Annotated in this window: 54 protein-coding genes, 1 tRNA gene, 1 other RNA gene and 1 pseudogene (2 of these 57 only partly in view); 28 read left to right on the forward strand and 29 right to left on the reverse strand. The window is 66.4% G+C overall.

The window, feature by feature from the left end; all coding sequences use genetic code 11:
* Positions 1 to 1542, reverse strand: the 5' portion of a protein-coding gene (locus tag XM50_RS07110) for a putative bifunctional diguanylate cyclase/phosphodiesterase (protein WP_046408667.1). The gene continues 999 nt to the left of window position 1, outside the view; 1542 of the gene's 2541 nt are visible here — the first part of the coding sequence; the start codon lies at positions 1540 to 1542; its stop codon lies off the left edge, out of view.
* Between the two features lie 618 nt (positions 1543 to 2160).
* Between XM50_RS07110 and XM50_RS07115 the strand changes: the two genes are divergently transcribed.
* The 8 genes from XM50_RS07115 (at position 2161) to XM50_RS07150 (ending at position 9964) form a co-directional block, all read left to right on the forward strand.
* Entirely contained in the window at positions 2161 to 3174 is a 1014-nt protein-coding gene (locus tag XM50_RS07115) for a GNAT family N-acetyltransferase (RefSeq protein WP_197075446.1), read from the forward strand.
* Positions 3175 to 3319: 145 nt separating this feature from the next.
* Positions 3320 to 4408: a phytanoyl-CoA dioxygenase family protein gene (locus tag XM50_RS07120; protein WP_197075448.1), complete on the forward strand. Its 1089-nt coding sequence runs from the start codon at positions 3320 to 3322 to the stop codon at positions 4406 to 4408.
* 213 nt (positions 4409 to 4621) lie between these two features.
* Entirely contained in the window at positions 4622 to 5014 is a 393-nt protein-coding gene (locus XM50_RS07125) for an ArsC family reductase (protein ID WP_046408670.1), read from the forward strand.
* A gap of 45 nt (positions 5015 to 5059) precedes the next feature.
* Positions 5060 to 5920, forward strand: a complete 861-nt coding sequence (gene panB, locus XM50_RS07130; protein WP_046408591.1) for a 3-methyl-2-oxobutanoate hydroxymethyltransferase — start codon at positions 5060 to 5062, stop codon at positions 5918 to 5920.
* 65 nt (positions 5921 to 5985) lie between these two features.
* Positions 5986 to 6699 (forward strand): tetratricopeptide repeat protein, encoded by a 714-nt coding sequence (locus tag XM50_RS07135; protein ID WP_046408593.1) that lies wholly within the window; start codon positions 5986 to 5988, stop codon positions 6697 to 6699.
* On the forward strand, positions 6696 to 8018 hold the full coding sequence (locus XM50_RS07140; RefSeq protein ID WP_046408595.1) for an outer membrane protein assembly factor BamB family protein: 1323 nt from the start codon (positions 6696 to 6698) through the stop codon (positions 8016 to 8018). Before XM50_RS07135 ends, XM50_RS07140 begins: the two co-directional genes overlap by 4 nt.
* Positions 8019 to 8100: 82 nt before the next feature.
* On the forward strand, positions 8101 to 9450 hold the full coding sequence (gene der, locus XM50_RS07145; RefSeq protein ID WP_046408597.1) for a ribosome biogenesis GTPase Der: 1350 nt from the start codon (positions 8101 to 8103) through the stop codon (positions 9448 to 9450).
* A gap of 67 nt (positions 9451 to 9517) precedes the next feature.
* Complete coding sequence (locus XM50_RS07150) at positions 9518 to 9964, forward strand: Hpt domain-containing protein (protein ID WP_156167198.1); 447 nt, start codon at positions 9518 to 9520, stop codon at positions 9962 to 9964.
* Between the two features lie 95 nt (positions 9965 to 10059).
* On the opposite strand, the gene bfr is transcribed toward XM50_RS07150, so the two are convergent.
* The 6 genes from bfr to XM50_RS07175 form a co-directional block, all read right to left on the reverse strand.
* Positions 10060 to 10545, reverse strand: coding sequence for a bacterioferritin (gene bfr / locus XM50_RS07155; RefSeq protein ID WP_046408598.1), 486 nt, complete (start codon positions 10543 to 10545; stop codon positions 10060 to 10062).
* 97 nt (positions 10546 to 10642) lie between these two features.
* Positions 10643 to 10813, reverse strand: a complete 171-nt coding sequence (locus XM50_RS19595; protein WP_082102837.1) for a (2Fe-2S)-binding protein — start codon at positions 10811 to 10813, stop codon at positions 10643 to 10645.
* 64 nt (positions 10814 to 10877) lie between these two features.
* Entirely contained in the window at positions 10878 to 12161 is a 1284-nt protein-coding gene (locus XM50_RS07160) for a DUF418 domain-containing protein (protein ID WP_046408600.1), read from the reverse strand.
* Between the two features lie 12 nt (positions 12162 to 12173).
* Positions 12174 to 12920: a hypothetical protein gene (locus XM50_RS07165; protein WP_046408602.1), complete on the reverse strand. Its 747-nt coding sequence runs from the start codon at positions 12918 to 12920 to the stop codon at positions 12174 to 12176.
* Positions 12921 to 13038: 118 nt separating this feature from the next.
* Positions 13039 to 13938 carry an RNA polymerase sigma factor RpoH gene (rpoH, locus tag XM50_RS07170; RefSeq protein ID WP_046408604.1) on the reverse strand — a complete coding sequence of 300 codons (900 nt, stop codon included), beginning with the start codon at positions 13936 to 13938 and terminating at the stop codon, positions 13039 to 13041.
* 60 nt (positions 13939 to 13998) lie between these two features.
* Entirely contained in the window at positions 13999 to 14946 is a 948-nt protein-coding gene (locus XM50_RS07175; RefSeq protein ID WP_046408605.1) for an RluA family pseudouridine synthase, read from the reverse strand.
* 12 nt (positions 14947 to 14958) lie between these two features.
* Between XM50_RS07175 and XM50_RS07180 the strand changes: the two genes are divergently transcribed.
* The 12 genes from XM50_RS07180 (at position 14959) to XM50_RS07230 (ending at position 24060) form a co-directional block, all read left to right on the forward strand.
* Positions 14959 to 15369 (forward strand): Mov34/MPN/PAD-1 family protein, encoded by a 411-nt coding sequence (locus XM50_RS07180; RefSeq protein ID WP_046408606.1) that lies wholly within the window; start codon positions 14959 to 14961, stop codon positions 15367 to 15369.
* A gap of 24 nt (positions 15370 to 15393) precedes the next feature.
* Positions 15394 to 16038: a histidine phosphotransferase family protein gene (locus tag XM50_RS07185; protein ID WP_046408607.1), complete on the forward strand. Its 645-nt coding sequence runs from the start codon at positions 15394 to 15396 to the stop codon at positions 16036 to 16038.
* Positions 16039 to 16085: 47 nt separating this feature from the next.
* On the forward strand, positions 16086 to 18398 hold the full coding sequence (locus XM50_RS07190) for a chemotaxis protein CheW (RefSeq protein ID WP_046408608.1): 2313 nt from the start codon (positions 16086 to 16088) through the stop codon (positions 18396 to 18398).
* Positions 18395 to 18832 carry a chemotaxis protein CheW gene (locus XM50_RS07195; RefSeq protein WP_046408609.1) on the forward strand — a complete coding sequence of 146 codons (438 nt, stop codon included), beginning with the start codon at positions 18395 to 18397 and terminating at the stop codon, positions 18830 to 18832. The genes XM50_RS07190 and XM50_RS07195 overlap by 4 nt, the downstream gene beginning before the upstream one ends.
* A gap of 58 nt (positions 18833 to 18890) precedes the next feature.
* The gene (locus XM50_RS07200; protein ID WP_046408610.1) at positions 18891 to 19256 is read left to right on the forward strand and encodes a response regulator; all 366 of its coding nucleotides are present in this window, start codon (positions 18891 to 18893) and stop codon (positions 19254 to 19256) included.
* A 54-nt stretch (positions 19257 to 19310) separates the two neighbouring features.
* Complete coding sequence (locus XM50_RS07205) at positions 19311 to 20324, forward strand: chemotaxis protein CheB (protein ID WP_331386561.1); 1014 nt, start codon at positions 19311 to 19313, stop codon at positions 20322 to 20324.
* An 8-nt stretch (positions 20325 to 20332) separates the two neighbouring features.
* Entirely contained in the window at positions 20333 to 21136 is an 804-nt protein-coding gene (locus XM50_RS07210) for a CheR family methyltransferase (protein ID WP_197075450.1), read from the forward strand.
* A 68-nt stretch (positions 21137 to 21204) separates the two neighbouring features.
* Entirely contained in the window at positions 21205 to 21894 is a 690-nt protein-coding gene (locus XM50_RS07215) for an N-acetylmuramoyl-L-alanine amidase (RefSeq protein WP_046408612.1), read from the forward strand.
* A 101-nt stretch (positions 21895 to 21995) separates the two neighbouring features.
* The gene (gene aqpZ, locus XM50_RS07220; RefSeq protein ID WP_046408613.1) at positions 21996 to 22736 is read left to right on the forward strand and encodes an aquaporin Z; all 741 of its coding nucleotides are present in this window, start codon (positions 21996 to 21998) and stop codon (positions 22734 to 22736) included.
* Positions 22737 to 22774: 38 nt separating this feature from the next.
* Positions 22775 to 23167: RNase P RNA component class A (rnpB, locus tag XM50_RS19175), an RNA gene on the forward strand.
* A 39-nt stretch (positions 23168 to 23206) separates the two neighbouring features.
* Entirely contained in the window at positions 23207 to 23743 is a 537-nt protein-coding gene (locus XM50_RS07225) for a J domain-containing protein (protein ID WP_046408614.1), read from the forward strand.
* A complete protein-coding gene (locus tag XM50_RS07230; protein ID WP_046408615.1) occupies positions 23740 to 24060 on the forward strand; it encodes a hypothetical protein in 321 nt (106 codons plus the stop codon). Before XM50_RS07225 ends, XM50_RS07230 begins: the two co-directional genes overlap by 4 nt.
* Before the next feature lie 47 nt (positions 24061 to 24107).
* Here XM50_RS07230 and XM50_RS07235 read toward each other — a convergent pair whose 3' ends face one another.
* Positions 24108 to 24500, reverse strand: a complete 393-nt coding sequence (locus tag XM50_RS07235; protein ID WP_046408675.1) for a hypothetical protein — start codon at positions 24498 to 24500, stop codon at positions 24108 to 24110.
* Positions 24501 to 24703: 203 nt separating this feature from the next.
* Here XM50_RS07235 and XM50_RS20800 point away from each other — a divergent pair.
* Positions 24704 to 24889, forward strand: a pseudogene (locus XM50_RS20800) (BrnA antitoxin family protein); the annotation flags it as partial.
* 480 nt (positions 24890 to 25369) lie between these two features.
* Here XM50_RS20800 and XM50_RS20055 read toward each other — a convergent pair.
* The 8 genes from XM50_RS20055 to XM50_RS07270 all read right to left on the reverse strand — a co-directional run bounded on the left by XM50_RS20055 (position 25370) and on the right by XM50_RS07270 (position 38248).
* A complete protein-coding gene (locus XM50_RS20055; RefSeq protein WP_156167200.1) occupies positions 25370 to 26278 on the reverse strand; it encodes a DUF6731 family protein in 909 nt (302 codons plus the stop codon).
* Positions 26279 to 26386: 108 nt separating this feature from the next.
* The gene (gene uvrA / locus XM50_RS07240; protein ID WP_046408616.1) at positions 26387 to 29302 is read right to left on the reverse strand and encodes an excinuclease ABC subunit UvrA; all 2916 of its coding nucleotides are present in this window, start codon (positions 29300 to 29302) and stop codon (positions 26387 to 26389) included.
* Between the two features lie 241 nt (positions 29303 to 29543).
* Complete coding sequence (locus XM50_RS07245) at positions 29544 to 32780, reverse strand: TonB-dependent receptor domain-containing protein (RefSeq protein WP_186313907.1); 3237 nt, start codon at positions 32778 to 32780, stop codon at positions 29544 to 29546.
* A 265-nt stretch (positions 32781 to 33045) separates the two neighbouring features.
* On the reverse strand, positions 33046 to 34419 hold the full coding sequence (locus tag XM50_RS07250) for a Coenzyme F420 hydrogenase/dehydrogenase, beta subunit C-terminal domain (RefSeq protein WP_046408618.1): 1374 nt from the start codon (positions 34417 to 34419) through the stop codon (positions 33046 to 33048).
* Positions 34406 to 35503, reverse strand: a complete 1098-nt coding sequence (locus XM50_RS07255; RefSeq protein WP_046408620.1) for a polysaccharide pyruvyl transferase family protein — start codon at positions 35501 to 35503, stop codon at positions 34406 to 34408. The genes XM50_RS07250 and XM50_RS07255 overlap by 14 nt, the downstream gene beginning before the upstream one ends.
* Before the next feature lie 5 nt (positions 35504 to 35508).
* A complete protein-coding gene (locus XM50_RS07260; protein WP_046408621.1) occupies positions 35509 to 36483 on the reverse strand; it encodes a Gfo/Idh/MocA family protein in 975 nt (324 codons plus the stop codon).
* 11 nt (positions 36484 to 36494) lie between these two features.
* Positions 36495 to 37436 (reverse strand): glycosyl hydrolase, encoded by a 942-nt coding sequence (locus tag XM50_RS07265; RefSeq protein ID WP_046408623.1) that lies wholly within the window; start codon positions 37434 to 37436, stop codon positions 36495 to 36497.
* Positions 37433 to 38248 (reverse strand): TIGR04290 family methyltransferase, encoded by an 816-nt coding sequence (locus XM50_RS07270; protein ID WP_046408624.1) that lies wholly within the window; start codon positions 38246 to 38248, stop codon positions 37433 to 37435. The genes XM50_RS07265 and XM50_RS07270 overlap by 4 nt, the downstream gene beginning before the upstream one ends.
* Positions 38249 to 38423: 175 nt before the next feature.
* Between XM50_RS07270 and XM50_RS07275 the strand changes: the two genes are divergently transcribed.
* Both XM50_RS07275 and XM50_RS07280 read left to right on the forward strand, forming a co-directional pair.
* Entirely contained in the window at positions 38424 to 39368 is a 945-nt protein-coding gene (locus tag XM50_RS07275; RefSeq protein ID WP_082102857.1) for a glycosyltransferase family 9 protein, read from the forward strand.
* Complete coding sequence (locus XM50_RS07280) at positions 39325 to 39729, forward strand: DUF6165 family protein (RefSeq protein ID WP_046408625.1); 405 nt, start codon at positions 39325 to 39327, stop codon at positions 39727 to 39729. Before XM50_RS07275 ends, XM50_RS07280 begins: the two co-directional genes overlap by 44 nt.
* A gap of 246 nt (positions 39730 to 39975) precedes the next feature.
* On the opposite strand, the gene XM50_RS07285 is transcribed toward XM50_RS07280, so the two are convergent.
* From XM50_RS07285 to cyoA, 8 genes are read right to left on the reverse strand one after another with little or no spacing between them, the layout of a single operon-like run.
* Positions 39976 to 41454: a sensor domain-containing diguanylate cyclase gene (locus tag XM50_RS07285; protein ID WP_046408626.1), complete on the reverse strand. Its 1479-nt coding sequence runs from the start codon at positions 41452 to 41454 to the stop codon at positions 39976 to 39978.
* A 49-nt stretch (positions 41455 to 41503) separates the two neighbouring features.
* A complete protein-coding gene (locus XM50_RS07290; RefSeq protein WP_046408628.1) occupies positions 41504 to 42040 on the reverse strand; it encodes a response regulator transcription factor in 537 nt (178 codons plus the stop codon).
* A 58-nt stretch (positions 42041 to 42098) separates the two neighbouring features.
* On the reverse strand, positions 42099 to 43403 hold the full coding sequence (locus XM50_RS07295; RefSeq protein WP_046408630.1) for an ATP-binding protein: 1305 nt from the start codon (positions 43401 to 43403) through the stop codon (positions 42099 to 42101).
* Positions 43403 to 44089, reverse strand: a complete 687-nt coding sequence (locus XM50_RS07300) for an SURF1 family protein (protein WP_046408631.1) — start codon at positions 44087 to 44089, stop codon at positions 43403 to 43405. Before XM50_RS07300 ends, XM50_RS07295 begins: the two co-directional genes overlap by 1 nt.
* A complete protein-coding gene (gene cyoD, locus XM50_RS07305; protein WP_046408632.1) occupies positions 44089 to 44487 on the reverse strand; it encodes a cytochrome o ubiquinol oxidase subunit IV in 399 nt (132 codons plus the stop codon). Before cyoD ends, XM50_RS07300 begins: the two co-directional genes overlap by 1 nt.
* Entirely contained in the window at positions 44484 to 45104 is a 621-nt protein-coding gene (gene cyoC, locus XM50_RS07310) for a cytochrome o ubiquinol oxidase subunit III (protein WP_197075459.1), read from the reverse strand. Before cyoC ends, cyoD begins: the two co-directional genes overlap by 4 nt.
* A 40-nt stretch (positions 45105 to 45144) precedes the next feature.
* A complete protein-coding gene (gene cyoB, locus XM50_RS07315; RefSeq protein WP_046408635.1) occupies positions 45145 to 47133 on the reverse strand; it encodes a cytochrome o ubiquinol oxidase subunit I in 1989 nt (662 codons plus the stop codon).
* 16 nt (positions 47134 to 47149) lie between these two features.
* Positions 47150 to 48316: a ubiquinol oxidase subunit II gene (gene cyoA, locus XM50_RS07320; protein ID WP_046408636.1), complete on the reverse strand. Its 1167-nt coding sequence runs from the start codon at positions 48314 to 48316 to the stop codon at positions 47150 to 47152.
* 156 nt (positions 48317 to 48472) lie between these two features.
* Here cyoA and XM50_RS07325 point away from each other — a divergent pair, with 156 nt between their 5' ends.
* Positions 48473 to 49804, forward strand: coding sequence for an MFS transporter (locus tag XM50_RS07325; RefSeq protein ID WP_046408637.1), 1332 nt, complete (start codon positions 48473 to 48475; stop codon positions 49802 to 49804).
* A gap of 112 nt (positions 49805 to 49916) precedes the next feature.
* Here the strand turns inward: XM50_RS07325 and trhO are convergent, their stop codons facing one another.
* The 3 genes from trhO to XM50_RS07340 all read right to left on the reverse strand — a co-directional run bounded on the left by trhO (position 49917) and on the right by XM50_RS07340 (position 51990).
* Positions 49917 to 50849 (reverse strand): oxygen-dependent tRNA uridine(34) hydroxylase TrhO, encoded by a 933-nt coding sequence (trhO, locus tag XM50_RS07330; RefSeq protein ID WP_046408638.1) that lies wholly within the window; start codon positions 50847 to 50849, stop codon positions 49917 to 49919.
* A gap of 65 nt (positions 50850 to 50914) precedes the next feature.
* Positions 50915 to 51001: transfer RNA gene (locus XM50_RS07335), tRNA-Leu, on the reverse strand.
* Positions 51002 to 51162: 161 nt separating this feature from the next.
* Complete coding sequence (locus tag XM50_RS07340) at positions 51163 to 51990, reverse strand: zinc-ribbon domain-containing protein (protein WP_046408639.1); 828 nt, start codon at positions 51988 to 51990, stop codon at positions 51163 to 51165.
* 155 nt (positions 51991 to 52145) lie between these two features.
* Between XM50_RS07340 and ftsE the strand changes: the two genes are divergently transcribed.
* The 4 genes from ftsE to XM50_RS07360 are packed head-to-tail and all read left to right on the forward strand — an operon-like array spanning position 52146 to position 54962.
* The gene (gene ftsE, locus XM50_RS07345; protein WP_046408640.1) at positions 52146 to 52853 is read left to right on the forward strand and encodes a cell division ATP-binding protein FtsE; all 708 of its coding nucleotides are present in this window, start codon (positions 52146 to 52148) and stop codon (positions 52851 to 52853) included.
* Complete coding sequence (locus XM50_RS07350) at positions 52850 to 53734, forward strand: cell division protein FtsX (protein WP_046408641.1); 885 nt, start codon at positions 52850 to 52852, stop codon at positions 53732 to 53734. The genes ftsE and XM50_RS07350 overlap by 4 nt, the downstream gene beginning before the upstream one ends.
* Positions 53731 to 54270 carry a YdcF family protein gene (locus XM50_RS07355; RefSeq protein ID WP_046408643.1) on the forward strand — a complete coding sequence of 180 codons (540 nt, stop codon included), beginning with the start codon at positions 53731 to 53733 and terminating at the stop codon, positions 54268 to 54270. The genes XM50_RS07350 and XM50_RS07355 overlap by 4 nt, the downstream gene beginning before the upstream one ends.
* Positions 54267 to 54962, forward strand: coding sequence for a lysophospholipid acyltransferase family protein (locus tag XM50_RS07360; protein WP_046408644.1), 696 nt, complete (start codon positions 54267 to 54269; stop codon positions 54960 to 54962). The genes XM50_RS07355 and XM50_RS07360 overlap by 4 nt, the downstream gene beginning before the upstream one ends.
* Positions 54963 to 55036: 74 nt before the next feature.
* Here the strand turns inward: XM50_RS07360 and XM50_RS07365 are convergent, their stop codons facing one another.
* Together XM50_RS07365 and hisC are read right to left on the reverse strand one after the other, a co-directional pair.
* Complete coding sequence (locus XM50_RS07365) at positions 55037 to 55945, reverse strand: prephenate/arogenate dehydrogenase family protein (protein WP_046408679.1); 909 nt, start codon at positions 55943 to 55945, stop codon at positions 55037 to 55039.
* Positions 55946 to 55994: 49 nt separating this feature from the next.
* Positions 55995 to 56146: the final stretch of a histidinol-phosphate transaminase gene (gene hisC, locus XM50_RS07370; RefSeq protein WP_046408680.1), read on the reverse strand. The gene runs 946 nt beyond the window's last position; 152 of the gene's 1098 nt are visible here — the last part of the coding sequence; its start codon lies off the right edge, out of view — the gene reads right to left on this strand; the stop codon is at positions 55995 to 55997.

Here is a 56146-nt window from a genome sequence, read left to right on the forward strand (position 1 = left end):
CGCGGCGATGGCGCGGGCGAGCACGGTTTCACATGCCTCGCCGCCCGGGCACAGGATGACGAATTCGTCGCCGCCGATGCGGGCGACCTGCGCGCCCGGGACCTGCGCGACACCGGTCGAGAGCAGGCGCGCGATCTCCCGCAGCAGGATGTCGCCGCCGGCGTGGCCGACGCGGTCGTTGGTATGCTTCAGGTAATCGACGTCGATCAGGAACAAGGTGAACGGCGTGCCGGCGAAGATCAGTTCCTCCGCCTCGTCCTTGAAGGCGGCGCGGTTGGCGAGGCCGGTGAGGAAGTCGGTGCGCGCCGCGGTGCGCAGCGCATTCGCCTCCGCCTGGACGATCTCTCGCCGTTGGCGGGACAGTTCGAGCTCCTGTCGAAGCATCCGGAAGCGGTCGGCGATCGCCAGCGAGAGGATCAGCCCCTCGAACGCCAGCGCGGCGAAGGTCGCCATATCGACGAAATCATTCTGCGGCGCGAAGCCCAGGTTGCGGGCGAGCCGCGCCAGGAAGACGCAGATCACCGGGCCCCAGCCGACCATGTAGAACCACACGACGCGGCTGCCGCGGCGGACCGCGATCCAGCACGACAGCGCGACGGTCACGCCGGTCGCTGCAATGGCATAGTTCAAGAGGCGATCGGTGATGATGGGCGGCAGCAACATATCGGCCGCGGCGAGCGGGCCGAGCACCGCGCCGGCGAGCGCCAGCGACCGGCCGGCGACCACCAGCGGCCGCGGCAGCATGCCGCGTTCGATCACCGCAAAGAAGAACATGTTGCCCGCCGCGACCATCAGGCCGACGAGGGTGAAATCGAGCCGTACTCCCGTCGGGCCGACCAGCCACGGGAAGACGAAGGCGGCCATGTTGGTCCATGTCAGACCATAAGCGAGCGCCGCAGTGAGCCAGAGCAGGTACCAGCGCTGAAAGGCATAGCGTTGCCCGGCATGGATCACGGCATTGTAGAGCAGCGCCGACAGCAGGGCGCCGGTGAACAGCCCCATCAGGATCAGCCAGCGCGCATCGTCGCGAAACGCAGTGTCGGGCGAGACGGCCACGACCTTGCGCATCAAGGACAGCGTGTCGAGCTTGCGAAAGCCGAGATACAGCGCGCGGGTGTCCGACCCGGCGCTTGCCACGGGGAAGCTGAGCAAGCCGCCCGCCGCCCAATTTTCCCCCAGTTCGCCGGCCGACCAGGTGGATCGCCGCGTGCTGTGGCGGTCGACCACCAGCACCGAAATCTTGTCGAAGCGGGTCTGATCGACCAGCAAGTGCCAGCCGGGGGCGAGCCCGTTCAGCAGCTTGTGATCGAGGCGCAGCCATATCCATTCGTGCTGGCGCGTGTCCGCCCGGTCGCCACAGGCATAGGGCGCAGCGGCGATGTCCTGCGGCGTGGTGCCGTCGGGCAGGCTGGTGACGCAGGCGGTGCGCAACAGGCCGATCTTTGTCGCTGCGGCACCCTGCGGAAGGAGGCTGGCGACCAACAGCAGCAACGCGCACAGAAATGCCCTCACGTTCGCCACCTGCCCCAACTTCCCCCTCATCACCTTCGCCCCGAACACGTCCTACCGACAAGTTCCTAACAGAAGGCAACTGTGCGGGGCGCCGGCCGCATTCCCGTCCTGCGACGGGCAGCATTTCGACACCCCGGGACCTTAGCGGATATTTGCCGTGGAAACCATGTTGTCGCGCTGGCTGGGCAGGTGAAGCGCGAGGCATGATCCCGGATGCGGCTGATACGACGCTGACGTAAGTACCGGCGCATCACCGCCCGAATAGCGCTCGCTCCGGCTGACGATTGTCTTGCTACGTCCGTCATTTGATCTGATGACAGCTATGACCGGACGTAGCCCTTAGCTTTTTTTGCTTGCGGAATTGCGCTTGGGACAGCTGCGGCGGCGGAGAGTAGGGATGCGCGCGACCAAAGATGCGATGACATCCTTAGCGCAATCTTATTGATTCTCATTCTATTCGGCGATGTTAGGGAGCATCACGTGGTAGAACGCCGCATCGTACCGGAAGCCGACATTCGGGTCGAAGTCGCCCACGGAATTTCGCCGAAGCTGGACGCACCGGCGTCGCGACTCTGGTCCGGGGCCTGCTTCATGGGCGCGGCTTGGTTCAAGGCGGCCAATGCGACTGATGCCCGGACGGTGCTGGCGATGCGGCCGGACGGCAGCACGGTCGCTGCCATACCCTTTGCCGGCCTTGGGCCTTCTTTGATGGGCATCCGCGCCGTCCCGGGCAGTTACTGGCCGTTCCGCTCCATCGCTGTGGCCGCGGATGCTCAGCCGGCCGAGCTACAGGCGTTGCTGTCAGCGCCGCGAGCGCGCCGGGCACTCTCGCCGGTGTGGCGGGTGGGTCCGGTGCTAAGAGAAGATCTGGCGGTCGCGATGCTGGAACAGGCCGCGGTCCGCTCGGGCTGGACGGTTCTGGTTCGGACGCTCGGGAAGACCTTCGTACTTAGCCTGCGCGATCAGATCGATAGCGGCGGCTGGCCGAGAAAATCGACACGCCGGCGCCTGGAAAACTACGAGCGGCAACTGGCGAAAAAGGGAGAGCTTCACGTTCGCTTCGTCACCGGGTCCGCCTGGAACGAAGGCGTCTTTGAGGCGCTGGCTGCGATTGAGGCGAATAGCTGGGTCGGCCGAAGAAGCGATGGCAGGGGCGCTCAGTTTCTCGCGGCTGGTCAATGCGCGCTGTGGCGCCGTGCAGTCGGCGATCCCCAAATTGCGGAGGCTCTCTCCGCGACCATCCTGACCGTCGGCGGGGAGCCGGCAGCCTTTTCCTTCGATCTTCGGGCAGGCGAGCGTCAGTACAGCATCGCCAGCAGCTATGACGAGCGCTTCGCAGCGGCCCGGCCGGGCAAGATCGTCACATATCGCCAGCTTCAGTGGGCTGCCGGTCAGGGTGTCCAGACGGTAGACCTGGGCGTTGGCGATAGCGGCTACAAGCAGGAGATGGGCGCGCGGCCGGGTTCGCAGATGATCGACCTGTTGATCGTGCGAAGCTCACCCCTCGGCTGGCTCCTCAGCTTCAAATGGGGACCGAAGTCGGAGCTTGCGCGTACCGACTTGCCCACGAGCATGGATGCGCGCCGGCACCGCAATCGGATCGTCGCGCAGGTCGCCACCGCAGCCGCCGTCGCGGCGGCAGCATTCGCCGTCGGCCGGTGACGCACCCCCATGGCGCCGCGCCGTCCCCGATAACGTGATTTAGCGCGTCGCCATGAGTTGGCCCACAGTCTTCGACACATCAGGCATGAGTGTACCGAAAAGGTGGGTCGTAAGGCGAATGCCGGATCAAAATGAGGCAGCGGACATGAAGTTAGAGACCCGCAATGAAATGTCCTTGTTTGAAGTGCCCGCTACCTTGAACGCGGACGGCAAGCTGACGGACGCCTGCGTTCAACAAGCCCTGACGGTGATGAACCGGGAGGGCTTCGTCATCTTCACGGACCTGATGTCGGACGAGGAATCAGATGTTGGCCTAGAACTGATTCGTCAAACAATCGAGGATCCTGATCGCGTCCGGGGCTCATTCGCCAGCGAGACTGACAATCGTTACGTGCGTCGCGACTTTTGCTCTCTGCCTTCGACGATGCCGGTATTGAGCTTTGCTGCCATGTTGGCGCAGCGCATTGAACCCGTCATCTCAACCTATTGTGCCCGAACGCATCCGCTGCTGGAGGTCACCACATTGACCAGCTATATTGGCTCGTCGCATCAATATGTTCACCGTGATCCAGCCGGTGTAATCAGTCTCTTTGCCGCCGTGGCAGATGTATCAGAGGCTCAAGGCGGGACGGTGTTCATTCCGGGGACGCACTTGGACGGCCGCGCCGAAGAGCGGCGTGGCGCCACGGCTCATGAGCTAATGGAGCTGTTTCGGGTAAAAAGTAATGCCTCCATCCTTTGCTACAACCTGGCGAAGCTGTGGAGAATGCTCAAACAAGGAAAGACATCCTTGGCGTGGGGCGAATTCCGTGATCGCGTATTTTCCAGCGCGTGGGATGAGCATCAGCCGAATTTGATGCGCTTCATCTTGGGGAAGAACTCGCAATTCAGTATTCGGAACCTGGGCCCAAGGACATTATGGAGGCTTTATAAGCATCGCGATGTGCTCAGTGAAATGTTCCATTTGGTGCAGACGGCGCCCCGTAAGGGTACGGTCATCTTATATCAAAGTGACCTGCTCCATGCCGGACCCGACAACCGATCGCCGCATCCTCGGCGCCTCTTCAGCATGAGTATCGCGCGGAACCCGGTTGAGCCCAAAGCCTGGCATGCCGGGTATTCGCCACACCCCACGCTCATCGCCAATTCCATAAGCCTTGGTGATCTTCTGGATCTTCCTGCCTTCCTTGCCGCCCCGGTTGCTGGGTCGCGAGATGAGATGGCTAGCGGATAAGTCCCGCAGTACCGAATCCGCGTTGAAGCCCCCGAGGAGGCGAAGCTGGTCTGGTGTGACCGTCATGACAGTCGCAAGCTGACGGTGCGTTTCCGGCCGACTCAGAGCCATGCCTCGCCGAACCTGCCGCGCCTGCACCTGGCGCGCGAGAACGCCGACTGCTTTTGCGGTCACAAACCGCTATCAGCGCTGCTGAAGGTGACGAGGGTGATGATGGCGACGACGGTTTACGGGATTCCGAATTGCGACACGGTGAAGAAGGCGCGGGTGTGGCTGGACGGCCAGGCGGTCGGCTATCGCTTTCACAATTGGAAGACCGATGGCGTCGACGGTGACGTGCTGAACCGCGCGATTGCGCAGCATGGATGGGAGCGGGTGCTCAATCGGCAGGGCACGACGTTTCGCAAATTGCCCGAGGAGGAGCGCGCGTCGCTGGACGCGGCAACGGCGCTGCGGATCATGCAGGAGCACCCATCGACCATCAAGCGCCCGATCCTCGTCGTCGATGACGTGATCGCGGTGGGTTTTTCGCCGGATGGTTTCCAGCAGGCGCTGGAAGCCGCGGGCCGACAGGAGGCGGCGCAGGAGGGAGCGCAGGGGAACTGAGGTCTGCCGCTGGATTGCCCGGCACGAACCCGCTAAGCGCCCATCATGTCCACGACCTTCACGATCGACAGCTCGACCAGCCGGGCAACGCCGGTGGCGACACCGATGAAGCGGGTGACGGTTCCCGCCGTGCGCCAGCGCAAGGGCAAGGAGCCGCTGGTGATGCTGACCGCGTACACCGTGCGCATGGCGCAGATCCTGGATCCGCATTGCGACATGCTGCTGGTCGGCGACAGCCTGGGTCAGGTGATCTACGGCCTTCCTTCGACCGTGCCCGTCACGCTGGACATGATGGCGGCGCACGGGGCCGCGGTGGTGCGCGGCAGCTATCATGCGATGGTCATCGTCGACATGCCGTTCGGCAGCTATGAGGCGAGCCCGGAAAAGGCGTTCGAAAGCGCGGCCTGGCTGCTGAAGCAGACCGGCGCGGCGGCGGTGAAGCTGGAGGGTGGGGCGGCGATGGCCCCCACCGTGGCATTTCTGTCGGAGCGCGGCATTCCGGTGATGGCGCATGTCGGGCTGACGCCGCAGGCGGTGAACGCGCTGGGCGGTTATGGCGCGCGCGGCCGGTCCGAGGCCGAGGCGAAGAAGATCGTCGGCGATGCGCAGGCCGTCGCGGCGGCGGGCGCCTTCTCGATCGTCATCGAGGGCGTGATGGAGCCGATCGCGGTGGAGATCACCCGCTCGGTCGCGATTCCCACCATCGGCATCGGCGCCTCTGCGGAGTGCGACGGCCAGGTATTGGTGACCGAGGACATGCTGGGCATGTTCGAGCGCGTGCCCAAGTTCGTGAAGCGTTATGGCGACATGGCAGGCTATATCGGCGAACGCGCCGCAAGCTATGCCGATGAGGTGCGGCAACGGGCATTTCCGGGCGCCGACCAGATCTACGTTCCGAAATCCTGAGCCGCTTTTGTTTTTCCAGCGGTGAGCGTATCGTCCGCCGCCTTTCCGACAAGTTGGAGTAAGCCGTGGCGCTGACGCCGCAAAACAACGAAGCCTTCCTGCGTGAAGTCGACGAGGAACTCCGCAAGGAGCAGGCGGCCGCTTTGGCGAAACGCTGGGGGTTGGCGATTGCCATTCTTCTGGTGGTGGGCCTGGCGATCTTTGCCGGCTACCTGTTCTGGCGCCACCAGCAGAATGAAGCCGCCGGCCGCGAGGGCGAGCAGCTTCAGCTGGTCTGGGACGAACTGGCGGCCAACAATGCCGCCAAGGCGTCGCCGGAGCTCGCCAAGCTCGCCGATTCCAGCGCGCCCGGCTATCGCGCGGTGGCGCTGTTCACCGAGGCCGACCTGCTGCTGCAGAAGGACGACCTGAAAGGTGCGGCTGCCAAGTTCGGCGCGATCGCATCCGACACGTCGCTGGCAGAACCGTTCCGCGACCTGGCGCTGATCCGACAGACGAGCGCGGAATATGATTCGCTGAAGCCCGAGCAGGTGGTCGAGCGGCTGCGCGCGATCGCGGTGCCGGAGAACCCGTATTTCGGCAGCGCCGGCGAACTGGTGGCAATGGCCTATCTGAAGCAGAACAAGCGCGACCTGGCGGGTCGGCTGTTCGGGCAGATCGCCCAGGCGGAGCAGGTGCCGCCGTCGATCCGTCAACGCGCAGTTCAGATGGCGGGCCTATTGGGCGTCGATGCCGTGCCGGCCGAGGCAGGCACGAAAGAGGACGTGACGAAGCAATGAAGAGATCGATTGCCGCGCCCATCGCCCTCGCGGCGCTGATGGGGCTGAGCGCCTGCGGCGTGTTCAAGGGTTCGCCCAAGAAGACGCCGACGGTCGGTAACCGCGTTCCGATCCTGGTGGCCGAAAGCGCGGCGGAGGTCGATCCGTCGCTGGCCGGCGTCCAGGTGCTGTTGCCGCCCGCAGTGGTGAACACCGAATGGGCCCAGCCGGGCGGCAATGCCGCCAAGTCGATGGGCCAGCTGGCGCTGGGCGCATCGCCCGCGCGCGTGTGGACGGCATCGATCAACGGCGGCTCCAACCGGCAGCGGCTGGGCGCGGCGCCGGTCATCGCCGAAGGGCGTGTGTTCGTCGTCGACGTGGAAGCGAACGTCCATGCCTTTTCCGCCGAGACGGGCGCAAGCCAGTGGACCACCGCGCTGTCCGATGGCGACGCCAACAAGGCGGCGCTGTTCGGCGGCGGGGCAAGCTTTGACGGCGGGCGCGTCTATGCGACCGACGGGCTGGGCGATGTCGTCGCGCTGAACGCGACCGATGGCGCCGTCGTATGGCGGTCGAAGCCGGGCGGTCCGCTGCGCGGCGCGCCGACCGTCGCCAACGGCCAGGTCTATGTGCTGAGCCAGGACAATCAGTTGTTCGCGCTCGACCAGAATGACGGCAAGGTCGTGTGGACGGCCACCGCCAGCGTCGAGACGCAGGGCGTGTTCGGCGTCGCGGCGCCCGCGGCCGCATCGGGCACGATCGTTGCGGGCTTCTCCTCGGGCGAGCTCAACGCCTATCGCTACGAGAACGGCCGCACCCTGTGGCAGGACGCACTGTCGCGCACCAGTTCGTCGACGTCGGTGTCGAGCCTTGCCGATATCGATGCCGAGCCGGTGATCGCCGACGGCCGCGTCTACGCCGTCGGGCAGGGCGGGCGCATGGTGGCGGTGGAGATCGCGACCGGCCAGCGGCTGTGGGAGCAGAATTTCGCCAGCATCACGACGCCGTGGCTGGCCGGCGAATGGCTGTTCATCGTCACCGATGATGCGCGGCTGGTCTGCCTGTCGCGGGCCAACGGCAAGGTGCGCTGGATCAACCAGTTGCAGGCCTATCGCAATGTCGAGAAGCGCAAGGGCCCTTATACCTGGTTCGGCCCGGTGCTGGCCGGTGACCGGCTGTGGCTGACCAATTCGCGCGGACAGCTGGTCGGCACGTCGCCGGCCGACGGCAGCGTTCAGGTGACGATCGACAACGGCGCGCCGTTCACGCTGTCGCCCGTCGTCGCCAACCAGACGATGTACGTCCTTGACCAGAAGGGGCGGCTGTCGGCCTATCGCTGATCGGGGACCGGCAGTGATGCCGGCTCCTGCGAGCAGCACGCTGCGGCTTCCGCTGTCGGGCGGGGCGCTGTAGGGGCACGTGATGGCACGTCTTCCCACTGTTGCGATTGTTGGCCGACCCAATGTCGGCAAATCGACCCTGTTCAACCGCCTGGTCGGCAAGAAGCTGGCGCTGGTCGACGACCGGCCCGGCGTGACGCGCGACCGGCGCGAGGGCGAGGCGCACCTGCTGGGGCTCGATTTCCGCGTGGTCGATACCGCGGGCTATGAGGATCACGACCCGCAGTCGCTGCCCGGGCGGATGCGGATGCAGACCGAGGCCGCCGTGGCGCAGGCCGATGTCGCGCTGTTCATGATCGATTCGCGCGCCGGCATCGTACCGCTGGACGAGGAGATCGGCCGTTGGCTGCGCGGATCGACCACGCCGATCGTGCTGGTCGCCAACAAGGCCGAGGGCCGGTCGGGCGAGCAGGGCGTGCTGGAAGCGCTGGCGCTTGGCTTTGGCGATCCGGTGCAATTGTCCGCCGAGCATGGCGAGGGCGTCGCGGACCTGTTCGAGGCGCTGCTGCCGTACCTGGAGCGCGACGAGGAGGACGTTCCCGACGAGGACGAGGAAGATCCCGCCGCGCCGCTGAAGCTGGCGATCGTCGGGCGGCCGAACGCCGGCAAGTCGACGCTGGTCAACCGGATGCTGGGCGAGGACCGCATGATCACCGGTCCCGAGGCCGGGATCACGCGCGATTCGATCGCCATCGACTGGGAGTGGCAGGGCCGCCCGGTGCGGCTGATCGACACGGCCGGGATGCGCAAGCGCGCCAAGGTCCAGGACAAGCTGGAGAAATTGTCGGTCGCCGATGCGCTGCATGCGGTGGATTTTGCCGAGGTCGTGGTGCTGCTGCTCGATGCGACGCTGGGGCTGGAGTCGCAGGACCTGCGCATCGCCGACCGCGTGCTGGAGGAAGGCCGCGCGCTGATCATCGCGCTGAACAAATGGGACGTCGCGGACAACCCCTCGTCGTTGTTCAACGGCGTCAAGGCGGCGCTGGGCGATGGCCTGAGCCAGGTGAAGGGCGTGCCGCTGATCACCGTGTCGGCGATGACGGGACGCGGCATCGACCAGTTGCTGGCCGCCGCGTTCGAGACGCGCGAGGCATGGTCGCGGCGCGTGCCGACGGGCGAACTCAACCGCTGGTTCGAGCGTGCGATCGAGGCGAACCCGCCACCCGCGCCGGGCGGCAAGCGGATCAAGATGCGCTACGTCACGCAGGTGAAGACGCGCCCGCCCAGCTTCGTCATCTTCGGCACGCGCGTGGACCAGCTGCCGGCCAGCTACGAGCGGTATCTGGTCAATTCGCTGCGGCGCGACCTGGGCTTTGGCGCGGTGCCGATCCGGTTGACGCTGCGCGCGCCCAAAAATCCGTTCGGTAGCTGACGCTTACCTGCTGTTTACCGTGATGGCCTAGGCCGGGCGGCGAACAACGATCGCACGAGATGCGACAATGGGGGAAGCAAGCGTGTCACTCGAGCCGGGAATCCTGGTGGACCGGGAAGCCTTTGCCAAGGCCAGGGCGGAGCTTGGGGCGGGATTCCAGCGCATCCTGGGCTATTTCCGCGAGGACGGGATCAAGTCGGTTTCAGCGATCGAGGCGGCAATGCGCGCCAAGAATGCGGCCGGCCTGATAATCCCGGCGCACACGCTGAAGGGCGAGGCGCGGCAGTTCGGCGCGGCGCCGCTGGCCGAACTGGCGGAGCGGATCGAGACGATGGGGCGCGACTGCGTCGAAACGCGCGATACGCCGGAGGACGTGCTGGAGGATGTGGTCGCGCTGCGCCCGCTGTTCACCCAGACGCTGGCGCTGCTGGAGCGCGAGGCGGGGCCGGCGCCGGTGCGGCGGTCGGCGGCCGGGTTCGGGCGGCGGACGTCACCGGCGAATATCATCGGATAGCAGGACGCCGCGGCGCGGCATTTGGCTAGAGCGAGCGCCGGCGTGGCGCGCCGGGACAGGGCAGGCGCCACCCGCGGGATGGCGCCTGTACCGTATCAGCCGTGCGGCTTGTCAGCCTCTGCATTGAGCTGGATGTAGTTCTGCAGCCCCATGCGCTCGATCATCTCGAACTGGCGTTCGAGCGTGTCGACATGCTCTTCCTCACTGATGAGGATACGGGTGAACAGGTCGCGGCTGCCGAAGTCCTTGACCTCTTCACAATAAGTGATCGCGGCCTTCAGCTGGGCGACGGCCTCGATCTCCATCGCGAGATCGGCCTTCAGCACCTCCTCGACGGTCTCACCAATGCGCAGGCGGCCGAGCAGCTGGAAATTGGGCAGGCCATCGAGGAAGAGGATTCGCTCGGCGAGCCAATCCGCATGCTTCATCTCGTCGATGGATTCGTGCCGCTCATATTCGGCGAGCTTCTTGACGCCCCAATGTTCGAGCAGGCGATAGTGCAACCAATATTGATTGATTGCCGTCAGCTCGTTCTTCAGCGTCTCGTTAAGAAACTCGATGACGCGCGGGTCGCCCTTCATTGAAATACCTCCATGTCGTTCCCGTTCTTACCTTGGGACGTGGAGGGTCAGCAATCAAAAATTGGCGGATTTCCGCGGTTTTTAGAATGTGCGAATGTTATGCAGCAGCACGCTCTTCATCGATAATGGCTCGCGCGAAGGGCGTGCATTGACCGCATTTCGGCTGGCGGCCGAGCGAACGATAGGCCTGGCATGCCGTCGTCGAGCCGGCGCGCGCCGCCTCGCGGACCTGGGTTTCACGAATAGCATTGCAAACGCAAACGACCATGAAGAGCACCTTTCGTTGATAGGTGCATATCGCTCATGAGAACAGGTCGCAACTATAATTGCGTCTAATTCGCAAAAGAGCGCTGGTCGGAGGGTGACCGGCGACGAAATGGTTGGCGCTTCCCGAACGTCAGCGAGCGCCACGCCCATTCGAGCGGGCCGGCGGCGAATCGATCGAGCCAGGGTTTCGACCAGAGGAGCATCAGCGCCCAAATCGCGGCGACCACAGGATAAAGCTGCCAACGCTGGAGATAGCCGAACCACCCGAGGCCGTAGCCGTAGAAGAGGAGGGTGCAGATGATGCTGGTCGCGAGATAATTGGTGAAGGCCATCCGCCCGGCCGCCGTCAGCCGGATTGGTAACCAGGCGGTCGGAATGCGGGTGATCAGCGCCATGATGAGGATGGCATGGGCGAGCGCCATGGCGGGGCGGAGGAGCACGAGGTGCAACGGCTCCGCCAGCATCAGCACGATCGGATCGAAGTTCGAGGCGCTGATCCAGAGCGCCAGCGCGACATAGGCGGGGAGGCACAGGCCGTAGCCGATCAGGAGCACCGCGCGCGTCCACCGGGCGGGCCAGTCGCCGGTGAAGAAGCCGCTGCGGAACAGCGCCATGCCGAGCAGCATCAGCCCGGTTGTCTCGGCGGCGAGATCGGGGAAGATCTGCCGCTGGGCCTGCCACGCCAGCGTTGCGCGCATCGCGGTGACTTGCTGCCAGTCCCCGCGGAAGGCGGCCAACTCCGCCGGGACGGTCGCGCGCAGGCTGTCCATCTCCGCTTGATAGTGGGCCCATTCGGCGAGGATTGCGGGGGACGCGCGGGGCGACAGGGCAAGCGCGCGGAAATGCTCGGCCGCCGCATGATCGATGATGCCGCTGACGAGCGGGGCGGCGATCAGCAGGGTAGCGATCGCGAACATGCGGGGGAGGGGCCAGTCGCGCGCGACGAACACCAGCGCGCCGCACAGGGCGTAGAGCACCAGAATGTCGCCGGGCCAGATCAGATAGGCGTGGACCATCCCGATCGCGAACAGCGTCGCCATGCGCGCATAATGGATGCGGGCCGGAGACCTGCCGCTGCGCAGCGACCGATCGGCGATCAACAGGGTCGAGGCGCCGAACAGCATCGTGAACAGGCCGCGCATCTTGCCGTCGGCGAGGATGAAGGCGAGCGCCCAGGCCCACCAATTGGCGCCGGTGCTGCCGCCGTAGACGGTGGGATCGACATAGGCATAGCTCGGCATCGCGAAGGCGACGATGTTGAGCAGGAGGATGCCGAGAACGGCGAAGCCGCGCACGCTGTCGATCGCGGTGATCCGGCCGGGCGCGCGGACAGGGGCGGCGATGCTCATGCGCGGCAGCGATCAGCGCGGAATGAGGGCAAGGTTCCGCCGTTCGGCCGCGTGGCGCGCGGCGAGGAAGATCGCGCCGGTTGAGGCGAGCGCGAGGAAGCCGACCACCAATGAGTCAAGGACCATCGCCAGCCACACGACCCAGGGCGGCGCGCCGACCGGGAGGATGTTCAGCGCCTGATGCAGCGCGGCGAGCGGCAGGAAGCCGGCGATCATGTAGACCACGGCGCGCCAGAAACTGCCGGCCATGATCGCGATCGAGCGCAGCGGACCGATCGCCGTGTTACCCAGCGGCCAGGCCACGCGCCATGCGGAAAGATAGATGCCGAGTACGGCGGCGAGCACGCCCAGCGCTAGCGAGGCATATTCCCACCAGGCGAAGGGAAGGTCGAGAACGAGGCCCGGCGGCGGCCCGAACAGCGAGAGCCACTGGACCATGGCAAGGATCGCGAACTGGATGCCGAACAGGGTCACGGCCGGCCGCTCGACCTTCTTGGCCCAGGCGGCGTCGCGCCCGGAGGCCATGAAGCGGATGAACCAATAGGAGGGCAGCAGCATCGCCAGGATCTTGGCGAAGCCCAGCGACAGGCGGCGTTGATCGAGCGCGGCGGTGGCGCGGAAGCCCTGCGAGAAGAGGCCAAGGTCGATCTCCACCACGTGCTGACCGAATTCGAGCACCGCGGGGATCGAGAACAGGATCGGGAGTGCCAGCGCGAAGGCGAGGCAGTCGGCGTATAATTGCTTGATGTCGCGCCACATCGTTTCGTCGTCACCTGTCCTTGGCGGCGGGGGTGGGCGACGGCGCGCGGGGTTTCAAGCGGTAATTGGCAGGCGGTCCTGCCGGGGCACCGATCGACGCCCCGGCAGGCCGTGTCCGTCAGGCCGGCAGAAGCCGCTTTTCGCCGGCGACCTTCATCATCGCCTTCTGCAGCTTTTCAAAGGCGCGCACCTCGATCTGGCGGACGCGTTCGCGGCTGACGCCATAGACCTGGCTCAGTTCCTCGAGCGTCTTGGGATCGTCGGTCAGGCGACGCTCGGTCAGAATGTGCTTTTCACGATCGTTCAGGCTGTCCATCGCGCTGACGAGCATGTCGTGGCGGACTTCAGCTTCCTGCGCATCGGCAACGATCTGATCCTGCAGGGGCGAATCGTCCTGCAGCCAATCCTGCCACTGGCCCTCGCCATCCTCGCGCATCGAGACGTTGAGCGACGTGTCGCCGCCCATCGCCATGCGGCGGTTCATGCTGACCACGTCGGCCTCGCTGACGCCCAGATCGGTTGCGATCTTGGTCAGATCCTCCGGCTTCAGATCGCCGTCCTCGAACGCATCGAGACGAGCCTTCATCCGGCGCAGGTTGAAGAACAGCTTCTTCTGCGCGGCGGTGGTGCCCATCTTCACCAGGCTCCACGAGCGCAGGATGAATTCCTGGATCGAGGCGCGGATCCACCACATCGCATACGTGGCGAGGCGGAAGCCGCGATCGGGCTCGAACTTCTTCACGCCCTGCATCAGGCCGATATTGCCCTCGCTGATCAGCTCGGACACGGGCAGGCCATAGCCGCGATAGCCCATCGCGATCTTCGCGACGAGACGCAGGTGGCTGGTGACGAGCTGAGCTGCCGCCTCAGGATCGCCATGTTCCTGGAAACGCTTGGCGAGCATATATTCCTGCTCGGGCGCCAGGATCGGAAACTTCTTGATCTCGGCGAGATAGCGGTTGAGGCTCTGCTCGCCGCCGAGAGCGGGGATCGTCGCTGGGACGTTGCCGCTAGCCATGAGTACCTAATCTCCCTTTCCGGGGAACGCCACGCGCAGATCAGCGCAGGCGGTTACACCCTATACGTCGAGTTGACTGAACAGTTCCTGCATGTCTGCAGGCATCGCGCTTTCGAACGACAAAGCGGTGCTTGTGATCGGATGAACGAACCCCAGCCGGGCTGCGTGCAGCGCCTGTCGCCGGAACGAAAGTTCATCAAGTTGACGCTTATGAACTGGTTTTGTTCTACCATAGACCGGGTCGCCCAGCAAGGCGTGGCCGATCGAGGCCATGTGGACGCGGACCTGGTGGGTGCGGCCGGTTTCGAGCCGGCATTCGACCAGCGCCGCGTCGCGCAGCAGATGTTCGGTGCGGTAATGCGTCACCGCACGCTTGCCGCCGGCGACGATCGCCACCTTCTTGCGGTTGTGCGGCGAGCGGGCGAGCGGCGCATCGACGGTTCCCGCGGGCGGCATCGGGCGGCCGCCGACGATCGCCTTGTAGCGCCGGTCGATGGTGTGCGCGGCGAATTGCTTCGCCAGCCCCTCATGCGTGCGATCGGTCTTCGCCGCCACCATCAGCCCCGAGGTATCCTTGTCGATGCGGTGGACGATGCCGGGCCGCGCCACGCCGCCGATGCCCGAGAGCGAGCCGCCGCAATGATGCAGCAGCGCGTTCACCAGCGTCCCGTCGAGGTTGCCCGCGGCGGGATGAACCACCAGCCCGGCAGGCTTGTCGATCACGATGAGATGTTCGTCTTCATAGGCGACCACCAAGGGGATGTCCTGCGGCTCGTTATGCGCCGGCGTGGGGGCCGGCACCGCCACATTATAGACCTCGCCAGCGGCGGCGCGACGCGCAGGATCACGTACTGCCAGACCGTCACGCGTGACCTGGCCGGCGTTGATCAATACCTTCAGCCGTTCGCGCGACAGCGTCGGCACGACATCGGCAAGCGCACGGTCGAGCCGCCATGTATCGGCAGCCGGTGCGATCGTCGCTTGAATGATGGAAACCCCCCGGTCCATTAGGTGTCCTAGATGGGTGAGACGGTGCATCTTTCAAGGTCGCTGGCCGGCGAAATCATTTCGCGGGCGGCACAAAGTGACCAAGAGGTCTGCGGGTTGTTGCTGGGTTGCGCGGGCCATGTGACTCAGCTTGTCGCGTGCCGCAATGTCCATCCGACGCCCGCGACGCATTTCGAGCTGGACCCGGCGGCGCTGTTCGCCGCGTTGCGCGCGGCGCGCGCGGGCGGGCCGGCGGTGATCGGCCATTATCATTCGCACCCGTCAGGCCAGGCGACGCCATCGGCCACCGATGCCGACGCCGCGGCCGCCGACGGGAGCATCTGGATCATCGTCGCAGGCACCGACATCACCGCGTGGAAGGCGGTGCGCGACGGAGCGGTGCACGGCCGCTTCGATCCGCTTGCCCTTGCCATTGCGCGGTAAAGTCCGCTGCGTCATTGAAAGCGCATGACCATCGATCCCGTCGACTTCGCCAGCCTGCTCTGCTCCCGCCTGTGCCATGATCTGCTGTCGCCGATCGGCGCGCTGAACAACGGGCTGGAGCTGCTGGCCGACGAGACCGATCCCAAGATGCGCGAGCGGTGCATGGAGCTGATGGCGGAAAGCGCGCGGACGTCCGCCGCGAAGCTGAAATTCTTCCGCCTGGCGTTCGGCGCGGCAGGCGGGTTCGGCGAGGCCGTCGACACGCGCGAGGCACAGCAGGCGATCGAGGGGCTGTTCGGCGAGACCAAGCGGCTGAAGGTCAACTGGCTGGTCGAGGAGCCGATGCTGCCCAAGGCGGCAATCAAGGTGCTGCTGAACATGGCGATGATCGCCGGCGACACACTGGTGCGCGGCGGATCGCTGGATATCGGCAGCGAGAGCGGCGACACGGCGATCGAGATCGTGATGAAGGCCGAGGGGCCGCGCATCACGCTGGACGACGAATTGCGCTCCACGCTGGTCGATGGCCGCGCGTCCGAAGCCGTGACGCCGCGCGTGGCGGCTGCGTTCCTGGTGCATGAGATGGTCAAATCGGCCAATGGCCGCGTGCTGGTGAGCGCGCCGGCCGAGGACGTGATGCTGTTCGGCGCGACGATGCGGCCCCATTGAGGCAATAAACGCGGAATTTACCGCCGCTGCCCCATGGCGGGCGGGCAATGGACGATCTGCTGCAGGAATTCATCGCGGAAACCCGCGAAACGCTCGACGCGCTGGCGGGCGAAATAGTCGCGTGGGAAGCGGATCCCGCCGACCGGGCGCGGCTCGATTCGATCTTCCGCTTCGTCCACACGGTGAAGGGAAGCTGCGGCTTCCTTGACCTGCCGCGGCTCGCCCGGCTGAGCCATGCGGCCGAGGACGTGCTGCAGAGCGTGCGGTCGGGCGAACGCGCCGCCGATCCGGCGCTGGTCAATGCCGTGCTGGCGATCGTCGACCGCATTGGCGAGATCGTCGAGGCGATCGACGCTGGCGCGGCGCTGGACGATTCGGCCGAGGACCTGCTGCTCGCCGCGCTGGAGGGGAAGGCGCAGACCGCGCCGGCATCCGAGCCCGCGCCAGTGGTCGTGCCGATCACCAGTGCGCCGCGTGCGCCCGCGCGCAGCATCCGGCTGTCGATCGACCTGCTCGACCGGATGATGAACGGCGTGTCGGAGATGGTGCTGGCGCGAAATGAGCTGGCCAGGCGGCTGCGCGACAGTGGCGATACGACGCTGGAAACCGCGGTCGATCGCCTGTCGATGACCGTCGCCGAATTGCGCGACACGGTCACGCGGACGCGGATGCAGACGATCGATTCGCTGTTTTCCGCGCTGCCCCGGCTGGTGCGCGATACGGCGGCGGCGCTGGGCAAGAAGGTGTCGCTGTCGATCGACGGCGCCGACGTCGAGCTGGACCGCGAGATGATCGAGCTGTTGCGCGATCCGCTGGTCCATATCGTGCGCAATGCGATCGACCATGGCATCGAGGCGCCCGAGGCGCGACGGGGAGCGGGCAAGCCCGAGGCCGGGCGGCTGGCGATCGTGGCGCGCCAATCGGGCAATCGCATCATCGTCGAGGTGGCCGACGACGGGCAGGGGATCGACACCGCCAAGCTGCTGGCGAAGCGCATCGCGCAGGAGCCGGCGCGGGCGGCGGAGCTCGGCGCGCTCGACCAGCGGGCGCGGCTCAACCTGATCTTCGAGCCGGGGCTGTCGACCCGCGACGAGGCGACCACCACGTCAGGCCGCGGCGTCGGCATGGACGTGGTGCGCACCAACGTCGAGCAGATCGGCGGCAGCATCCGGCTGGACAATGTCGCCGGGCGCGGCCTGACCACGACGATCGAGGTGCCGCTGACGCTGGCGATCCTGTCGGCGATCATCATCGAGGCGGGCGATCAGCATTATGCCGTACCGCGCCAAGCGATCGAGGAGATCGTGGCGGTCGGATCGGACGCGGTGCGGATCGATGCCGTCGGCGACACGCTGCTGGCGAGCGTGCGCGGGCGGCGGTTGCCGGTGATCCGGTTGAACGCCGTGCTTGGGGGCGAGGGGCCGGAGGCGGCGGTTGGCGTCGGCACGATGCTGATGATCGTCAACCTGGCGCATGGCAGCTACGCGCTGGGGGTCGATGGCGTCGACGATACGCAGGAATTGGTGGTGAAGCCGGTCGCGCCGGCCGTGATGATGGCGGGCATCTATGCCGGGCAGATGCTGCTCGATACCGGGCGGCCGCTGCTGCTGCTCGATTGCGCGGGGATTGCCGAGCAGGCGGGGCTGCGGTTCGAGCGGGTGATCGCGGTCGAGGAGCCGGCCGAGGAGGCCGCGCCGCCGGGCATCGCCGCGCTGATGATCGAGGCGCTCGACGGGCGGCGGCGCGTGGTGGCGCTCGATGCGGTCGAGCGGATCGAGGCGGTCGAGCCGGGATCCTTGTGCCAGGCCGGCGGCCGTTGGTGGGCGCGCGGGCGGCAGGGGATGGTCGCGGTGCATGTCGATCCGGCGATCGGTGAGCAGGCGGGGGTACCGGCGGGGGCGGAGCTTACGATGCTGATGCTGCCGGGGGCGGGCCAGGCGACCGGCTATCTGGTACGGCGCGCGCTCGACATCGTCACGGTGCCCGACGAGTTGCTTCCCGCCGCCGATCCGCGCGTGCGCGGGGTGGCGATGATCGATGGTGCGCCGGTCGAGTTCATCGACGCCGCGTGGTGGAGCCCGCCGACCGACGGCGGCGGCGGCGGGCGGCCGATCTGCCTCGTCCAGGGTGTCGACAGCCATTGGACCGACACGATGCTGCGGCCGATGATCGAGGCGGCGGGCTATCGCGTGGCGCGCGATCTGGCGCCGGGCGAGACGGCGGTCGTGACGCTGGCGGCCGATGACGAGCCGGCGGCGGCGGGCCGGGTGGTGCGGCTGAGCCGTGACGCGGCCACGGGGCAGCCGACGCTTGATACAATAACGCTGGCGCAGGCGCTGTCGGCGGGAGCGGCGCGATGAGCGGCACCCTGCACCTGCTGGCGCGACTGGGCGGGCAGGCGATCGCCGTGCCGGCCGAGATGGTCGAATCGGTCGTCGATATCGATGCCGTGGTGCCGGCGCCGCGCAGCCATCCGGCGGTGCGCGGCCTCGCCGCGCTGCGCAGCCGCGTGGTCACGGTGGTCGACACCTGGCAGCTGCTGGACCTGCCCGCGGGTGGTGAGGGGACGCAGCGCGCGATCATCACCGTGGTCGACGGCCATCACCACGCGATGCTGGTCGAGGCGCTGGAGGATGTCGCACCGATTGACGTGCTGCCGATCCCGACCGGGCTTGCGCTGGGCGCGCGATGGGCGCGGGTCGCGACCGGATCGGCGGAGCGCGACGGCGAGCCGCTGCTGGTGATCAACCTTGCCGCGCTGGTCGGCGCGATGGCCGAGGACGCGCGCGATTAACGCGGTCCTTACGCTTCGCGCGGCATGACGGCGATCAACAGGTTGTAGGGGTATCGTGATGAAATCGTGTCTGGTGGTCGACGATTCGAAAGTGATCCGAAAGGTCGCCCGCCACATCCTGGAGGGGCTCGATTTCTCGGTCAGCGAGGCAGCGGACGGGCGCGAGGCGCTGGACGCGTGCAACGCCAGCATCCCCGACGTGATCCTGCTCGACTGGAACATGCCGGTGATGAGCGGGATGGAATTCCTGCGCGCGCTGCGCGAGACCGACGTGTCGCCGCGGCCCAAGGTCGTGTTCTGCACCACCGAGAATGGCGTGGCGCATATCCGCGCCGCGATCGAGGCGGGGGCGGACGAATATGTGATGAAGCCGTTCGATCGCGAGACGCTGCAAAGCAAGCTGCAGATCGTCGGTCTCGCCTGAACCGTGGCGAGCCGAGCGGTTCTCCATCCGGTGCGTGCCGGCGGGTGCCGGATATTGATCGTCGACGATTCGGTGGTCGCGCGCACGGTGCTGGCACGGATCGCCAGCGACGATGGCGCGTGCGAGGTGGCGGGTGCGGTGGCCGATGTGCCGGCGGCGCTTGAGTTTCTTGCCACCGAGACGGTCGACGTGATTCTGCTCGACCTCGAGATGCCGGGGATCGACGGGCTGAGCGGACTGCCGGACCTGCTGGCGGCGGGGCGCGGCGCTCGCGTGTTGGTCGTCTCCTCGGCGGCGGACGCCGGGGCGGCGGCGACCGTTCAGGCGCTGGCGCTCGGGGCGGCGGATACGCTGGTGAAGCCCGGGCGCAGCATTTCCGCCGGCAGTTTCGCCAAGGCACTGGCCGAGAAGATCGCGCGGCTGACCGATCCTGGCGAGCCGATGGGCGGCGGCGCCCCCATCGCGCGGCTCGCGGCGCGACCGTTTGACGCGGTGGCGATCGGTGCCTCAACCGGCGGCATCCATGCGCTGAACAACGTGCTGCGTGACCTGCCGGCGACGTTCCGCGCGCCGGTGATGGTGACGCAGCATCTGCCGCAGGCGTTCGTGCCGCATTTCGCACGGCAGCTGGAAAGCGCGGTCGGGCGGCGGTGTGTCGTGGCGACCGAGCGGATGACGCTGGAGCCGGACATGATCGTGCTGGCACCGGGCGACGCGCATCTGACCGTTGCGCCGCTGCGCAGCGGGCGGACCAATGTGCGGCTGTCGCAGGTGCCGGTGGCGAACGGCAACCTGCCGTCGGTCGACCCGATGTTCGAAAGCGCCGCTGCCCGCTACGGCGCGCGGCTGCTGGCGATCGTGCTGAGCGGCATGGGACGCGATGGACTGGACGGGGCGCGCGCGGTGCGCGAGGCGGGCGGCACGGTGGTGGTGCAGGATCGCGCCAGTAGCGTCGTATGGGGGATGCCGGGTGCGGTCGCCGCCGCGGGCCTGGCGGACGCGGTGCTGACGCCCGAGGCGATCGGCGGCGTGGTGGCCGGGCAGATGGTGGCCGTACCATGCCGTTGAGCCAAGTGATGATCGCACCGCAGGCGAGCCCCGCGACGGTGGCTGCGCTGGCGACCCTGCTCGAAAACCGGACTGGGCAGCAGATCGCCGCCAATCGCGCGTGGCGGATCGATACCGCGCTGCGCCCGCTGGCCACCGCCAATGGTGCCGCCTCCGTCGACGAGCTGGTCGGGCAGGTGAGCGACGGGCGCAACCCCGCGCTGGCGGACCGCATCGTCGACGCGCTGCTGAACCAGGAGACGTCCTTCTTTCGCGACGGCGACGTCATCGTCGCGGCGGCCGCGGCGATTGCTGCCAGCACTGAAGCCACGCCGCGGATCTGGTGCGCGGGATGCGCGACGGGGCAGGAGCCGCTGTCGCTGGCGATCGCCTTTGCCGAGCGTGGCGGCCCGGCCCCCGAGATCATCGCCAGCGATGTATCGGCAACCGCCATCGCACGGGCCCGCACGGGGCGCTTTTCGCATTTCGAAATCCAGCGCGGGTTGCCGATCGGCCGCATGGTGCGCTGGTTCGACCAGGAGGGCGATGATTGGGTCGCGCAGCCCGCCCTGGTGCGCGGTATATCGTGGCGGCGCAGCAACCTGGTGCTCGATCCCGCGCCGGCGGGGCGGCTGGATGCGGTATTCTGCCGCAACGTGCTGTTCTACCTGGCGCCCGAGCTGCGGCCGCGCGTGCTGGAGACGATTGCGCGCAGCCTGAAGCCGGGCGGGCTGTTGATGCTGGGGGCAGGCGAGACCGTGATCGGCCAGTCCGACCGCTTCGCGCCGAGCAAGCAGTTCCGCGGCCTCTACGAGCTGTTGCCGCCGCGCTGAACGGCATGGCGGGCGGCGGGCGCGCGTTGTAAGGCGGGGTTCGTGACGAGCGGCCCGCAGGAGTATCCATGACGCCAATCGAGGCGCCATCGCCCAATTTCGACGAGCGCACGCTGCCGATCACGATGATCGTGCTCCATTATACCGGCATGGTGGACGGCCCGTCCGCCATCGCCCGGCTGCGCGATCCCGAGGCCAAGGTCTCCGCCCATTATGTGGTGGAGGAGGACGGCACGATCCTGCGGCTGGTGCCGGAGGAAAAGCGTGCGTGGCATGCCGGCAAGTCGCACTGGCGCGGGATCACCGACATCAATTCCGCCTCCATCGGGATCGAGATCGTCAACCCGGGGCATGAATTCGGCTATCGCCCGTTCCCGGACGCGCAGGTCGATGCGGTGATCCGGCTGGTCCATGCGATCAAGGACCGGTACGAGATCACCCGCGGCAACATCGTCGCGCATTCCGACATTGCACCGGCGCGCAAGCGTGATCCGGGCGAGCTGTTCCCCTGGGGCAAGCTGGCGCGGCTTCGGCTGGCGTTGCCGCGGCCGACCCGGAACCTGATGGACCCGATGTGGGGCGAGGCGGCGTTCCTGCTGGCGCTGGAGCGGTTCGGCTATGACGTGAGCGACAAGATGGCGGCCATCGTCGCGTTCCAGCGGCGGTTCCGGCCCGAACTGATCGACGGCGAGATCGACGCGGAATGCCGCATGATCCTGCTCGCGTTGCTGCTGCCCAAGCCGCAGGGGGACGATTAGGCGCGGTTCACCCGGCCGCGGCGGCTGGGGCAATCCCCCAATTTCACTGCGCAGACTTTCCCTGTTTCCTTCGGCCCAGCGGCGCTGGTCGGAGAGAAAGCGTGGAGAATTTTCGCAAGTATGCAGCCGAACTGATCGGCACGTTCTGGTTGACGTTCGGGGGGTGCGGATCGGCGGTGCTGGCGGCCGCCTTTCCCGAACTGGGGATCGGCTTTGCCGGCGTGTCGCTGGCGTTCGGGCTGACCGTGCTGACCATGGCCTATGCCATCGGCCATGTTTCGGGATGCCACCTGAACCCGGCGGTCACCGTGGGGCTGGCGGTCGGCGGGCGGTTCCCGGTGATCGACATCCTGCCCTATATCGTCGCGCAGGTGATCGGCGGGATCCTGGGCGCGTTTGTGCTGTACCTGATCGCGATCGGGGCGCCGGGGTTCGACGCGGCGACGTCGGGCTTTGCCGCCAATGGCTATGGCGCACATTCGCCCGGCGGCTATTCGCTGACCGCGGCGTGGATCAGCGAGCTGGTGCTGACGGCGGGGTTCCTGTTCGTCATCATGGGCGCAACGCATGGCCGGGCGCCGGTGCAGTTCGCGCCGATCGCGATCGGCCTGGCGCTGACGCTGATCCACCTCATCAGCATCCCGGTGACCAATACCTCCGTCAATCCGGCGCGCAGCACCGGGCCGGCGTTGATCGTCGGGGGATGGGCGATGGCGCAGCTATGGCTGTTCTGGGTCGCGCCGCTGATCGGCGGGGCGATCGGCGGCATGATGTACCGCTGGATCAGCCCGATGCCGCAGGAGAATGTGGTGGGCGATCCGAAGTGGCGCACACGGGCATGATTGCATTCCCGCGCCGCCACGCTACAGCCGCGCGCACACCAGAGGGCCGGGCGGCCGCGTCGTGGGCTGGTCCCGCGCCGAGGAAAGTCCGGGCTCCATGGAACAACGGTGGCGGGTAACGCCCGCCGGGGGTGACCCCAGGGAAAGTGCCACAGAGAGCAGACCGCCCAATCTTTCAGATGAAGGCTTCGGCCGGGCAAGGGTGAAAGGGTGCGGTAAAAGCGCACCGCGCGGCCGGTAACGGCGGCGGCATGGCAAACCCCACCGGGAGCAAGACCGAATAGGGGCGGCATGGGGACTTGATCCCCGGGGTGTGTTCCCACCTGCTGCCCGGGTTGGTTGCTGGAGCGCGTCGGCAACGGCGCGCCGAGAGGAATGGTCGCCTATCCCGCAAGGGGGGACAGAACCCGGCTTACAGGCCCTCTGGTGTCACCTTTAACCTTTCGCCTTCAATCGCTAGATCGGGGGCAATGGCGCGTTCCTCCCGATCCAACGACTGGGGCTTTCCCCGCTGGCGCAGTTATGGCGCATCCCGTGAAGCGACTGCCGTGCGGCTGTGCGACCGGCATGGCTGTGACGAGCCGGGCAATTGCCCCGCCCCCAAATCCCCCAACAGCCCCGAACGCTGGTATTTCTGCCAGACGCATGCGGCGGAATATAACCGCGGCTGGAATTACTTCGAAGGGCTGGACGCCGAGGAAGCGGCGGCGCGCGAACAGGCCGAGCGGCGCGATGCGTCGGGCTATGAGCAATCGCGCTACCAGAGCTGGGCGGGATCGGGCGACGGCAGCCGATCGCGCGACGAGATGCGCGCGCTGGAGGTGCTGGAGCTGGAGACGGACGCGACGTTCGACGACGTGCGGCTGGCGTGGCGTCGGCTGGCCAAGACCAACCATCCCGATGTGCGCCCGGGCGACGCGGAGGCGGCCAAGCGCTTTCAGGCGATCCAGGCGGCCTATGAGGTGCTGCGCACCGCCGAGGAACGGCGGACCTGGAAGCCGGCGTGAAACGCGCAAAGTCCAACTGGACCGATGCGGTGCTGGTGTGCGCCAAATGCTCCCGCAAGGTCGACGGCGGCTTTGGCGAGAAGGGGCGCGACGGGCTGGCCAAGGCGCTGCGGCGCGAGCCGGGGTTCGGCAAGAAGCGCAAGGCGCGGGTCGGCGTGGTCGAGGTGAAATGCCTTGGCCTGTGCCCGAAGAATGCGGTGACGGTGGTGGATACGCGCCGGCCGGGCGAGTGGCTGGTGGTGGCGCCGGGCGAGGATGTCGCGGCGCTGGCCGGACGGTTCGCGGCGCCGGACGGGCCGGATCAGGCGGAGCGCTGACGCCCCGTCGAGGGCGCCGCGCCGCCTGATCCTGCCGCGGGGAGTGCCTAGGCGGCGAGGGGGCCGGCGTCGACGGGGAAGGTCTTGCCCGTCTGCTTGTCCAGCCCGCGCGCGACCCAGGTATCGAGCACCAGCGCGCCGACGACAAAGGCCAGCGTGCCCCAGGCGGCGCGGTTCTTCGGGCTGTTGCGGACGGCGGCGCCGGCGGCGGCGATATCCATGACGTCCCCGGCGGCGCGGTTCCAGACATTGGTGGCGACGGCGGGGGCGGCGAGCAGGTTGGCGCCGGCGAGCAATTCGCGTGCGCCGAATGCCTTGACCAATGTCTCATGCCCCTCGGCATCGAGCGAGCGCGTGATCCGCCGCGCCGCGACCAGCTCCGCCACGCCGAGCGCGATTGAGAACAGGCCGAGGCCGAAGCCTAACTTCTTGTAATCCATGTTAATCTCCGAAGGCTGGGGCGTGGGACAGGGCCAACGGAGGGCGATCGCGGTGGTTCCGCTGACGATGGCGTTCGGGTGATTTCGACGCGGCGCATGGATCAGTGGGAGGTTGAACATGTCGGAGGGGATTGATCCGGATGACGCGCCGGAACTGACGGGGGAACTGGCCGAGGTGGTGGAAACGCGCGCCGGCGGAGAGGTCGTGGGGTCGGCGGCGGCTATCTCAGCCCGAAAGGCGTCGTACGCGGCGCCCGCCGCTGCGTGGCGCGAACAAGCGTCAGGTAATGCTACAGTTCGACCCCGACGTGATCACGGCGCTTCGCGAGGGTGGGCGGGGGTGTCAGGCGCGGACGATCGGGACTCCGCGCATGGAAGTGGCATTGTGATGCGGAGCAAATGTCGCACACTGGGCGGCTAGTCTCCCAGCGGTATGGCATAAATCCTAACTATGACCCAAAGCAAGGCGGCTAAAGCAACACACGACAAGGTTGCACAAAGAGCCAGCGCTGTGAGTGCCTCTGTCGAAAACGAGTCTTTTACTAATAGAGTTAACGCCGATACGACGCTAAGCGAGAACAAGCGCCAAATGTTTGACGAAACCAGATCCGGCAGCTGATAAAAAGACCTAGAGCGACGAAGTACAAGGAACGCTTCAGACTGCAAGTGAGACATGAGGAATGTGCTTCCGGCAAGCACGAATCCGAGCAATGAAGTCGCGGCGCCCAATATGGCCATACCAAGCTGCTGCCTCATCATTTCGGTGGGCATCGCAAAGGGGGAATCTATCCAGCTGACAGAATAGACACACAGTGCAGCTGAAATCGCAAAAAGCCAATCGAGGGCTGCTCGAAATTTGAAGTAGAAGTTCATAAATCTCCCGATGTGGCGGCGCTTTCTAGCTTGGGCCGCATCTGGAGATAGCTGCGATGAATCAAGCGGTAGGCTTCGTCGCTATCTAGGGCGCGCGAACGCGCGTCCCGCTTTGGAAACATCTCGCCAACCACTAGCTTGTCTTCGAGTATGTCTACGTAACGTGTAAGGCTCGATGCGCTGTCAGTTCCGGTTGCTTTTATAACACTAAACCTTCGCCTCTCGTGCGGAGAACCTTGGATGATTTCGGCTAGCTTTAGGGCTATTGAGGACAGCTTAGCGCTGCCTGATTCAGCTGTAAGTGTCAGTCCAATTTTCTTTGTGGCGCCCATCTTTTCGGCTGAACGAATGGCTGTCGCTAGGCTTTCATGCGCCTGACGTGCAAGCTCAACTGCGTCTGGGGGAAGGTCTATATCAAGGACGCGCACGGCTCCTAGATTTCTAACAACATCTACAATGTCACGTTCAAAAAGGTTCCGGAACTTTATCGAGCCTTTTATATCGCCCTTTGCAGTCAAGTATTGCGCTAGTCGCTGAAGTTTGGGGCCTTCCGGGTTCCACTCTGCCGCGACGTGTCCATCATCGAATATGATTAGGTGGCCTAGGTCGATAAGGCCCGCCTCCTCATCAAGGTTAAGGGCTTCCAGCTTGCCGCTCTTCTCAATTTCAGGAAGGTGGTTTCTTCGTGTCCTTCCGAATCTAAGGCGAATTGGGTAGTCGAGAGAATCCGGGAACACGCATAGCCGAGCCCCGGATCTGGCATCGATAACCATGTAACGACCCTGATCGTTAAACGGTAAGTTTTCAATCTTCTCAAAGGCGCCGGGAAGAAGGTAGCCATACTCGGCAAAGTGCTCAATCCGAAAGAAGTAGATTTTACGTGCCGCGGTAGGATCGACCGACATCTACTTCCCCTCGTAGCGTATATGTATATATTGCTACTTGAGCATCGTTAGCCGAAAACGCAACTCTGGAAGCAACTTGCAAGCATATGGAGCGGAAAAGAGGGCGTCCTACTCCGCTGCCTCGGCCTCACGCTTCCCCAGCAACGGCGCCAGATACTTGCCCGTGAAGCTCCGCGGTTCCGCCGCCACCACTTCCGGCGGGCCTTCGGCGACGATCTCGCCGCCTTTGACGCCGCCTTCGGGCCCCAGGTCTAGCACCCAGTCGGCGGTCTTGATGACGTCCAGATTGTGCTCGATCACCACCACGGTGTTGCCCTGTTCGACGAGGGCGTGGAGCACTTCGAGGAGCTTGCGCACGTCCTCGAAATGGAGGCCCGTGGTCGGCTCATCGAGGATGTAGAGCGTGTTGCCGGTGGCGCGGCGGGAGAGTTCCTTGGCGAGCTTCACGCGCTGCGCCTCGCCGCCGGACAGCGTCGTCGCCTGCTGGCCAACCTTGATGTAGCCGAGGCCCACCTCGACCAGCATCGCCATCTTGTCCCGGATCGGGGGCACGGCCTTGAAGAACTCCGCCGCGTCCTCGACCGTCATGTCGAGCACGTCGGCGATCGAATGGCCCTTGAACTTCACCTCCAGCGTCTCGCGATTGTAGCGCGCGCCGTGGCACACGTCGCAGGTGACGTAGACGTCGGGGAGGAAGTGCATCTCGATCTTGAGCACGCCATCGCCTTGGCACGCCTCGCACCGGCCGCCCTTGACGTTGAACGAGAAGCGGCCGGGCTTGTAGCCGCGCGCCTGCGCCTCCGGCAGGCCGGCGAACCAGTCACGGATCTGGGTGAAGGCGCCGGTATAGGTGGCCGGGTTCGAGCGCGGGGTGCGGCCGATCGGCGACTGATCGATGTCGATCACCTTGTCGAGATGCTGCAGCCCGGTGACCTTGTCGTGCTTGCCGGCGAGGATGCGCGCGCCGTTCAGCTGGCGCGCGGCGGCGGCGTAGAGCGTGTCGATGGTGAAGCTGGACTTGCCCGAGCCGGAGACGCCGGTGATGCAGGTGAAGGTGCCGAGCGGGATCGAGGCGGTGACGCCGGTGAGGTTGTTGGCGGTGGCGTTGTGCACCGTCAGCTTCTTGCCCGAGCCCTTGCGGCGCTTGGCCGGCAGGGGGACCTCGCGGGTGCCGTTGAGGTAATCGGCGGTGACGCTGCCCTTGGACTTGAGGAGCTGCTTGAGCGTGCCCTGGGCGACGATCTGGCCGCCGTGGACGCCGGCGCCGGGGCCCATGTCGATCACGTAATCGGCGGTGCGGATCGCATCCTCGTCATGCTCGACGACGAGCACGGTGTTGCCGAGATCGCGCAGGCGGCGGAGCGTGGCGAGCAGCATGTCGTTGTCGCGCTGATGCAGGCCGATCGAGGGCTCGTCGAGGACGTAGAGGACGCCGGAGAGGCCGCTGCCGATCTGGCTGGCGAGGCGGATGCGCTGGCTCTCGCCGCCCGACAGGGTGCCGGAGGTGCGATCGAGGTTGAGATAGTCGAGGCCGACGTTGTTGAGGAAGCCCAGCCGCTCGACGATCTCCTTCAGGATGCGCTCCGAGATGGCGCGCTGCTGGTCGTTCAGGTGATTGGGCAGGTCGGTGAAGAAGGCGAGCGCGTCGACCACCGAGAGGTGGGTGGCGTGGCTGATGTCCTGCATCGCGACCTTCACCGCCAGCGCCTCGGGCTTCAGGCGGGCGCCGTGGCAGACCTCGCACGGCTGGGACGACTGGTACTTGCCCAGTTCCTCCTTCATCCACGCGCTCTCGGTCTGGAGCATGCGGCGGTTAAGGTTGCCGATGACCCCCTCGAACGGCTTGCTGACGTCGTAGCTCTTCTTGCCGTCGATGAAGGTGAGGGTGACCGCCTTGCCCTTGGTGCCGTGGAGGATGATGTTCCGCACCTCCTCCGGAAGGTCAGCCCAGGGGGTGTCGAGGCTGAAATCATAGGCGCGGGCGAGGGAGCCGAGCACTTGCATGTAATAGGGTGAGGGCGGGTTGGACTTCGCCCAGGGGACGACGGCGCCCTTCTTGATGGTGAGCGCGTGGTTGGGGACGACGAGATCCTCGTCGAAGATCAGCTTTTCGCCGAGGCCGTCACAGGCCGGGCAGGCGCCTTGGGGGGCGTTGAAGGAGAAGAGGCGCGGCTCGATCTCGGCGATGGTGAAGCCGCTGACCGGGCAAGCGAACTTCTCGGAGAAGACGATGCGGTTGGCGGGGATGCCGGCGTTCTTCATCGCGCCGCCGGACGCGGCCTCATCCTCGCGCCCCGGCACGACGCCGTCGGCGAGATCGACATAGGCAAGGCCGTCGGCGAGCTTCAGCGCGGTCTCGAAACTGTCGGCGAGGCGGGTGGCGATGTCCGCGTTCACCGCGAGGCGATCGACCACGACCTCGATGTCATGCTTGTACTTCTTGTCGAGCGCAGGCGCGTCCTCGATCTCGTGAATCTCGCCGTCGATCCGCACGCGGGTGAAGCCGGCCTTCTGCCACTCGGCCATTTCCTTGCGATACTCACCCTTGCGGCCGCGCACGACCGGCGCGAGGAGGTAGAGCCGCGTGCCTTCGGGCAGCGCGATGACGCGGTCGACCATCTGGCTGACCGTCTGCGCCGCGATCGGCTCCCCGGTGACGGGCGAATAGGGGATGCCGACACGCGCCCAGAGGAGGCGCATGTAATCGTAGATCTCCGTCACCGTCGCGACGGTGGAGCGCGGGTTGCGGCTGGTGGTCTTCTGCTCGATCGAGATCGCAGGCGAGAGCCCCTCGATATGATCGACGTCCGGCTTCTGCATCAGTTCGAGGAACTGGCGGGCGTAGGCGGACAGGGACTCGACGTAGCGGCGCTGACCCTCGGCATAGATGGTGTCGAACGCGAGGCTCGACTTGCCCGAGCCGGAGAGGCCAGTGATCACCGTCAGCGTATCCCGGGGGATATCGACGCTTACGTCCTTCAGATTGTGCTCGCGCGCGCCGCGGACGGAGATGTGAGTCAGCATGCGTTTAGTTCTACTTCCGTTCCGGTCGGGAGGATAGACCGGAGATGTAGGAAGCGGGGGCGGGGGATGCCAGCGGGTGACTGGAAGGTATCTTTGGCGTCCCTCCCGGCAGGGTCCTGTCAGTCGTCAGCCGCTGTGGGGCGCCTCAACACCTCCAAGGCGGAACGACGAACCGGCTCGTGGCACAAAAAAAGGGGGCCGGCATGGCCGACCCCCCAGATAGTCCGATCCTGTAAAGGGATCAGAAGCGGGCGCGGAAGCCCGCGTAGAAGAAGCGGCCGCGGTTGTCGTAGATACCCGAGCCGGTGGTGATGCCGGTCAGACCGTACGGCGGCTTGACGTCGCCAACGTTGTTGACGCCGAAGTCGAGCGTGAAATTGTCTTCCACGTCGACGCCGAAGCGGATGTCGTTGTACACAACCGACGGATACTTGCGGATCGTCGCATAGTCCGGGTTCTGCGGCGGCTGACCGTTCACGCTGTTATAGTCTTCGAAGGTGTTCAGATACATGCCGTCGATCCAGCGGATCGTGTGGCCGAGCGTGAACTTGCCGAAGCGCAGGTCGGTGAACGCGATCACCTGATCCTTCGGATAGCTGAGCTCGCTCGTCAGGACGTTCTTGAATTCCGGACGCGACGGATCGGTGAACTGGTCGAGCTGGATCAGGTGAGTCCAGACCGCCTTGAAGTTCGCCCGCATGAAGCCGAAGTCGCGGTTATACGCGAGCTGCGTGTCGATGCCGCGCGTCTTGAAGCGGGCATAGTTCTGCGGAAGATCCTGGAACGATCCCTCGATGACCCGGAACGCTTCTTCGCCGTTCGGACCACCATTGGCGCCAGCGCGGGTGAACAGATCACAGAACTGGTTGTTCAGGTTCGGTGCGTCGTAGCACGCGTTCAAGGCCTGCTGGACCGTCGGCGACGTGATCACGTTGTTGACCGTGATGTCGTAGTAATCGACCGACAGCGACAGACCCGGCACGAAGCGCGGCGAGAAGACACCGCCCAGCGTCAGCGAGTTGGACGTTTCCGCCTCAAGCTGACGGTTGCCACCGCTCTGGATTTCCAGCGACGAAGTGTAGACGAAGTCATAACCTGCCGGACGACCGGCCGCCTCGCAGTTCGCGGGGCGCGTTGCGGAACCAGTGTTGATGTTGCGCGCCGAGCACGGATCGTTCGGAGCAGCGGTGTAGTTCTGGCCGAGCGGCGAATACTGCTCACCCAGATACGGCGAACGCACCGAGCGCGAGTAACCACCACGCAGCAGCAGGTCGTCGACCGGGCGCCAGGTGGCATTGCCGTTCCACGCCACGACCGTGCCGACCGAACCGGTGTAGTCCGCGACGCGGGCCGCACCCGAGATGGTCAGTTCCTTGAACAGGAACACGTCCTTCAGAAGCGGGATCGACAATTCGCCGAACGCTTCCTTCACTTCGAACGCAGGCGAGCGGAAGCTCGGGATTGCGTTGTAGAAGTTGTAGCCCGCCTGAGTCAGCGGATCGAGGTCATAGGTCAGCGTTTCGCGACGATATTCGCCACCAACCGAGAAGCCGACCGGGCCACCGGGCAGTTCGAACAGCTGGCTGGAATCACCCGCGACGAAGCCGTTGACGACCAGCTGCGTTGCCTTGCCCGATGCTTCGGTCGGCGACAGGATGTAGTTGCGCGCGGCCTGGCTGACCGAGCCCTCGCCAAACGGGTTGAGCGGGACGCAGGCGGCGATATCGGCCGCGAGCTGTGCCGGATTGCCACCCAGGTCGCTGCCGGCATAGGCGCCGTCGACCTGCGCACGGCAGACGATCTGACCAGCGGCGTTGCGCGTCGTGTCCAGCGCCAGCAGGTAGCGCTGGGTGTTCACGTTGCCGACGATCAGATTGTTCTCGCGGTGCTCACCGTAGTTCACCGAAACTTCGTAGGTCCAGTCGTCGTTGAAATCGCCGCGGACACCACCGACGATGCGGAAGGTATCACGCTCGATCTGCTCGTCGCGGATGCCGAGGTCGAGCCAGTTGCGACGCAGGCTGAAACGATAGGTGCCGGCATCGACCTGGGCCAGCGCTGCTGCCTGGTTGGCGGCGGCGGACGCACCGCTGAATGCGGCGCCCGTGTTCGGGTTCACACCCGAAACGATCGAGTTGCGAAGCTGACCAGCGATCGTCGCGCGGGCAGCCGCGTTCAGATACGGGTTGTCGAGGCGGATGCCTTCACGGTTGACGGAGCCGGATCCCGCGTTCGAGTAGGACCGGTCGGTGAACCCTGCGATCGCCACGCCGTCGGAGAGCGTCTGGCCCTGCGAGAAGAACGGTCCGCTCTGCGAGCCGCGTGCTTCGGTGCGGACGTACTTGGCTTCGAAGAAGGGGACGAAGCCCTCAGACACTTCGAAATGGCCGAGCGCGTTGAAGACGTAACGCTTCACGTCGGGGGAAAGCGCGGTCAGGCGGCCTTCGCGGCTCGTCGTGCCATTGCCACCGATGTAGTTGCCGTTCGGGCCCAGGCCGACCCGCTCGCCGGTCTGCGGCGTCAGGTTGCCATTGCGGTCGAACAGGTAGCCGCAGGTGAAGGCCGAGCCGACGGCGTCGACGCCGCAACCCGGGTTGGCGCCCTGACGGAAGCCGAGCTGACCACCCAGCGAAATCGTCGCGCCGCGCAGGTCACGGTAGAAAACGCGATCCGGACGATCGTCGAACGCAGCGCCGGTGTCAGTGTCGACAACGATGAAGGCGTCGTTCTGACGCAGGTTCGGACGGCCCGATGCGTAATAGTCGCTCTGATGGGCGAATTCGGCGTTGAACGCGATGTTGCCGCGGCCGTCGGCGAAGTTCTTGCCGGCGACGAGCGAGAGATACTGGTTGCCCGCATCGCCATAGTCGCTGATGCCGGTCTGACCGCGAAGCGCGATACCGTCATAGTCACGCTTCAGCTTGAAGTTGACCACACCCGCGATCGCGTCCGAACCGTAGACGGCCGACGACGCACCGCCGGTGACGACTTCGATGTTCTCGATCAGGTCGGTCGGCATCGCGTTGATGTCGACGGCGTTGCCGTTGTTGATGATGTCGGCCGACACATGGCGGCGGCCATTGACGAGCACCAGCGTACGAGCGCGACCCAGCGAGCGCAGGTCGAGGAAGTTCACACCGCGAACGCCGAGGCCCGAGGTGGAGTTCTGCGAGCCGAGCGACGAACGGAACTGCGGAAGCTGGTTCAACGCGTCGCCAACCGCGACGCGACCGGTCGAGAAAATCTGCTGCGAATCAAACGTCGTGATCGGCGTCGGCGAATCGTCGTTGGGACGACGGATACGCGAACCGGTAACGACAATCGCTTCGCCGGACTGATCAGCTTCCTGCTCACCGGTAGCGGCACCAACAGTCGACGCATCGCCGGACTGGGGCTCGCTCTGCGCCAGCGCAACGCCCGGCAACATGACGGCGGCGGTCGCCAGCGCAGTCGCTGACAACCAGTGGAAAGTACGCATCGACTAAAAACCCTCTTTTTTTCAATTCCCTGAATGCGGGAGAGCCCGAGAAGCCGTTTTGGCGGCTGATCGCAATAGACTGTTGTCCAAAAACGGGACTTTAAGATTTTTTGTGATAAAACTGCCACATGGCGTGCAAGCGGGTGATGGCGGCACGTTCCACGGCTGACCGCGGCTGCATGAGGGTGCGGACCCCGCCGGTGTCTTTGCCGCGGCGCGGCCCAGCGTTTGATGCGAAAAGGGCTCGCCTTGGCGGCGGCTGGGCTCAGCCCTCTGCGCCGTCTAGGCGGGCGAGAAGGCGCCCGAGGCGGCCGCGTTTGTAGGCGAGTGCCTGGTAGACGTAGAGGCTGGCGGCGGCCCAGCGGGTGTAGATCCACGGCTGGTTCAGGCGCCTGGCGAGCCATGCCATGCGGTGGCTCCAGCGCGCGATCGCGGCGCGGGTGCGGTAGATGGCGCGGCGGCGGGGCGGGTGGTCCGTAGCGCGGGGCGCGACGCGCTTTACCGGCGTGACGCGGCGTTTCTGCCAGGTGAGGCGATACGCCAGCCCCTCACGACGCTGGCGAAAGCCGGCGGCCTGCGTGCCGGCAATGAAATCCGCATCAACGTCCGTCAGCGCGAGACGGCCGTCGGTGATGGCGGCGGCGATGCGCGCCGCAATCTCAGGCGAACGGACGATCACCACATTGGTACCGCGGCCGTCGGAGGAATAGGGCTCCACCCAGGCGTCCCCGAAGGAGACATCGGCACATTCGGCCACGACGTCATCGCACGCATCGCAGGCGCTGTTCTGAAAGAAGCCGGCGCCCCAATCGCCATCGGCGAGGTGGAACCAGTCCTGCCAGCGGGCCGTGCCATCATCGAGCGTCAGGTGCGCGGTGTACCAATTGGCGGGGCGATCGGGATCCTTGCGGCGATACTCGACCGCGCGCACGGTGTCGCGCTCAACCCCCAGCTGCCAGGCGAAACTGTCGACAAAGGCGGCGCTTTTCATATGACCACAGAACAGGCCGAGAAGATGGGTGATGCGGTCGTTCAGGACGGGATCCTGCTCCCGCAGCAGGCTGACCGCCTTGATGAAGCAAGGCACGCCGACGATTGCGTAGCGGCCGGGGGTAACGCGGATCTCGGCCAGAACCTCCGCCAGATCGACGGGATAGTAGCGCGAGCGCGCCCCCTCCAGGATCTGATCGGCGGTGCGCGATATGCGGTAATGGAACAGGCGATCGCCCGTTGACGGGATGACGTGCGCGACGCCGTCGATTGCCCCGGAAGCAAGCAGGTCGGCGGCGACCCAGCTGACCATGCCGCCGGAGCTGCCGCGCTCCCGAAAAGGCGGCTGATCGGCGTGGCCCACATAATTGGCCTCGTAGCGGCCGAGGCGGGGATCGTGATGCGCGGCGGGGAAGCGGGCGAGGGCGAGTTGATCCTCGTCGCGGGCGGCGGGCGAGAAGGGGCAGGTGGCCGCAAAGGCGGCGGGCGGCGGGGCGTGGCCGGCTTCGTGATCCGTCAGCGTGGCGGTGCTTGGCTTGCGCTGGCCGTAGCGGTCCCATGTCATGCCGCGGGTCGCGCAGCCACCGCAGCCGATGCACAGGCCGGATTCGACCATGTCGGCGGGGGTGAGCGCCTCAGGCGAGGGCATGATCAAGGAAGCGCGCCGAGCTGGCCCGCTCCGTCGCGAGGCGATCGGGCAGGCCGGCGGGGAGGGCGCCGAGGCGGTCGGCGAAATCATCGTTGCTCACCGCCGCCGTGACGAGGTGCCGTTCGAGGCCAAGCATGTTGGTGAGATCCTGCACCTTGTTGCGGCGATAGGGTGAGGCGGCGCAGACGAACGGGCGGTGGTGTCGGATCGCAAAGACGCAGCCGTGGAAGAAATTGGTCGCGACTGCGGCGGCACCGGCGAACAGAGCGGAAAATTCGGCCGGGCCGGCATCGATCCTGCCCTCGTCCGCGATCGGGCTGGGGTAGCCTACCGCGACCAGGCGGGTGTCGCTGCGATCGGCCCAGCGCCGCAGCTGCGCGGTGTACCAGTCGGGGAAGCTGTGGCCGTAGATGAGGGCGTAGCGGCCCGGACCTGAGGCTGCAGCGTCGGGAATGACGCCGGGAAACTGGAGGCAGGGATCGAGCACGAGGGGCGGGCCGGCCGCAGCCTTCCCCCGGTCCGCGGCAAGCGGGGCGAGCAGGGCGCGGCTGTTCTCGTCGCGCACCGACAGCGCATCGAAACGGCGAAGTCGATCGAGCCACGGGCCGTCGATGCCGTCGGCCACGTCGTGGTTGCCGACGCTGGCGGCGTAGGAGACGAGCCGATCGGTGGGGAGGCGATCACCGAAGAAGATCGGCTCGCCCGAATACCAGGGGTGGCGGAAGTTCCAGACTTCATCGCTGCCGACCACCACGGCGTCATAATGCGGGGCCTGCGCCGGGTTTCGCAGCGGGAAGGGCGGCGACAGGGGCAAGGCGTCTACCGCGGCGATCAAGGCGCGGGTCTTGCGGCCAAGCGCCGCGAAATGTCGCGGATCGGTGCGCGTCGGCAGGGTCGGCTGAAAGGCGTTGCGCGCCTCGCGCCATTCCACGCAGCGCGAGCGGTGATCCAGCAGTTCGGCATCCAGCCCGCGCGCGCGCAGCCCCTCCACCAGGCAGCGCGCCTGCCAGTAGGAGCCGTAGTTGATCGAGCGGTGGAAGGTCAGGACACCGACCTTGCGTGGACCTCCCGGGCGCGCCGCCATGCCGTCTAGCGCCCGTAGATGAGGTCGAGCACCTCCGCGGAGCGGGCGAAATGATCCGCGGCGGGATCGTAACGGTGGCTGTGCGCAAGCTGCTGCGCCCAGGCGGCGGCGGCACGGCCGCCCCAATCATCCGGCCCGTCGGTCAGGCGGTGAGTGGCGGTTCCGGTGAAATGATCGGCGGTAAAATCATAGAAGCTGCCGCCGACATTGCGGAAGCCAGCCCCACCCTGCGTGCCGTAGAAATCGGCGGCGATCACCGCATCCTGCCCCGCGTGGAGGCGCCAGGAACAGGTGAGGCGGACGGTGGCGCCGCCCGCGGTGAAGCTGGCGCTGGCATAATCCTCCACCGAGCCGGGGTGGAGCGGCTGTCCCCCGGCATAAAGCGCGGCATGGGCGTCGCTCGCCTTGGGGAAGCCGAGCGTCCAGAGCGCGAGATCGACGAGGTGGACGCCGAGGTCGACCACACAGCCGCCGCCCGACTGGACCGGATCGTAGAACCACGGCTTGTCCGGGCCGTAGGCATTGTGGAACGTGAGATCGACCGCGAAGATATCGCCCAGCGTGCCCTCCCGGATCAGGCCGGCGATCGCCTCCATCCCCGCGGTGTGGCGATACGACAGGTCGACGCCGAGCAGCCGGTCGGCGGCGCGGGCGGCGGCGATCACTGCATCCACCTCCGCTGCGGTTCGGCCGAGCGGTTTCTGGCAGAAGACGGCCTTCCCCGCCCGAAGCGCCTGGATCGACTGATCGGCATGAAGCGCGCTTGGAGTCGCGATGACCACGCCGTCGATGTCGAGCGCGAGCATGTCGTCGAGCGTGTCGACGATGCGGATCGTGGGGGCGATGGTGGCCGCCTCCGCGATACATTCGGGCGAGGGGTCGCAGACCGCAACGGCATCGACCGCCCCCGTCGCCACCATGGCAGCCATGCGGTGCCGGCCGATCCAGCCGGTGCCGAGGAACCCGATACGGGGCTTCATATGCGCGCCCCTCAGGCCGAGGCGACGAGCTTGAGCGGCGAGGCCTGACCGGCGCCGGACTGCGCGGGCGCGTAGCGATCGATCATCTCGGCACAGAAATCAGCGAACATCTGCGGATCGCGCGCCGGGCTGGTGTGATGCGGCTGGACGCCGAGATGCTCGGGCGTGAAGCAGAAGGTGACGGTTACCTCGAACTCGGCCAGCGCCTCCATCTGGCGGTCGAACCAGTCGAGCGCATTGGGGCGGAAGCGATCGGCCCAGCTGAGCCCGGTACGCAACTTGCGCGTGCCCAGCCGCTTCAGCCAGTCGACGGCCTCGTCTAACCGCGGATCCTCGAAGTGGAACCATTGCATCAGGCCCATGTCGGCCGCGTGCCGGGCATAGACGTCGAGCGCCGGCTTTGGCGTCCCGTCCTCGCGGATCAGGCCCATGTAGAAATGGCGGTAATAGCTGGAGCCTTCCGCCTCGCGGTGGCGGGTGGTCGCGCCCCATGCCTGGGGCAGATCGAACAGCGAATACCAATAGACGTTGGGCACGCGGCCGATCAGCAACTCGGCGGTCTTTTCGACGCCAAAGACCTGCACTTCCTCTGCCCCGAACGAGCCCACGCCGACCTCGGTCACCCAGATCGGCTTGTCGGTCACGACCTCCTCGATCTCGGCGATCTTCTTGGGCCAGTCGTGGATCGACCACAGGTTCCAGTCGAGCGGGAAGCCGTGCACGGCGATGACGTCCACCGCATCAAGCGCGCCATGCGCCCGCATCCGGTTCACCCATTGCGGGTCGATCGGCGACATGCCGCCCAGCACGCGGGTGACCGCCGGATTGATCGCGGCGATAGCATTGCCGGCGCGGATCACGTGATCGGCATAGGACGACCAGTCGGGATCGATCTCCGGATCCCAGTGCGATTTGTTGTTCGGCTCATTCCAGATCATCGCCGCTTCGATCACGAACCTGTACCCCCCTTGGCTGGATAGACCGCCGCCGGGCCATGCTGGCCGAACGGCACCGGTGCGACCCGGCAGAAATAAACGTCACCATCGGCCTGCGCCTCGACGGAGAAGCCGGCTGCGCGCAGCATCGCCTGGCTGCCGGCAGCGTTGGGCGCCCACCAGTTCGTCCAGTCGCCGGCGAACTGCCGTTCGATGAAATGCATCTTGGGATAGCCGGGCGCGTCGAAGTAGGCGGGCTGGCGATAGGTGCCCGGTTCGAAGAAGGGGTGATCCTCCGGCACATCGGCGATCTCCGGCGAGCCCTGCTGCAGCGTCTGGAACAGCATGGCGTCGCGCGCGACATGCTCGCGGATGAGGTCCAGCGCCAGCAGCGGATGGCGCAGATGGTAGAGGACGCCCATGAAGATCACGAGGTCGAACGTCTCGCCCAGCGCGGCCACGTCATAGACCGACAGGTTGCGGAACTCGACGCCGGTGAAGCCGAGCGCATCGGTCGCGAGACGCGCCTGCGCGAGGTAGCGATCGTCGCTGTCGATGCCGACTACCCGCTCCGCGCCGCGGCGTTTCATCTCCACCGAGTAGAAGCCGGCGTTGCAGCCGATGTCGAGCACGCTCTTGCCGGTGAGATCGGCCGGAACGATCGAGGCGAACCGCGCGAATTTGTCCGCCGGGTAATTGCCGAGAAAATGATCGGGCGCGGTTGCGACGCCGTTCAGATCGATATTGTGGAACCACGGCGCGAGCGCAGCGATGCTGCTCCTGAGGGTGTCATACGGTCTTTGATCGTCCGAACGATTGGCTACCGGCATCGCGCCCCCTGGATGTCGGCCCGCGACATGCGGCGCCATGACGAGTGACGGGCATCTGCACCTGTGCGCAGGCCCCTCGTTTCGCTTAACGAACGGAGTTTGAAGGTGTTCCCGCTGGCCGGCGCGTTGACGCGCGATGGAACCGGTGGGCGGTCCGCGACATTCGGCTTTGTTGATGGACAACGGCGCCCAGCAATGGATTTCGGCGATGCGCGAGGGCGACTATGCGCGCGCCTGGGCGCTGTCCGCGCGGGATCTTGCCGCGCGTGATCCGGCAACCCGCGATGACCCGCGGCTGCCCTATCATCAACGTTGGGTGTGGGACGGGCGACCCTTTGACGGGCGTCATGTGCTGGTGCGATGCTATCACGGGCTGGGAGACACGCTGCAATTTGCCCGCTTCCTGCCGGCGCTCACGTCGCGAGCACGGCGCGTGACGGTGGAGGCGCCCGAGCGGCTCCATTCGCTGCTGGCCAGTGCCGATCCCGCGGTGACGCTGGCGCCGTTCGACCATGCCGATCCGCTTCCTCCGGCGGAGTGCGATATCGAGATTACCGAGCTTCCCTTCGCCCTGCTATGCCGGCCCGACGTGGTCGCCACCCCCTACCTCAGCGTGATGCCCGATGTCTTGCCGACCGGCGTGATCGGGCTGTGCCACCAGGGTGGGGATTGGGATCCGGGACGCTCGTTCGATCCGCTGCTGCTGCGCGGCATCGCGGAGGCGAACCGGTGCGTAACGCTGGTGCCCGAGGCATCGCCGCTGCCGGTGCTCAATCCCGAGGGCTGCGCCTTCACCATGGAGGAGACCGCCGCACTGGTGGCGGCGTGCGACCTCGTCATCACGGTGGACACGATGATCGCGCATCTTGCCGGTGCGCTGGGGCGGCCGACCTGGCTGTTGCTGAAGGCGGAGCCGGACTGGCGCTGGAACCCGGCGGCGACCGTCACCCCCTGGTATCCCAGCATGCGCCTGTTCGTGCAGCAATCGCCCGGCGATTGGGCGGGGGTGATCGCCCGCGTCCACGCCGCGCTGGTGGCGCGCAACGCCCCCCTCATCAACAACGAAAGGTCGGACCATGGCAACGATTGCGGCACCGTCGGTTCCCGTCTCCTGGGGTGAATTGCTCGACAAGATCACGATCCTGGAGATCAAGCGCGACCGGATCGCCCGTGCCGAGGCGCGGGAGAATGTGCTGCGTGAATATCGCCTGCTGCGGGCGATCGGCGCCCAGGTGCTGAACCGCAGCGGAGTCGCCGCGCTGGTCGAGGCGCTGAAGCGGGTCAACGAGACGCTTTGGGAAATCGAAGACGCGATCCGCGAACAGGAGGCGGCGCGCGATTTTGGCGCCGAGTTCGTCCGTCTGGCGCGCGCGGTGTACCAGCGCAACGACGAGCGGGCGGCGATCAAGCGCGAGATCAACCGGGCGCTGGAATCCGACCTGATCGAGGAAAAGAGCTACGCCGCAAGCGTGGCTGCGTAGCGTCGGCGCGGACAGCGGCGTAAGGGGCGTGCCGAACGCAGGATGGTGGGGCCGGGGTGCGGACGAGGCTGAGTATCTGCCGGCGCAAGCGCAGGTTCGCCGATACGCGGGAGGCGATCGATTTCGCGCAGGGGCATGATCTGCCGCTATGGCCGTATCGCTGCGACCGGTGCGGCATGATCCATCTGACCAGCCGTCGGAAGGGCAAGTGGCGGCCGCTGTCGTGACGCGGGCGGCCGCGCGGCGCTAGCGGGCGGGTTCCGCGACGCTGCTGTCGGATGGCGCCAGCAACCGCGGCTGACCGGCGATCGCGCCGGTGCCGCGGCGGCCCCGCTTGGCGCGGTACAATGCCTCGTCCGCTCCCTTCAGCAGCGTCGAGCGGTCGGCGTGCGCATCATCGAGCACGCAGGCGCCGATCGTGGCCGACACGGTGATCTCCCGATCATCGGCGCTGACCGTGTGGCGCAACTCGGACAGCAGGATACCGATCCCCTCCGCCAGCCGCTCGCGCGCATGGGTGCCGCGCAGGAGGACGACGAACTCGTCACCGCCGAGGCGGGCAGCAAGATAATCGCCAAGATAATCCGCGGCGCGCAGCCGGGCAGCGACGACGCGCAGAACTTCATCGCCCGCCGGATGCCCGAGGCGATCGTTCACCTCCTTGAACCGATCGAGGTCGATGATGGCCACCGCGAGGGGGGAGGAGTGTTCCCGCGCGCTGACGATCGCCTCGTCAATCTGCTCGTTGAAGGCGCGGCGGCTGGCAAGACCGGTGAGATCGTCGGTCAGCGCGTACGCCCGCAGCCGACGTTCGACCTTGTAGCGTTCGGTGATGTCCTGGATGACGCCGATCATTGCCACAACCTTGCCGTCACGCAGTTCCGGCTCGCCCATCGTGCGAACGCGGCGCTGCACGCCATCGGCGTTGATGAAGTCGAGCTCCAGGTCCCAGGAGCGGCCTTCTGCCTTGCAGGCGACGAGCGCCTGTTGCAGCAGCGCGCGATCGCCCGGCGCGTAGAAGGACATGGGCTCGATCGCCGCAGTGTCGGTGTCGGGTGGCAAATGATGGATGGCGTAGGTTTGCGCCGACCAGTGCGACCGCCCAGTCTGCAGATCGAGCCGCCACGAGCCGATGCGCGCCATACGTTCGGCCTGCTGGAGCAGCCGCTGGGCACGCTCGATCTCGACCAGCGCCTCCTGTCGCTCGACTGCGAGGCGCAGCCGGTCATTGCTGATCCGGCGGGTCGACAGGATCGATTCTACCACCCGCGCCATGCCTTCGAACAACGCGATCTTGTCCGCAGGTGGCGTCTGCGGGCGATTATCAGCGACGCACAAGGTGCCGATCGGGAGTGGAGGGCGACCGTCCTCCGCGCTGATCCGCAGCGGGACGCCGGCGTAGAAGCGGATATGCGGCCGACCGGTGACGAAGGGATTGGTCGCGAAGCGCGGATCGGCGCGCGTGTCGGGGATGACCAAGGTTTCGTTGGCGGCCACCGTATGCTGGCAGATCGACGCATCCCGCGGCGTTTCCGCTTCGTCGAGGCCGTAGCGCGCCTTGAACCACTGCCGGTTCACGTCGAGCAGCGAGACGAATGCCATCGAGCAGCCGAACAGGTGGCGCGCGCCCTCCACGATCGCGTCGAACTCAGCTTCGGGCGCGGTATCGAGCACTTCAAGCGTGCGCAGCGCGCGCAAGCGCTCTTCTTCAAGCGCGGGCGACATGGGTCGACCTTCTGTCACAATGCTTACCCAAATGTTAACGCCGCGGCGCTCAGCGCAGCGGTTTTTTTTCCAGTTTGCGGGCGAGGGTGCGGCGATGCATGCCGAGCCGGCGCGCGGTCTCGGAAATGTTGAAGCCGGTTTCCGCCAGCGTTTCGTTGATCCGCTCCCATTCCAGCGTCTTGATCGATGTGCTGCGGCCTTCGATCGGCACGGCAGCGTCCCCCAGAGCGGCCTTGCCGAACGCCGCTTCGATATCGTCGGTGTTGGCGGGCTTTGCGAGATAATGGCACGCGCCAAGCTTGATCGCCTCCACCGCTGTCGCGATGCTGGCAAAGCCGGTGAGGACGACGATGAGCATGGCGGGGTCAAAGGCGTGGAGCCGTTCCACGCAGGCAAGGCCGGAAGCGCTGCCCAGCTTCAGATCGACCACCGCATAGCCGGGATGCGCTTCTTCCAGCGCAGCCTCCATCTCGGCAGGGCCCTGCGCCACCCAGACCGCATAGTCGCGCCGTTCAAAGGAGCGTTGCAGGGTCCGCGCAAAGGTCGAGTCATCCTCGACGATGAGGAGGCGGCGCTGATCGGTCATGGCGATGGTGTACCAGTGCGTCAGTCGCTTTCAAAACGCGCGGCGCGGATTGTCGCGATCAGCGCCGCTTGGGGGCGAGCGGCAAGACCAGCCTGACCTCCGCACCGCCGCCTTCGCGGTTCACCGCCTCAAGTCGGCCGCCGAGCCGGCGGGCAACGTTGTTGGCCAGGAACAGGCCGACGCCGTGGCCGGCCCCCTTGCCCGACTGGTAGAGTTTGCCAAGGCTGGCCAACTGCGCCTCGGTAAAGCCGCGCCCGTCGTCGATCACGGCGATAACCAGTTCCTCGCCGTCGCGCGTGGCGCGTAACGTCAGCCCGGCAGGGGACGCCTCGGCAGCATTGTCGAGGAGGTTCCAGATCGCCTGGCGAAGCGCGGGGCCGGCAACCACCGCGGCATCGCCGAGGGCTTCCAGATCCACCACCAGCGGCGCGCTGGCCAGCGTGGGGCGCCATTCATCGACGATGTCAGCGAGGAAGGCGCCCGCCGGGACGCTTTCCATCGCCTCGCCCCGCGGCTCCCCGGCGGAATGGAGGATATCGGTGACGATCGCCTTGCAGCGCTGCACCTCGGCCTGCATGTCATCGAGCTCGGCGGCGAGATCGGGATCCTGTGCGATCTTGGGCAGGCGGCGCCAGTCGCCCAGGATGACGGCGAGCGAGGCGAGGGGGGTGCCGAGTTCATGCGCCGCGCCGCTGGCGAACAGCCCCATGCGCACGATCCCTTCCTCCTCCGCCGCACGCTGGCGCATATCGGCGAGATAGGCGTCGCGGGCGCGCAAATTGCGGCTGATGCGGGTGACGAACATCGCCAGCAGCACGCCGCTGAGCACAAAGCTGAGCCATGCGCCGAAGGTGGTGAGGTCGCCGATCAGCGGCTCAAGCTCCGGCGGGTAATCGAGCGGCCGGCTGCCCACGGTGAGGCCGGCGAAACAGATTGCGGTCAGAACGACCAGCACCCAGACCGACCAGGTTTGCAGCAGGATCGCGCCCAGCACGACCTGCAGCAGATAGAGCGACACGAACGGGTTCGATGCGCCGCCGCTGAGCGACAGTTGCGCGGTCAGCGAGCCGACGTCGAACAGGAGCCCGAACAAGAGCGCGATCCGCGGCACCCGCTTCGTACGGAGCAGGGCGAAGCTGATGATATTGGCGCCGGCCTGAAGCGCGATGACGAGCAGCATCGGCAGCAGCGGCAGGTGAAAGCCCAGCGCATATTCGACGAACAGGATCGTCAGGAGCTGCCCGGCGACGGCGATCCAGCGCAGATGCACCAGCTGGCGCATATTCTCCGCCGCGGTGGAATCACGCGACGATCCGGCCTGGTCGGAGCGGCGGCCCGTCAGTGCAAGGATCGGGGCTTCCATCAGCGCCGCCGGCCCGAGCGCAGGACCATCACCGCGCCCGCCACGCTCAGCAGCGCCAGCGCGAACCAGGTCACGGCATAGGACAGGTGATTGTTGCGGAAGGAGATCACGGTGAGGCCACCGACCGGATAGCCGCCGGGATTGGGCGTGTCGTCCGCGTCGATGAAGAAGGGGGCGACGGGCGCCAGTTGTCGCGCGCGGGCGATCGCGGCCACGTCGCGCGAGAACCAGCGGTCGGCCGCCGGATCATTGCTGCGCAGGAAGCCGCCGCCGGGTTCGGGGTCGCGCATGAGGCCGGTGACCGTGACCGGCCCGGTGGGGAGCGCGGCCTGGCGGGTTGCGCGGTCGCGGCGGTCATCGGGCACATAGCCGCGATTGACGAGGATGATGCCATCCTGGGTCTGCAGCGGGGTGAGCACCCACCAGCCGCCGCCCAATGCGGTGAGCGCCTGAACCAGCGTTTCGCGATCGTAAAGGAAGGTGCCGGTCACTTGAACACGGCGATAGGCGTTGTCGCCCTGCCATTCATCCCGCGGGGGGAGGGTGGAGGGTGCGGCGTGGACCCGCCCCTCCACCTTGGCGATCAGATCGAGTTTCCATGCGCGTCGCTCGACCTGCCAGATGCCCAGGCCCGCGAACAGAATGGCGAGCGCCAGGCATAGGCCGGCGAAAGCGACGCGCCGCATCACATGCCGATGCCGTCCATCGGCATCATGTTGGTGTTGAGATGGTACATGATCCACAGCGAGCCGGCGATCACAATAGCGACGATCACCAGGGTGAAGAGCATGGTCAGCATCGTCCAGCCACCTTCCGACTGACGGTTCACGTGCAGGAAGAAGACCGTGTGCACGATGATCTGCACGAAGGCGAGCGCCACCACGATCACCGCGGTCAACTGCGTCGCCAGCGTGCCGCTCATCACCAGCCAGAACGGAATGGCCGTGAGCACCGCCGACAGGAGGAAGCCGATGACATAGCCGCGGGCGGAGCCGTGGCCGTGGCCACCATCGGGCGGCGGCCCGTCATGGTGCTGATCATGGGCGTGGGCCGACGCATGCGCCGGGGCGTGGGGCGTGCTCATCGCAGAACTCCGAGCAGATAGACGAAGGTGAAGACGCCGATCCAGACGACGTCGAGCAGGTGCCAGAACATGCTGAGGCACATCAGGCGGCGGCGGTTCTCGGGAATGAGGCCGCGCTGACCCACCTGGACGATCATCACGAGGATCCAGATGAGGCCGCTGAACACGTGGAGGCCGTGCGTGCCGACGAGCGTGAAGAAGGCCGACAGGAAGGCGCTGCGCATCGGCGTCGCGCCTTCATGGATCAGCTCGGCGAACTCGTACAGTTCGATCGCGATGAACGCAGCGCCGAACAGCGCGGTGATCGCCAGCCAGAGCTGCGTGCCCTGCTTGTTGCCGCGCTCCATCGCGATCATCGCCATGCCGCAGGTGATCGAGGAGATCAGCAGCATCGCGGTGTTCAGCGCGACCAGCGACAGATCGAAGATCTGGAAGGGCGCCGGGCCGCCGGCATAGCCGGTGCTGAGCACGCCATAGGTGGCAAACAGGGTCGCAAAGATGAGCGCGTCGCTCATCAGATAGATCCAGAAGCCCAGCATCGTGCCGCCGGAGCTGTGATCGTGATGATCCGCTTCGGTCTGGTAGAAGACGGGCGGGGCGTCGTCGGCCCCGGCCATCTGCCGTACATCCTCCACGGTGGGGGAATGGGTGGTCATGTCAGGCTCCCGCCAGCGCGTTCTTGCGTTCATTCTCGGCCACTTCCTCGGCCGGAATGTAATAGTCGCGGTTGTAGTTGAACGTGTGAGCGATGCCGTAGCCGATCATCGCCACGAAGCTCGCGGCAGCCAGCCACCACATGTACCAGATCATCGCGAAGCCGAGCACTGCGGCGAGCGCCGACAGGATGACACCGGCCCCCGTGTTACGCGGCATGTGGATGGGCCGGTAACCACTGGTCGGGCGCTTGAAGCCGCGCACCTTCATGTCGTGCCACGCGTCCAGATCGTGCACCACCGGGGTGAAGGCGAAATTGTACGCCGGCGGGGGCGAGCTGGTCGCCCACTCCAGGGTACGGCCGTCCCACGGATCGTCGCCGACGCGCAGCTTCTCACGGTTCTTGATGCTGACCGCGATCTGGATGACGAAGGCCGCGATGCCGATCGCGATGATCACCACGCCGACGGCAGCGATCATGAACAGCGGCTGGAGCGTCGCGTCGTCGAGGTGACGCAGGCGACGGGTGACGCCCATCAGACCTGCGACGTACATCGGCGTCCACGCGATCCAGTAGCCGATCACCCAGCCCCAGAAGTGGATCTTGCCCCAGAACGGATCGAGCTTGAACCCGAAGGCCTTGGGCCACCAGTAATCGATGCCGGCGAACAGGCCGAACACCACGCCGCCGATGATGACGTTGTGGAAGTGCGCCACGAGGAACAGCGAGTTGTGCAGCACGAAGTCGGCCGGCGGGATGGCAAGCATCACGCCCGTCATGCCGCCCACCACGAAGGTCAGCATGAAGGCAACGACCCACTGCATCGGCAGCTCGAACCGGATCTGGCCACGGTACATGGTGAACAGCCAGTTGAAGATCTTCGCACCAGTCGGGATCGAGATGACCATCGTCGCGATGCCGAAGAAGCTGTTGACGCTGGCGCCCGAGCCCATGGTGAAGAAGTGGTGCAACCACACCAGGTAGCTCAGGATCGTGATGACGACCGTGGCATAGACCATCGACGAATAGCCGAAGAGCCGCTTGCCGGTGAAGGTCGAGGTGATTTCCGAATAGATGCCGAACACCGGGAGGATGAGGACGTACACCTCCGGGTGACCCCAGATCCACACCAGGTTCCAATACATCATCGGGTTGCCGCCGAGATCATTGGTGAAGAAGTTGGTGCCGACGTAGCGGTCGAGCATCAGCATCGCGAAGGCGGCGGTCAGCACGGGGAAGATCGCGACGACCAGCACGTTGCTGCACAGCGCCGTCCAGACGAACACCGGCAGCTTCATCATCGTCATGCCGGGCGCGCGCATCTTGATGACGGTCACGACCATGTTGATGCCCGACAGCGTCGTGCCGACGCCGGCGATCTGTAGCGCCCAGAGATAATAGTCCGGCCCCGGATCAGGGCTGTTCTGCAGATTCGCGACCGGCACATAGTTCAGCCAGCCGGCGCGGCTGAATTCGCCGACGAACAGCGAGACCATGACCAGCGCCGCACCGGCAGCCGTCAGCCAGAAGCTGAAATTGTTGAGGAACGGGAAGGCCACGTCGCGCGCGCCGATCTGCAGCGGCATCACATAGTTGATGATGCCGACCACCAGCGGGATCGCGACGAAGAAGATCATGATCGTCCCGTGCGCGGTGAAGATCTGATCATAATGGTGAGCGTTCAGATAGCCTTCGTTCGCACCGAAGGAGATCGCCTGCTGTGCACGCATCATCACCGCGTCGGCAAAGCCGCGAAGCAGCATGATGATGCCCAGGATTATGTACATAATCCCGATCTTCTTGTGGTCCACGCTGGTGAACCATTCGTGCCACAGATAGCCCCACAGCTTGTACTTCGTGATTGCGCCGACGATGCCGAGGCCCAGCACGACGACGACGGCAAAGGTCACGAGCAGGATAGGCTCGTGCACGGGGAAGGATTCGAGACTGAGGCGACCGAAGATCGTCTTCAGAACGGATTCGTTGAACATGAGGAGCTCCGGCGGCTCAGCCGCGCGCCGCGCCGGTCACGCCGGGCACGGTTGGCAGGAGAAGGAAGGACATGTCGCGGTTGCGGGACGAGTCGGGCTTGGTCGAACCAGGCGCGCCGGGCTGCGGCGGCTTGCTGAGGTGCGGCGCGGGTTCGATCTCCTCGCTTTCCTTGAGCAGCGCGCCATCGGGCTTTTCGCGCGGGATCGACGTGCGGCCAGCGGGCGCCCCGACAGGGCGCATCTCGTGCGGCTTGGCACCGCGCAGCGCCGCGTCGCGCGCCATGATCTCGCTCATGCACGGCGTGCCGGGCGTGACGCAGCGTTCATAGATGCGCTGGAACAGCTGCGGCTGGACCGAGGAGAAGAACATCGCCGGCACCTGCTCGCTGGGCTTTTCCAGCTTCAGGTAGTTGGCGGTGTCGAGCGAGCCGCCGCGCGCCTTCACCTCATTCACCCAGCGATCAAAGCCGGCATTGTCCACGCCCAGCAGCTTGAAGCGCATGTAGGAGAAGCCGGCGCCGCTGTAGTTGGCGGACATGCCCTCATAGTCGCCGGGGCGATTGAGTACCGCGTGCAGCGTGCTGCGCATCCCCGGCATGGTGTAGACCATCCCCGCCAGCGTCGGCGCGTAGAAGGTGTTCATCATGTTGGTCGACGTCATGTCGAACCGCACCTCGCGGTTCACCGGCAGCGCCAGTTCATTGACGGTCGCGATGCCCAGTTCCGGGTAGATGAACAGCCATTTCCAGTCGAGCGAGACGACCTGGACCAGCATCGGCCGTTCGTTCTTCGGCTTCGGCTGAGTCGCGGAGATGCGGTTCAGCGGGCGGAACGGATCGAGCAGGTGGGTGCTCGACCAGGTCAGCGCGCCGAGCGCGATGATGATGAGGAGCGGGGCCGACCAGATCACCAGCTCCAGCGAGGTGCTGTGATCGAAGTGGGGATCGTAGGTCGCGTCCTTGTTGCCCTTGCGATAGCGCCAGGCGAACACCACCGTCAGGATCATCACCGGGACGATGATGAGCAGCATCAGCCCGACCGAGGCATAGATCAGGTTGCGCTCCTGAAGCGCGACGTCGCCTGCCGGATCGAGCACGGCGCTTTGGCAACCGGCGACGAACAGCAGGAGCGGAAGCAGGGCCAGGCGGGCGAACCGCGGGACCGGGGCGGGATGATCGGGCATATCCAGGCGCTCCTAGGCCGAGTCCAGTAGCCGCTACATTGGACAATTTGTCCAATCCCGTCACTGGCGTCGGTTAGGCAGAGGAGTGTATTAGTGACCCCCGAGGCGGGCCAATCATTAATCGCACGGCCGAGTGCCGCGGGAGCATGACGGAAAATGACTGCATCGACCAACGCGCCGGATTCGGCAGCCCTGGAACGAGATGCCCGACTGATCAACGCGCGCCACAAGGATGTCGCGCCCGGCGAGATCGCCATCGGCGTGATCATCGGCCGCACCAGCGAGTTCTTCGACTTCTTCGTCTATGCGATCGCGTCGGTGCTGGTGTTCCCGCAGCTGGTGTTCCCGTATGTCGATGCGCTGACCGGCACGCTCTATTCCTTCGCGATTTTCGCGCTGGCATTCATCGCGCGGCCGTTCGGTACCTTGCTGTTCATGTGGATCGACCGGGTCCATGGCCGGGGCACGAAGCTGACCATCGCGCTGTTCCTGCTGGGCGGGTCGACGATCTCGATCGCGCTGCTGCCCAGCTATGCGCAGGTCGGCACGCTGTCAGCGGTGCTGCTGGCGCTGTTCCGCATCGGTCAGGGCGTGGCGCTGGGCGGGGCGTGGGACGGTCTGCCGTCGCTGCTGTCGCTGAACGCGCCTGAGGAAAAGCGCGGCTGGTATGCGATGATCCCGCAGCTGGGCGCGCCGCTTGGCCTGCTCGTCGCCTCCTGCCTGTTTGCCTATTTCCTCGCGATCCTGTCGCCGGAGGACTTTATCAGCTGGGGCTGGCGCTACCCGTTCTTCGTGGTGCTGGCGATCAACGTCGTGGCGCTGTTCGCCCGCCTGCGCCTCGTCGCGACGCCCGAGTTCGAGCGCCTGTTCGAAAGCCGCGAGCTGCAGCCGTCGCCGGCGTTCGCCACCATGTTCCGCGAGCGCCGCACGATCATCCTTGGCGCCTTCGCCCCGCTGGCGAGCTTCGCACTGTTCCACCTCGTCACCGTCTTCCCGCTGTCGTGGGTGACGCTGGAAGTGGGCGAGGACCCGGTGCGCTTCCTGGGCATCGAGGCGCTGGGTGCGGTGGTCTGCGTCCTTGCAATCCTCGCCTCGGGCGTGATTGCCGACCGGGTCGGCCGGCGCGCGGTGCTGGGCGTCTCGGCCGCGCTGATCGCGGTGTACAGCGGCTTCGCCCCGCGCCTGCTCGATGGCGGTCAGGTGGGCGAGACGATCTACATGATCGGCGGCTTCGCGCTGCTCGGCCTGGCGTTCGGCCAGTCGTCGGGCGCGGTGAACAGCAACTTCCCGCCCGAATCGCGTTACACGGGCGCGGCGATCGTCGCCAATGCGGCCTGGGTGATCGGCGCCGGCTTCGCGCCGCTGGTGGCGCTGTTCCTCGCCAGCCGCTTCGGCCTGTGGTCGGTGGGCCTGTACCTGCTGTCGGGCGCGATCTGCACGCTGGGGGCGCTGGCGATCAACAAGGACTTCGCCCGCCGGGCGGCCTAATCGCGGCGCTTACCCGCACCCTGATGCACGAACGGGCGCCGACGATGTCGGCGCCCGTTTTCGTTTGGCTTGGGGCTGGCGGGTTTGCGCCTGTCCCAGGAGAGGGGCGCGGTCAGTCCTTGTCCATCCGGGCGCCGACGTGCCGCTCGCCCCGCTTGCGGGCGAGTTCCTCCTGCCGGTGACGCTCCGCGAGGCGGGCGCGCTTGTCGTCGTCGAGGTCGGCGTGACACGCGGGGCAGCTGATGCCCTCCTCGTATAGCGGCGACTGGCGCTCCTCGGGGCTGACCGGGCGGCGGCAGGCGCGGCACAGCACGTGCGTGCCAGGGGCCAGGTCGGGCGTCACGGCGACACGCTCGTCAAAGACGAAGCATTCGCCCTGCCACGAGACTTGGTCCGCCGGCATCTTTTCCAGATAGTTCAGGATGCCGCCTTGGAGGTGATAGACCTCCTCGATCCCCTCCGCCTTCAGGAAGGCCGTGGATTTCTCGCAGCGGATGCCGCCGGTGCAGAACATCGCCACCTTCTTCTTGCCCGCGGTCAGCTGGTCGCGATTGACGCGGAACCAGGCCGGGAAGTCGCGGAAGCTGCGTGTCTCGGGGTTGATCGCACCGGGGAAGGTGCCGATCGCGACTTCGTAATCGTTGCGCGTATCGATCACGACCGTGTCCGACCGGGTGATCAGGGCGTCCCACTCCTCGGGCGCGACATAGGTGCCGACGTCGGTGAGCGGATCGAGATCCGGCTGCCCCATGGTGACGATCTCACGCTTCAGGCGCACCTTCAGCCGATGGAAGGGCTCGGTTGGCGCCCAGGCGTATTTGACGGCGAGGTCGGCACAGCCAGGCAGGGTGCGCAGGTGCGCTACCACGGCGTCGATAGCCGCGGGCGAGCCCGCGATCGTCCCGTTGATCCCCTCATGCGCCAGCAGCAGCGTTCCCTGCACGCCGTTCGCGCGGCAGCACGCCTCAATGTCATCGCGCAAGGCAGCGGGATCGTCGAAGCGGGCAAATTGATACAGCGCGGCGGTGCGGAAGGGCAGGGTCATGATCAGCCGGCAGGAGTAGCGGCGGGGCACTCAAGAGAGTGTTTCGTAACCCCGCCGATAATCAATGGTGCGGTCGAGAAGACTCGAACTTCCACGTCCTTTCGGACACAACGACCTCAACGTTGCGCGTCTACCAGTTCCGCCACGACCGCACGTGATGTCCACCGGGCTGGCCCGGCGGCTGGCAGGAGCGGGCCACTAGCAAGGCTTGTTGGGGCTGGCAATGGGTCCGAAGGCCCAAATCGTAAGTTTGTGCGGAAAAATGATACGCCGCGATCCGCAGGCCCTGGGGCCGTGGATCGCGGCCCGGCAATCAGCTGTCGCCTTCGCCGACGAAGCTGAGTTCCAGCTTCTTGGAGCTGGCCGGCACGTCGAGCTTGGCCGAGTTGAAATCGATCGCGCTCTTGGGCGCCAGCGTGCGCTGCTGCGGGATGATCGTCCAGGTGTAGACGATCCGGTTCTGGTCATCACGCAGGTCGGCGCGAATGTCGGGAACGCGCTGCCGCTCATTCGACGGGTTCAGCACCTTGCCGCTGACCGCGAACAATTCGCTGCCGTTGCTGATCTCCCGCCGCTCGATCGGATTGTCGATCAGCCGCAGCGGCGTTTCCTCCGGCCCGAAATTGAGCCCGAGCTGAGAGGCGAGGCCCGGCGCGCTGGTCCACAGGATGGCTCCGACCGCGACCAGCATCAGCAGCGCAGCGAGCACCGCCGCAATGGTCCAGCGGCGCGCCGGGTTGATCCGCGGGCGGCTGCCGGGAGGCGGGACGGCGCCGTTGGCTGCCGGCGGCGACACGGCCGCGGCGAGCGCGGATGCAAAGGAAGTCGGCGCAGCGGTGGCAGGCGGCGAAGCGACTGCAGGGGGGGCAGCAACTGCAGGGGGCGTGTTGTTGGACGTCGCCGAAGAGGGGGTGGCTGGCGCCTCCGTTGCCCGCTGCGCGGGCGGTGGATCGGATGCTGGTGCGTCGGCAGCGACGGTCGCCATCTGCGGGCCGGCGGCAAGCGCCTCGATCGCACGCGCGTCAGGCGCCTGGTGCCAGCTGTGGCGGCAATTGGCGCAGCGCACCGTGCGACCCTCCGGGCCGATCGATGTGTCGGGCACCAGATACCGGGTGCGGCATTCGGGACATTCGAGGATCATCGCGCGTCGTTACCGGCGTAGGACAGAAGGGCTGAAGCCATCGCGAATCTAAACACGCCCTGCGCCCCGCTTGCAAGCGGAGGTTGAAGCGGAAGGCTGCATCGTGCGATGGCGCGTGCAAGACATCGGTGGTTCAAGGGACAAGCAGCGCCGCAATGGCGAATATCGTGCAGTTCGAGAATGTGGGGCTGCGCTACGGGCAAGAGCCTGAAACGCTTTGCGATGTCAGTTTCGCGCTGGCCGCCGGTTCCTTCTATTTCCTGACGGGCGCGAGCGGCGCGGGCAAGACATCGCTGCTGCGTTTGCTGTACCTCGCGCAGCGCCCCAGCCGGGGCGTCATTCGCCTGTTTGGTGAGGATGCCGTGACCATGCCGCGCAGCCGCCTGCCGGGCTTTCGCCGGCGGATTGGCGTTGTCTTTCAGGACTTTCGGCTGGTGCCCCATCTGTCGGCGGCGGATAATGTCGCGCTGCCGCTCAGGATTGCAGGGATGCCGGAAGCCGAGATCGCAGAGCCGGTGAGCGAGATGCTCGCCTGGGTCGGGTTGGCGGAGCGCGCCGACGCGAAACCGGCGACGCTGTCGGGCGGCGAGCAACAGCGTGTCGCCATCGCGCGGGCGGTGATCGGGCGCCCGGAAATGCTGGTGGCCGACGAGCCGACGGGCAACGTCGACCCGGAAATGGCGGAGCGATTGCTGCTGCTGTTCGATTCGCTCAATCGGCTGGGTACGACGGTGGTGGTGGCCACCCACGACCTGCACCTGATGCACCGGGTGCCCGGCGCGCAGATGATGCGGCTGGTGAAGGGCCGGCTGCAGGATCCCACGGGGACGTTGCGTCACCCGCCGGCACGAGAGCTGCCATGAGCGGGGGCGGCGAGCGGACCCGGCGCGTCCTGGACGAGGCGCGCGGGGTACGGGCGATGGTGTGGATCATCGCCATCATGCTGTTCCTGACGGTGCTGGGCGCGGCGCTGGGGCTGGCCACGCGCAATGCCGCGAGCGGGCTGGAGAGCCAGCTCGCCGGGCGCGCGACGGTGCAGATCGTGACCGGCGACCCGGCGCGTCGCCAGGCGGAGGCGGACCGGGTCCTGGGCGCGCTTCGCCGGCTGGACGACGTGCGCGCGGCGACGCCGGTGGACCGCGGCGAACTGGCCGCGTTGCTGCGCCCGTGGCTGGGGGATGCGGGTGCCGACCCCGACCTGCCGGTGCCGACGATGATCGACCTGGAATTGGCAGACGGTGAGCCTGCCGCGCTCGCCCGCGTGCGTGCGGCGGTGACGAAGATCGCGCCGGCGGCGCGGGTCGATACGCATGAGGCGTGGATGACCCCGGTGGCGGATTTCCTGGACCTGATCGTGCTGATTGCGGCGGTGCTGGTGATCCTTCTAGCCGGGGCGACCGCTGCGGTGGTGGTGCTCGCGGCGCGTGCGGGGCTGGAGGCGCATCGCCAGACGATCGAGATCATGCACATGCTGGGATCGACCGATGTGCAGGTCGCGCGGCTGTTCCAGCGGCGGATCGCGCGTGATGCGGCGATTGGCGCGGTGATCGGCGGGGTGGCGGCGCTCGCGATGCTGCTGCTGATCAGCGCGCAGGCCGCGGGGCTTGGGTCCGAGCTGCTGGGGCAGGCGACACTGGGGCCGCTGGGCTGGGCGACGCTGGCGCTGCTGCCGGTCGCCTTTGTCCTGCTGGCGGCGCTGGCGGCGCGGCTGGCGATCACCCGCACGCTGGAGCGCGTCCTGTGATTTCGCGGTTCGTCGGATTGCTGGCGGTGGCCTGGGCGCTGGGCTTCGCGGTGTTCATGCTGAGGCTGGCCGAGCCGGCCGAGCCCTCGTTGACCACCGACGCCATCGTCGTGCCGACCGGCGGGCCGGGGCGTATCCCCCGCGGGCTGCAGATGATCGACGAGGGGCGCGCGAAGCGGATGCTGGTGACGGGGGTCGCCACCGGGCTGCGCAAGGCGGACCTGATCGCCGCCAACGGGCATGAGCGGGCGATCGCCTGCTGCGTCGACCTGGGCCGGGAGGCGGTGGACACCAGGTCCAATGCCGAGGAGACGGCGCGCTGGATGCGGGAGCATGGCTATAAGTCGGTGCGGCTGGTGACATCGGACTGGCATATGGCGCGCGCCCGGATGGAGCTGGGTGCGGCGCTGGACGGCGACGTCACGATCCATCGCGACGGCGTGCGTGCCGAACAGCCGCTGGGCCGGCTGGTCAACGAATACAACAAGCTGATCCTGCGGCGGATCGCCTTGTGGGCAGGAATCGACGGAATATGAACTGGTTACGCACGATCCTGTATCAGATCGTCTTTTACAGCGGGTCGGTGCTGATCGTGCTGGCCGTGCCGCTGGTAGCGCCGTTCGGGCAGAAGGCGACGATCCATCACGCGCATCGCTGGGCGCGGCTGAACCGCTGGGCGGCGCGGGTGTTCCTGGGCGTGACGACGCGGGTCGAGGGGGAGATCCCCGAGGGACAGTTCCTGTTCGCGGCCAAGCATCAGTCGATGTACGAGACGACCGAGCTGCAGCTGATCCTAGGCGGGCCGGCGATGGTGCTGAAGCGTGAGCTGAGCCGTATCCCTTTATGGGGTTGGGCGACCAAGCTGTACGGGTCCATGTCGGTCGATCGCGAGGCGTCGGCGAAGGCGCTGCGGCGGTTGATGGCGGAGGGCAAGGAGCTGCGCGCGCAGGGGCGGTCGGTGATCGTTTACCCTGAGGGAACGCGCGTGACGCCGGGGGAATCGCCGCCGCTGCGGTCGGGCTTTGCCGGGCTGTACAAGGCGGTGAACCTGCCGGTGGTGCCGATCGCGCTCGACAGTGGGCGGTTCATGCCGAAGAAGGGGCCGAAGCGGCCGGGGGTGGTGACGATCCGCGTTGGAACGCCGATCCCGGCGGGGCTACCGCGCAAGGAAATCGAGCAGCGCGTGTGGCAGGCGATCAATGCGCTGGAGCCCGGCGCGCAGGGGTAAGCGCGGCCGCCGGGCGGGTGCGAATGGCCTCAAAGCGGCGGTGAGCGGCCGCCCTCCGGCGAATTTTGGCCGCGTCAGTCGTGCTTGCGGCCAAAGTCCGCGGCGGCATCATCCTGGCCCTGATCGACGATCGAGCGGCGGATCGTGCGGGTGCGCGAAAACAGGTCGAACAAGGTGTCGCCATCGTCCCAGCGGATCGCGCGCTGAAGGTGCGACAGATCCTCGCTGAAGCGTTGCAGCATTTCGAGCACCGCGTCCTTGTTGGCGAGGAACACGTCGCGCCACATCGTCGGATCGGACGCGGCGATGCGGGTGAAGTCGCGAAAGCCGCCGGCGGAAAACTTGATGACTTCCGACTGGGTGACCTCCGCCAGATCGTTGGCGGTGCCGACGATCGTATAGGCGATGAGGTGCGGCAGGTGGCTGGTCACCGCCAGCACGCGATCGTGATGGTCCGGGGCCATGATCTCGACCGTGCTGCCGAGCCGGCGCCAGAATTCGGCGACCCGCTCGGTCGCGGCGGGATCGCCATCGGGAAGCGGGGTGACGATGCACCAGCGGCCGCGGAACAGGGTGGCGAAGCCCGCCTCCGGCCCGCTCTGTTCGGTGCCCGCGACGGGATGTGCCGGGACGATCGTGGCGTTGGGCAGCGCGTCGCGCAGCGCGCGCACCACCTCTGCCTTGCAGCTGCCGACGTCGCTGACGATCGCGTCGGCGGGAAGATCGGCCGCCATTTCCGCCGCCGCCGCGCCCATCGCGCCGACGGGGACGCACAGGATGACGAGATCGGCGTCGGTCACCGCGGCGCCGATCGTGTCGGTCACGTCATCGACGATCCCGAGCGCGTCGGCACGGCGGCGCACGTCGGGATCGGCATCATGGCCGACGAGCGCGACGGTGGGCATATAGTGACGCACCGCACGCGCGACGGAGGAACCGATCAGGCCGAGGCCGATGATGGTAACGCGTGCGAAGGGAAGCATCATGCCACCTTGGGTCAGGCCGCGCGGGCCGCGAGGAACGGGAGAGTGATCATTCGGCGCCGGCGAGCGTGCGCAGCGCCGCGATGACGCCGCGGGTTTCATCCTCGGTGCCGATGGTGATGCGCAGGCCGTGCGGGAGACCCTGGCCGGGGAGCCAGCGGACGATATAGCCGGCGTCCATCAGCCCCTTGTATGCGGTTT

It is taken from the genome of Sphingomonas sp. Ag1 (genome assembly GCF_000980895.1).
Lineage (GTDB): Bacteria > Pseudomonadota > Alphaproteobacteria > Sphingomonadales > Sphingomonadaceae > Sphingomonas > Sphingomonas panaciterrae.

What these genes read in the sequence shown, in the direction of transcription:
- XM50_RS07115 (WP_197075446.1), top strand. Translation starts at nt 2,161, where the DNA reads ATGCGGCCGGACGGCAGCACGGTCGCTGCCATACCCTTTGCCGGCCTT.
- XM50_RS07120 (WP_197075448.1), top strand. Translation starts at nt 3,320, where the DNA reads ATGAAGTTAGAGACCCGCAATGAAATGTCCTTGTTTGAAGTGCCCGCT.
- XM50_RS07125 (WP_046408670.1), top strand. Translation starts at nt 4,622, where the DNA reads ATGGCGACGACGGTTTACGGGATTCCGAATTGCGACACGGTGAAGAAG.
- panB (WP_046408591.1), top strand. Translation starts at nt 5,060, where the DNA reads ATGTCCACGACCTTCACGATCGACAGCTCGACCAGCCGGGCAACGCCG.
- XM50_RS07140 (WP_046408595.1), top strand. Translation starts at nt 6,696, where the DNA reads ATGAAGAGATCGATTGCCGCGCCCATCGCCCTCGCGGCGCTGATGGGG.
- der (WP_046408597.1), top strand. Translation starts at nt 8,101, where the DNA reads ATGGCACGTCTTCCCACTGTTGCGATTGTTGGCCGACCCAATGTCGGC.
- XM50_RS07150 (WP_156167198.1), top strand. Translation starts at nt 9,518, where the DNA reads ATGGGGGAAGCAAGCGTGTCACTCGAGCCGGGAATCCTGGTGGACCGG.
- bfr (WP_046408598.1), bottom strand. Translation starts at nt 10,545, where the DNA reads ATGAAGGGCGACCCGCGCGTCATCGAGTTTCTTAACGAGACGCTGAAG.
- XM50_RS19595 (WP_082102837.1), bottom strand. Translation starts at nt 10,813, where the DNA reads ATGGTCGTTTGCGTTTGCAATGCTATTCGTGAAACCCAGGTCCGCGAG.
- XM50_RS07160 (WP_046408600.1), bottom strand. Translation starts at nt 12,161, where the DNA reads ATGAGCATCGCCGCCCCTGTCCGCGCGCCCGGCCGGATCACCGCGATC.
- XM50_RS07165 (WP_046408602.1), bottom strand. Translation starts at nt 12,920, where the DNA reads ATGTGGCGCGACATCAAGCAATTATACGCCGACTGCCTCGCCTTCGCG.
- rpoH (WP_046408604.1), bottom strand. Translation starts at nt 13,938, where the DNA reads ATGGCTAGCGGCAACGTCCCAGCGACGATCCCCGCTCTCGGCGGCGAG.
- XM50_RS07175 (WP_046408605.1), bottom strand. Translation starts at nt 14,946, where the DNA reads ATGGACCGGGGGGTTTCCATCATTCAAGCGACGATCGCACCGGCTGCC.
- XM50_RS07180 (WP_046408606.1), top strand. Translation starts at nt 14,959, where the DNA reads ATGGGTGAGACGGTGCATCTTTCAAGGTCGCTGGCCGGCGAAATCATT.
- XM50_RS07185 (WP_046408607.1), top strand. Translation starts at nt 15,394, where the DNA reads ATGACCATCGATCCCGTCGACTTCGCCAGCCTGCTCTGCTCCCGCCTG.
- XM50_RS07190 (WP_046408608.1), top strand. Translation starts at nt 16,086, where the DNA reads ATGGACGATCTGCTGCAGGAATTCATCGCGGAAACCCGCGAAACGCTC.
- XM50_RS07195 (WP_046408609.1), top strand. Translation starts at nt 18,395, where the DNA reads ATGAGCGGCACCCTGCACCTGCTGGCGCGACTGGGCGGGCAGGCGATC.
- XM50_RS07200 (WP_046408610.1), top strand. Translation starts at nt 18,891, where the DNA reads ATGAAATCGTGTCTGGTGGTCGACGATTCGAAAGTGATCCGAAAGGTC.
- XM50_RS07210 (WP_197075450.1), top strand. Translation starts at nt 20,333, where the DNA reads ATGATCGCACCGCAGGCGAGCCCCGCGACGGTGGCTGCGCTGGCGACC.
- XM50_RS07215 (WP_046408612.1), top strand. Translation starts at nt 21,205, where the DNA reads ATGACGCCAATCGAGGCGCCATCGCCCAATTTCGACGAGCGCACGCTG.
- XM50_RS07225 (WP_046408614.1), top strand. Translation starts at nt 23,207, where the DNA reads ATGGCGCGTTCCTCCCGATCCAACGACTGGGGCTTTCCCCGCTGGCGC.
- XM50_RS07235 (WP_046408675.1), bottom strand. Translation starts at nt 24,500, where the DNA reads ATGGATTACAAGAAGTTAGGCTTCGGCCTCGGCCTGTTCTCAATCGCG.
- XM50_RS20055 (WP_156167200.1), bottom strand. Translation starts at nt 26,278, where the DNA reads ATGTCGGTCGATCCTACCGCGGCACGTAAAATCTACTTCTTTCGGATT.
- uvrA (WP_046408616.1), bottom strand. Translation starts at nt 29,302, where the DNA reads ATGCTGACTCACATCTCCGTCCGCGGCGCGCGCGAGCACAATCTGAAG.
- XM50_RS07245 (WP_186313907.1), bottom strand. Translation starts at nt 32,780, where the DNA reads ATGCGTACTTTCCACTGGTTGTCAGCGACTGCGCTGGCGACCGCCGCC.
- XM50_RS07250 (WP_046408618.1), bottom strand. Translation starts at nt 34,419, where the DNA reads ATGCCCTCGCCTGAGGCGCTCACCCCCGCCGACATGGTCGAATCCGGC.
- XM50_RS07255 (WP_046408620.1), bottom strand. Translation starts at nt 35,503, where the DNA reads ATGGCGGCGCGCCCGGGAGGTCCACGCAAGGTCGGTGTCCTGACCTTC.
- XM50_RS07260 (WP_046408621.1), bottom strand. Translation starts at nt 36,483, where the DNA reads ATGAAGCCCCGTATCGGGTTCCTCGGCACCGGCTGGATCGGCCGGCAC.
- XM50_RS07270 (WP_046408624.1), bottom strand. Translation starts at nt 38,248, where the DNA reads ATGCCGGTAGCCAATCGTTCGGACGATCAAAGACCGTATGACACCCTC.
- XM50_RS07275 (WP_082102857.1), top strand. Translation starts at nt 38,424, where the DNA reads ATGGACAACGGCGCCCAGCAATGGATTTCGGCGATGCGCGAGGGCGAC.
- XM50_RS07280 (WP_046408625.1), top strand. Translation starts at nt 39,325, where the DNA reads ATGGCAACGATTGCGGCACCGTCGGTTCCCGTCTCCTGGGGTGAATTG.
- XM50_RS07285 (WP_046408626.1), bottom strand. Translation starts at nt 41,454, where the DNA reads ATGTCGCCCGCGCTTGAAGAAGAGCGCTTGCGCGCGCTGCGCACGCTT.
- XM50_RS07290 (WP_046408628.1), bottom strand. Translation starts at nt 42,040, where the DNA reads ATGACCGATCAGCGCCGCCTCCTCATCGTCGAGGATGACTCGACCTTT.
- XM50_RS07295 (WP_046408630.1), bottom strand. Translation starts at nt 43,403, where the DNA reads ATGGAAGCCCCGATCCTTGCACTGACGGGCCGCCGCTCCGACCAGGCC.
- XM50_RS07300 (WP_046408631.1), bottom strand. Translation starts at nt 44,089, where the DNA reads ATGCGGCGCGTCGCTTTCGCCGGCCTATGCCTGGCGCTCGCCATTCTG.
- cyoD (WP_046408632.1), bottom strand. Translation starts at nt 44,487, where the DNA reads ATGAGCACGCCCCACGCCCCGGCGCATGCGTCGGCCCACGCCCATGAT.
- cyoC (WP_197075459.1), bottom strand. Translation starts at nt 45,104, where the DNA reads ATGGCCGGGGCCGACGACGCCCCGCCCGTCTTCTACCAGACCGAAGCG.
- cyoB (WP_046408635.1), bottom strand. Translation starts at nt 47,133, where the DNA reads ATGTTCAACGAATCCGTTCTGAAGACGATCTTCGGTCGCCTCAGTCTC.
- cyoA (WP_046408636.1), bottom strand. Translation starts at nt 48,316, where the DNA reads ATGCCCGATCATCCCGCCCCGGTCCCGCGGTTCGCCCGCCTGGCCCTG.
- XM50_RS07325 (WP_046408637.1), top strand. Translation starts at nt 48,473, where the DNA reads ATGACTGCATCGACCAACGCGCCGGATTCGGCAGCCCTGGAACGAGAT.
- trhO (WP_046408638.1), bottom strand. Translation starts at nt 50,849, where the DNA reads ATGACCCTGCCCTTCCGCACCGCCGCGCTGTATCAATTTGCCCGCTTC.
- XM50_RS07340 (WP_046408639.1), bottom strand. Translation starts at nt 51,990, where the DNA reads ATGATCCTCGAATGTCCCGAATGCCGCACCCGGTATCTGGTGCCCGAC.
- ftsE (WP_046408640.1), top strand. Translation starts at nt 52,146, where the DNA reads ATGGCGAATATCGTGCAGTTCGAGAATGTGGGGCTGCGCTACGGGCAA.
- XM50_RS07350 (WP_046408641.1), top strand. Translation starts at nt 52,850, where the DNA reads ATGAGCGGGGGCGGCGAGCGGACCCGGCGCGTCCTGGACGAGGCGCGC.
- XM50_RS07360 (WP_046408644.1), top strand. Translation starts at nt 54,267, where the DNA reads ATGAACTGGTTACGCACGATCCTGTATCAGATCGTCTTTTACAGCGGG.
- XM50_RS07365 (WP_046408679.1), bottom strand. Translation starts at nt 55,945, where the DNA reads ATGCTTCCCTTCGCACGCGTTACCATCATCGGCCTCGGCCTGATCGGT.